Below are 57178 nucleotides of genomic sequence, written 5' to 3'. Positions count from 1 at the left end.
TTAGGATATCAGTTTGATTGAATTGACCGTTAAGTAACATTAAAACTATATAAAATGTGTCGAAATTTTGTTGGCTATCTGTCATGGTAGATGAGAATAGATATCTTAACCCTACACTATCAAGCATTCAACTCGTTTTTTGTGCGTTTTATAACTATATGCTTTTAATGAGGTAAACGCTTGCAAATCATTAGATTACATGGTAATATAATGAAGTAGGTGATTTGTATGCGATTTCAAGTATCATGACAAGTTATCCGCGGATTTATTTATTGAGGAAGTCAAACAACAGAAAGGAGAAACATGGACGACGCACAAATGGCGGTTATTATGCCCTTGATTATGTATGGAGGCGAAGCGAAATCTTCAGCTGTCGAAGCAATTCGTGCAGCTAAAGAAGGCGACTTTGAAAAAGCTGACGAACGTATCGAAGCAGCAAGCAAAGCAATCGTAGAAGCACACCATGGCCAAACGGAATTATTGACTAAGGCTGCAAATGGTGAAGATGTACCGGTATCTATCTACATGGTACACGCTCAAGACCATTTGATGACAGGTATCGCATTCGTTGACCTTGCAAAAGAAATCATCGAATTGTACAAAGTTGTTAAAGGTTAATTAAACATCTGCTTTGAATTTTTAAAAGATTTTTTAGGAATAAGACCTCTTTTTAGGTTCAAGGTGAACTCAGTTATTAAAAAAGGAGACTTTTTATGAATGCAATTACTGCTTGGATGGAAAAATATTTCGTCCCATTTGCAGCAAAAATTGGTGGACAAAAACACCTCGTTGCTTTGCGTGATGCCTTTATTGGTACTTTGCCAGCAACAATGGCCGGTGCGATTGCGGTCATGCTTAATGCGATTGTCCGTGATATGCCTGCTAAATTTATTTCAGGTTATGATGGTAGCACAATCCCAGTTGTGAAACAAATTATTGCCGTTAATGGTTTTATGTGGAATGGTACGCTTGCAGTTGTTGGTATTATTTTCGCCTTTTCATGGGGGTACAATCTCGCTAAAGCCTACAATGTTAATGAATTAGCCGGTGGGATTGTCTCACTAGCAGCCCTTCTTCAAGGTGTTGGCTTCTCATTCTCAACTTCAGCGACTATGAAATTACCAGCAGCAGCAGCTAAAATTATCAATGAAGGTTCCGCTGATACAGGGATTTCATACGCTGGTGGCGCCCTAAACGTTGGTGGCTGGGGTTGGTTAAAACTCGGTCAATTAGATGGTAATGCTTACTTTGTTATCATGGTAGTGGGCGCTTTGGCGACAATCATCTACGCTAAGTTGATGATTAAAGATGTGACAATCAAAATGCCTGATAGTGTGCCACCAGCAGTTGCGAAAGCTTTTACAGCGATTATCCCTGCTGCCGTTGCCCTTTATGTGACAGCAATTCTTTACTATGTCTTTAGCTTAACGCTTGGTAAAAATGGCGAAGTTTTGATTACTTGGGTACAAAAAACAATTGCTGATCCGTTCTTGCACATTGGTCAAAGTTTAGGTGCAATCCTCCTAGTTACTTTCCTAGTTTCATTGATGTGGCTCTTTGGTCTTCATGGTACAAACGTTATGGCACCAGCTCTCGAAGGGATTTGGGGTGTTGGTCTACTTAAAAATACAAACGTTTATGACAAATTAGGTATGCAAGGCGTTAAAGATGCCATTAAAGCAGATAACGGCGACGCTTACATGTGGGTACGTGGTTCATTTGATTCCTACGCATGGTTTGGTGGTGTCGGTGGGACGATTACACTCTTGATTGTTATCTTTGCCTTCTCGAAACGTGCTGATTACCGTATGGTTGCCAAACTTGGTATTGCACCGGCTATCTTTAACATTAATGAACCAGTTATGTTTGGTTTACCAATTGTGTTAAATCCAATCTTCTTTATCCCATTCCTTTTGTCACCACTTGCTGGTGTTACGATTGGTTGGTTGGCGACAGACCTACACTTGGTTGACCCAGTTGTTGTGGCAACGCCGTGGGTTATTCCGCCGTTCTTGTACAGCTTGATGTCAACTGCTTATGACTGGCGTGCGCCGATTGTCACTCTGGTATGTTTCTTAGCAGCCGTTGCGATTTGGACACCATTCGTAATTGCAGCAAATGCGATGGAAGAAAAATAATTTTTCTTGAGCTGATGCTCAAAAAAGACGGCGAAAGTCGTCTTTTTCCGTTAAAAATGATAAAATAGTAATAGATTGACAAAAAAGAAAGAGGTATCACATGATCGTCGTAAATATGGCAATGAAACAAGATGATGTTATCGCAATTTTAGAGGAAAATGGCTATAAGTTTGTGGAGAAAAAAGGCATTCGTCTCTTTTTTGAAACAGATGGTAACTTAGATGAAAATGTAAGAGAAATCAAAACACTTATCAAGGCACAACCGTGGGGCACAGCCTTGTATTTCAACGTAGAGGTAGCGAAATAATGTTGCAAAAATGGGGCTGGGGTTTTATTAGCTTAGCATTATTAATTTTTATCACAACGCTTCAAGGTCAAGGTAAATTTTTAATTGTTAGTATTCTTTTATTTGTTCTGGGTATTGGCATGATAGTTGTAGGTGCTAAGCATGATAAAGTAGATGAAAATGGAGAATCTAAATAATGGAGATTATCAGAACCTTAAAGGTACCGCGCCAATTCATTTTTGAAAAAGTGATTGAATCTGGTCTATATGATATCGAAAAAAATACTGGAAAGCATCCTAAAGTTTCTAGTTTGACTGGCTTTGAATATAAGAAAAAATTCGGAGCTAAGCAAAATCAAGCAGGAAAAATTAAGATTGACGAAGTGACAGAGCCCTCAGTCTATGCGTTCACAACGAAAACGATTAGAAATACGTTTACGACACGTTGGGAATTGCATAAGATTGATGATACGACGACGGAAGTTGTCATTTCAGAAACTCTGGCATCACACGGTTTCTTCCAAAATCTGAATGATATGATGATGCAAATCGGTCTGGGCTGGCTTAAAAAACGCCAGATGAAAGCCATCCTAGACAATATTTCTGCAGCCTATAACGGAAAATAATCTATATAGTTTATTTGAGAATGTATTGATCGTAAACAGGTGGAAAAGTCGACTACTAGTTGACTTTTTCTGTAAATAACTATATACTTTATATATAAAGTATAAAGAGGTTGAACAACATGGAACATCAAAAATTAGCAGCTTTTCCAAGTGATTTTCTTTGGGGGAGCGCATCAGCTGCCTACCAAATTGAAGGCGCTTATGACGAAGATGGCAAAGGCTTGTCAGTCTGGGATAACTTTGTCCGAATTCCCGGCAAAACATTTAAGGGCACCAATGGTGATGTCGCAGTTGATCATTACCATCGTTACCAAGAAGATGTAAAACTCATGGCTGAGATGGGCATGAAAGCCTACCGCTTCTCAATCGCATGGACACGTATTTTCCCAAACGGCACAAGTGAAGTGAATGCAGCTGGTTTAAAATTCTACAGCGATTTAATTGATGATTTGCTGGCAAATGGGATTGAACCCTTGGTAACAATTTATCATTGGGATTTACCACAAGCCCTTCAAGACGCCTATGGTGGCTGGGAATCACGTCAAATCATTCCAGATTTCGTGAACTATGCAGAGACTTTGTTCAAAGCCTATGGTGATCGTGTCAAATATTGGGTGTCTCTCAATGAACAAAATATCTTCACGCACATGGGGTGGCAAATTGCCACGCACCCACCGGGTAAAAAAGATCCGAAACTCTTTTATCAAGTCAATCACCATGCCAACCTTGTCAATGCTGCAGTTATTAACAAATTCCATGAAATGGGGATTGATGGCAAAATCGGCCCTTCATTTGCCTACACACCACAGTATGCGATTGACTCTAATCCACTGAACATCTTGGCAGCTGAAAATGCTGAAGAGTTAGGGGCACACTTTTGGATGGATGTCTATGTTTATGGCGAATATCCAATCGTTGCCTTGAACTACTTGAAAGAAAGAGGTCTCGCCCCAACTTTTGAACCTGGTGATGCTGAGTTGCTTAAATCTGCCAAACCAGATTTCATGGGTCTCAACTTCTATCAAACAGCGACCAATGCTTGGAATCCAATCGAGGGTGGTGTTGAAAACAAAGACAGCTATCAAATGAACACGACAGGTAAAAAAGGTACTTCTCAAGATTCAGGTATCCCCGGCTTACAAAAAACAGTCAAAAATCCATTCGTTGAAACAACAAATTGGGATTGGACGATTGACCCAGTTGGCTTGCGCATCGCCTTGCGTCGCATTGCCTCACGTTACCGCTTGCCAGTCCTCATCACGGAAAACGGCTTGGGCGAATACGACAAACTTGAAGACGGTCAAATTCACGATGATTATCGCATCGATTTTTTGAAAAAACACGTTCTAGCCATCAAAGAAGCGATTTCTGATGGTGTTGATGTCATCGGCTACACAACTTGGAGCTACACAGACTTGCTCAGCTGGCTCAATGGCTATCAAAAACGCTATGGTTTCGTCTATGTTGACCAAGACGAAACGATGGCAGGAACACTCAAACGCATTCCGAAAGATTCTTACTACTGGTATAAAGACGTTATCGCGAGCAATGGCGATGATGAAACTTTGTTGACATAAAACTTGAGAGAGTTCTGGTGATCAGAGCTCTTTTCTTGTATCACCTTATTTAGAGTATCTAAATTCAGAAGCACAATAATTTGCCTCATTTTTAAGGGATGATAATGTGGTTTATAGCGTTAAAAAATGAAATCAAAACGCTTTCTTTTTAGCATATAATATGTTATAAATAAAGTGGGACAGTTAAAAAGGAGGGGGATGCCGAAGGGGATTGATAGTCGTTGCAAGCGATGCGTTATAGCTAAAGTATAGGCTATGTAAATGTTTGCAACGGAAATAACTTGGGGAAGTTATAGGGTCAGAGAAAGAATTGAGCGATCGTTTTTAGGAATCGTCTACTTTTAACAAAATAAAGGGGGAAAGATGATGGTTAAACAACTAAAAAAATCAATCGGAAAATTAAAACAACTGTGGCGTCACTATTTTCAGGTGAACTATTGGCAATGTGTTCAGTTGTTTGAAGATATATTTAGATACCTTCGCCGCTTGCTACAAAATTTTCTCTACAGCATGCTAAGGTTGGAACTTATTAGAAGGGGGGAGTTTTTTATGGTGGAAAAAAGCGCACAACAAAAATCAAAAACATCGCATTTCAAAGTTTGGAAATTTGGCAAACGCTGGTTTTACAGTGCTATAATCTTAACTAGCTTGTTTGCAGTTGGCATTGGGCCAAGTTTTATATCAACGACTAGTTTTGGACAGGCTGTTGCAAGTGCGGCAACGGTTAAAACAGGTACAACGATTTTGGTTAACTCCTACTATATGGGTGGGTCTCAATATCTTTATATTTGGGATCAGGATGCAAGTTCGATTGTAGGTCAGATGACCTATGCGGGGAATGGATATTATGCTTATACCTTCTCAGGAACTGTTCCCAATAACATCACACTAGCTTTGAGTGATACTGATGGTCAAACAGGTTCAACTTGGCCTAGTAATTGGGTTAATATGCCAGTCGCAGATGGGGCTGGGAATATTACAGGACTTTCTTCAGCTTATCATTTTGTAACGGTCAATGGTTTAAGCGTTCAAAAAGAGGCTGCGCCAACGCTTGCTGCAGTATCAGGAATGATAGATGGTGTGTCAGGGACGAGCTATGATTTATCAGCTCAGTCTCAGCCTGCTTATGCAACAAATTATGAGACAACAGCGTTGAAAAAAGAAGGGAATTTGACTTACAGTGTGACAGATCCTAATGGTGTCGCTGTCACGATGGCAGGTGCAATATTTGTGCCGAAGTCTGCAGGTGTGTATATCGTGACCTATACTCAAAGTTATAGGGATATAGCCGAGCGTATTTATGAGGTGCAAACAACGCAAACGTTGACCGTCAATAATCGAATTGTGAGGCCTGTTAATAGCCCAAATATGACTTTGGGTATCTCGACTGATTTGTCAGCGACTGCAATGGGGGTCACTGACTCAGATAGTAGCTTGATACCGATGATTACTTCGGTCACACTCAATGGTCAACCTATTAGTCCTGATAACAATAGTTTGACTCATTACACATTCAACACATCTGGTACTTACAGCATCACTTATTCTGATATAACAGGCGCATTTGGAACAATCACAGGTAATGTGATAGCGCCGATAGCAAGGACAACTGTTGCGCATCAAGCAAACAACTGCGACACTTTGGCACATGATGGTGCGATTTCGCTTGACGGTAATGTTGGCGACAGCGTCGAAATTCCAGCAATTAAGCAAGTGACAGGGAATAATAAAACAGGCTATACACTAGATAAAATCACGTTCAATGGTGGCATTGTTCAAGCTGGTGATAAGGTCACCTTGAAGGAAAACAATGCTCTGATTTATCACTACACTAAAAATCCAGTCAATACGGAAATTAGTGAGACAAAAAATGTGGATGTCCACGGTAAGCCATTGACCGATACGATTGGCTACGAACAAGTTTCGAGCAGTGTTGCACCAGCAGTCGTTAAAATCACTAATCAATATGGCGATACAACAACGACAATTACGACGACCAATGTTTGGCGTCTTAAAGACAGTCTTGCTGTCCCAGTAAAAGAGTTGACAAATCCTAATACGCAGCAAGCCAAAGCTGGAATAGAGGCATCAAAAAAATTTCCTAATGCGGGGGAAGATTCGGATGTAAAATTATTAGGTTCAGGATTGACGCTCGTCGCTCTGTTGATAGGTGTTCTGGGAGGAAAAATGCTTAAAGAACGTAAGAAAGACCTTTAATTTGTTGTCATTCTAGTTCAATAGATTTTGCTGTCCCCTAGTATATAGACCTTCCAAGATTAGGAGGGTCTTTTTTGACGGCAACTTATTCTAGCTAGAAGTCTCTGATAAGTTGCTATAAAGCATTATCATCTAGTTCAGATAGTTAAAAAAAACGGTAAGTATTTCTTGTCCGAAGGAGATGTGCGACAATAAAAGTGTAGAAAAGGTATCGTAGCGTTACTAAAGTCAGAGAGCTGTCCGTGGTAAAAACAAGAGGGACAAGATGTTCTTCTGATTTGAGCAATGCGTTGGTGTTGATAGGCTGACGAACTACTATAGCCACACCATTAAACAGTTTTGAAAGAGGTGATGCCAATGACAGATGAGGATTGTTGCGCGAAGACCAAGTTGATGACTCAAAAATGATGCCCAATAACAAGCAATAAAATCAAACCTAACGATTAAGAAGCCCAAAGTTGCTTATACCGTGCAAACTAGCGCATCACAGCAGAAATAAGAAACGCTCTCAAGCCTAGTCGTTAAAGAAAGGATGTTGCTAACATAAATTTGCTACATCTGAAGCAGTAACATCATTGATGAGTAAATTTGGTTTTAAACTCTAAACACCGGAAAAAGCGATTTTGAACGCTTTTTTTTGGAGGGTTAACTGTCTGAGTTAAAACTAGTTTTGTAATCCGTAATTTTAGCAGAATCTATAAGTTTCTAGAATAGAAATCGGTCACAGGTCTATTTTTTTGATATAATAAAAATATGACCATTCCAGAAAATGTGCTAAAAATCTTACATTTGAATGATTTGCATTCTCATTTTGAAAATTATCCGAAAATCAAACGTTTTTTTGCGGAAAAATCGGAAGGGTATTCAGATGTTTTGCGGTTTGACATCGGGGATAATGTTGACCGCTCGCACGCCCTCAGTGAGGCAACCTTAGGTCAGGTTAATGTTGAGCTGATGAATGCGCTAGACTTAACTGCAGCAACGATTGGTAACAACGAGGGCTTAGGTCTGCCCAAAGAAAAGTTAGACACGCTGTATAACAAGGCAAATTTTGACATTATCTTGTCTAATCTGAAAGATCAAGGTAAACAGCCGACTTGGGCAGTCGAGAAAAAACGTGTCACGACCTCATTTGGTATGGCGATTGATATTTTCGGGCTGACGGCGCCCTATCTCCTAGCCTATCCTTCGATGGGGTGGGAGATCTTAGCGCCAGAGTCTGTCTTAGCTCAGCAGTTGACGGAATCCGATGCTGACTTTACGATTCTACTGAGCCATTTAGGCTGGCGTTTTGACGAGAAAGCCGCCGAGACTTTTGATAATCTTAATCTCATCTTAGGTGCGCACACCCATCATTTATATGAATATGGTAAATATCTGAATGATACAATGCTTGCGGCCGCTGGCCGCTATGGCGAATATGTCGGTGAGGTGACGCTGAGATTCGATGACGACTTTCAATGTATCCAGTCTGAGATGATGGCTGAGGATGTGCGTCATTTGGTAGCATTGTCGGGAGATAAAGAGTGGATTCAGCACCAAGCCAACCAAGGGCATGAGATGCTCCGAGCTTGTCAAGTTGCACAGTTATCTCAACCCTTGACAAATCATTTGCCAGAATATGCCGCAACGCGGTTTGTTGGAGAACTTATAGGCGAGTATTATCAAGTGCCAGCGGTTATTCTCAATAGTGGCATGATTGTCAAAGAGATTCCAAAAAAATTAACTTTAGATGACTTGCATGACATTTTACCTCACAGTATCCGCATGGTCAAATTTACTTTGACGGGTACTGAGCTTAAAACTGTTCTGCGAGAATTATACGATGTTGGGAGTTATTTGAAAACGCAGCGCATCGTTGGTATGGGCTTTCGTGGCAAGCAGTTTGGCGATATCGTCACAGTCGGCTTAACTGGTGAACAGCAGCAACTCCTCTATCAAGGTAGCACAGTTGTTGCAGACCAGAGCTATGTCGTCTTAATGCCCGACCAGTATTTATTTGCTTCGTATTTTCCGATTTTAAAAAGTTCAGGTAGCGCAGAGATTCAATTTCCAAGATTTATGCGAGAAATAGTAGCAGATGATTTAGCGCATCATGGTAACTGATGCACCGAAAGAAATAGAAACCTAAAAGAAAGAACTAGTATGGCAAAAGTAATTCCAGAAGAAGAAAAAAATTATAATAAATTTCCGGGGGAGCATGTTGTTGTCCTTGATGATGTGGTCACGATTGGTGACAAGGTCTTTCACCTGATTCACAACCATCGTGATGGCTTTAATCAAGAGAAATTAGAGCAACGCTATTCCGATATTTTCGCGAAATATGATTACCTCGTCGGAGATTGGGGACATGAGCAGTTACGTTTGAAAGGCTTTTTTTCAAGCTCTCGCAAGAAAATGCCAGATGAGTTGAAAATTTCGCATCTGGCAGATTATATCAAGGAATATATGAATTTTGGGGCTGCTTTTTTCGTGTTGAAACGGATGCGAAGCAAGGACATCAGGCGTGAAGAGGCTTTTATCAATGAAAAAGTCTATGAAGTGAAGACATCAGTTGCGACATCTTATAGAGCGAAAAAAGAAGTTAGAAGAGACACCCAAAAAGACTTCAATAAAGTCGCTAAACCATCGAATAAAAAAGCGGAGAGTGGCGAGTCATCTAAAGTTTCTGGAAAACGCCAATCAAGCAAGACAGCCTTTGTCAAAAAAGAAAAATCGGTCAAACAGCAAGTGCCGATTGTTAAAACTGAAAAAATGCAAACACCACATCAATCAGAAGGTAGTAAACGACCTGCTTTTGTTGTGAGAACTCGGAAAAAATAAGGATAAACCTACGTTATCAATGAAACCATCAGCGTGTCACTTGGGTCTTTATTTCCCAATCTGACATGCTTTTTATGTCGACTTGCCAGTTCCTCAAGCCGTTGTGACCATTTGAATTGTTGCCATAAAGTTTTCAAAACATGATATACTAGTAGCATGACTAAAACTATCCAAAATGACATAACAAAACCATCTATCTACAATTTAACGCGTGACCAGCTAATCAGTTGGGCGGTAGAGAATGGTGCTAAAAAATTTCGCGCGACACAAATTTGGGACTGGCTTTATAAGAAAAGAGTCCAATCTTTTGATGAGATGACTAATATTGCCAAGGATTTTATCGAAATTCTTAAAGACAATTTTGTCCTCAATCCTTTGAAACAACGCTTGGTTCAAGAGGCTAAAGACGGTACAGTTAAATATTTGTTTGAACTACCTGATGGTATGCTAGTTGAAACGGTGCTCATGCGTCAGCGCTATGGCTTATCTGTCTGCGTGACGACTCAGGTTGGTTGTAATATCGGCTGTACGTTTTGTGCATCAGGTATAATTAAGAAACAACGCGACTTAACCGCAGGCGAAATCACAGCGCAAATCATGCTCGTTCAAAAATACTTTGATGAACGTGGCTTAGAAGAACGTATCAGTCACGTGGTGGTCATGGGAATTGGCGAGCCTTTTGATAACTATGACAATGTTATCAACTTTATTAAAACGATTAACGATGATAATGGTCTAGCTATTGGCGCCCGTCATATCACGGTTTCAACTTCTGGATTGGCGCCTAAAATCCGTGAATTTGCTGAGACAGGTCTCCAAATTAACTTGGCAATTTCACTTCATGCGCCAAACAATGATGTCAGAACTAGCATCATGCGGATTAACCGTCAATTTCCAATTGAAAAATTATTTGAAGCCATTGACTACTACATTGAAGTTACCAATCGTCGTGTGACTTTTGAGTATATCATGCTCAGTGGGGTCAATGACCGTCCTGAACACGCGCGTGAATTGGTCGCACTCCTAAAAGCTAAGAAAAAATTAGTCTATGTTAATCTGATTCCTTATAATCCAGTCAGCGAACATGACCAATACAGTCGCTCTTCAAAAGATGATGTCCTTAAATTCTATGATATTCTAAAAAAAGGTGGCATTAACTGTGTCATCCGTCAAGAACACGGCACGGATATTGATGCAGCCTGTGGTCAGCTTCGCAGTAAGACGATGAAAGCAGATAAAAAAGCCCATCCCGACACCAAAGCATTTGACACTGTAACGGTTGGTTTCGAGACAAAGATTAAGTAAAAGAAAATGGAGGTAGAAAATTGAAAAGCTACTTGAGAAAATGGTATCGGAGCTTTTCGATGCTAGCGATGATTTGGGTGATTGTGACAGCTATTACAGGCAGGAACATCTCACGATTGTCAGCGCTCGGTGTCATTATTGCAGCGGTTATTATTGCTGCAATACCAGAAGAATGGTTTGAAAAAATCGTTAATGCAATCCATAAATAACAAAGAAATGTCAGAGAGGTTGAATTCTGGCGTTTTATGTTACAATAAATTTATGAAATTCTTTGATGCACAAGCCAATCTGCGAGCACCGTTTCAAAAAAATGTAAAAGTGCTTGCGGTGTGCTACACTATTGCTATCTGTCTGATGTGTTTTCTACCTCAGAGCGTCTATCCGACCTTAAAAAGTGTGGAAACACCGGGTGTTCAACACTTCGGTCGCATCACAGCGATTTTGACGCCTTTTAACACCTTGGTACATTTCGGAAAAATCCCGAATCTGGTTGATCTGATTTTTATCATCCTCCAAAATGTCGCCAATATCTTCCTGATATTTCCGCTGGTTTTTGCGCTCTGTTTACTGAAACCAAGTATCAGATACTTTAAAAAAGTGCTGCTTATTAGTTTTTTGATGAGCTTGTCCATTGAGACAACACAAGTCATCTTGGATTTATTGTTCAATTTTAATCGCGTATTTGAAGTAGATGACTTAATCACTAACACCTTGGGTGGCATGCTTGCTTATCTACTCTATCAACTTGTAAGGAGAGTTACAACCTAATGGAATTTTCAAAATTAAATCAAAGTCGCCATAAAGTCACACAGTTTGACGGTCGTCAAGTCACGGTTGATGAGGTCAAAGCGATTTTGGCTGAGGCTATTCTTGCGCCCTCAGCACATAACATTCAGCCTTGGCATTTTGTGATTGTCGATTCGAAAGAGATGCGCTTGGCATTGTCCACAGCCATGCACGGCAAAAATGCCGTCCAAAACGAGGCAGCAGGGGCAACACTCGTCGTCTTTTCAGATACAGATTTGCCAGAGCGTGTCCGAGATATGGTCGAAATCGGTGCCGATTTCTTGCCGGTCGATCATCAAGCAGATCTGCTGATGAAATTGCCCGGTATGTTCGAGAAATTTACGACAGAACAGCTGGCAGAATATCTCGCTCTCAACATCGGCTTAGTCTCTCAAAACATCGTCCTTGCGGCGAACGATAAAGGCTTGAAAACCAATATCATCCTTGGCTTTGACAAGGTTAAAGCCAAAGCAGTTTTGGCGATTGAAGACCGCTTCCAACCAGAGCTTATCATCACCATGGGCTATTCCGACGATGCAGGCACAGCATCTTACCGCCTACCCGTTGATGACATCACGGATATTTTGTAAAATAACACGTGCCAATGGCGGTAACATCAAGTAACGGTTAAAGTTTGAAGGGAGTTAAGATGACCTATACATTTCAAAACAGTTCACCGGAAGTCATTTTTGAGTATTTGCGCAAGGCGAAGACGGTAGCCGTCGTTGGCCTGTCAAATCGAGAAGAGACCTCAAGTTTCATGGTAACGCAAGCCCTACAAGCTGACGGTTATCGCATTTTTCCAGTCAATCCACGACTTGCCGGTCAGGATATTCTAGGCGAAAAAGTTTATGGTAGTTTAAAAGATATTCCTGAACACATTGACATCGTAGATGTCTTCCGCCGGTCAGAATTTTTGCCTGACGTGGCGCGTGACTTTATCGAAACAGATGCCGATGTTTTCTGGGCGCAACAAGGTTTGCAAAGTGAGGAAGCCGAGCAGATATTGCGCGACAATGGTCGCCATCAAATCGTCATGGATCGCTGTATCAAGGTTGAGTATGCTTATAGTGGTTTGCGACAAGAAAAATAGTCAGAAAAAAAGCCTGCGGGCTTTTTTCTTTGGCTTAAAAACTGCCCAGATAAAAGGCAACTGTATCTCCTTTTTTCAGCTGGATATCCGCCACGCCCTTTTCTGCCATTTTGCCGTTAATATCGAAGAGCCAGTATTGATTGGCAGCCTGATTCTGAGCCTTACCTTCAATCGACGTGATAAAGCCATCTTTTTCCTCAATCTTAAAATTGGCTTTAAGCGCCTCAAGCAAGCTTTGGCTTTTGCTAATCGTGATTGTTTTCGTCGCATCGATTTTTTTATCATTTTCAAAATCCAGTGTAATGGTTGCTGTATCTTGAGAAACGGTGCTTTTCTTGGGTGTTTCGGTTTTGTTGCCACAGGCTGCAAGAGCAACAGTAATTCCAGTTGCCACTAAAATCGTGACAGTTTTCTTAAACATTAAAGTTGTCATAATCGTCAATCTCCTTGTTTAATAGTGTACTATGTTTGATGTGAATAGTAAAATAACGATTTTTATGGTATTGGTATAGGGAGAGGTTATATCTAAATCAGCTAGCTATGTGATTAGTTCAACGACCTCTAATATTTCAAGTTAGTGCTAATGATTACGTTTGGATAAGCATAGTTATTTTGGTGGGAATCAAATTAATTTGAAACAAGTTCGCAAATGAATTCTCTTTCGAATTAATTCGATTTTTGAAAAATAGTGGGAGTGTATTTTTGATGGTCTGTTTTTGTCGTATCAGATTTGCGATAATGAGTATGTCAAAAGAAAAGAGCTTAAAGATTAGCTTTTATTAGACAAATTTCGTTTTTTTTGTATAATATTTTTAGAAAAGAAAAACTTATATTTTAAAATTTAGAAAGGAGAAACCATGGGTAACTGGTATGTTGTAGATGATTTTGGCAATCAAATCGCTGGACCGTTTTTTGATAAACAGTCAGCAGAATTTTATGCTAATGGCTTTCCAAACTATTCTGTTGTTTATAAAGGGTAAAGTTAGGATAACCGCACTCTTTAGGAGTGTGTTTTTTTTAAAGGAGCGCAAATTGTGATTTCAAGTGATTGCTCGCCTGAGGAATTAATTGGTTTTAATGCTCGGCTGTCATGGGGAAAAACTATTCATATCACAGCTTGATAGCTTTGGTATTGATGGGGTTAAAGATGGAATTCAAAGATTACGAGGTGAAAAATGGAATCAAAAACAACAATTTTAAAGATGATAGAGGGTAATGAGATTATTGTTCCAGACTATCAACGTGCTTATGCTTGGGAAGTGGGGGAAACATCAAAACCGAAACAAGTTGACCAATTTATTACTGACATTGAAGAATATATTTCTAGTCATGCTACGACACCTTACTATTTTGGACATTTTCTTTTTGAGGATAAAGGTGGCAATAGTTTTGCGGTGATTGATGGACAACAAAGGTTGACCACTATCATGATTTGTCTGGCTGCGATGTTCAAGCAAGATGAGGAAAAGTTTAGTGACATTAGGAAAAAGATAATTGGCGAAAAATTTGACTATCATTTTGAAACTGTAAAGTATGATAATAATATTTTTGAGTCATATGTTTTTGAAGATGTTTTAGACTTTGCACCAGAGACTATTTCTCAAAAGCGTATTAAAGAAAGCTATGACAGATTTAAGACGTATTTCAATAGCAAATCGCTAGAAGAGTTAGACAAAATTTTAGATGCTATCAAAAATGCTCGCTGTTCAACTTACATTGTAGACTCTGAAACAGAAGCAGTTCAAATGTTTATTTTTGAAAATAATCGTGGTAAAAGTCCTAGCGATTTAGAAATCCTTAAGGCGAATATGATGTTTGGTGTTCACTTGCAGGATATTCCTGAAAATAGGAAATCCGGAATTAATCAACGTATCAGTGAAAGATTTGAGTCTATTTATTATTCAATTTCTCAAATTGAATCAAACATAGACGAAGATAGCGTTTTAACAGCTACTTTACGAGTTTATAAAAATAATTTAAGAATTGATAGGAAAGCAGTACTTAATCAGGTAGATAATCTTATTAAAGATGATGCCGAAAAATTTGCCATAGAGTTCATAGAAAATCTAGAACAATCATTTAAAAATTTGGTTCGTTTCTTTGTTAAAGATAAAAAAGATATTTGGGAATTTGAAGAACTTATTTCTTTAAAAGACATTGGTTTAGCGCTACCTTTTATTATCAAAGCCTATCAATATGATACTTCTAAAAATGATAAGACTAAGTTGGTAAAATCTCTTAGGGATATATTATTACGAGGACGGTTGACTAAAAGGAGAAATGATTTATCGTCTCGGTTAAACGAACTTTTTAGAAAGTTCATAAAAGATTCTCCAGAATCAGTCATGGAGATAGTCAATGGTATTGAGGGGATGAAACGGGTAAGAGATGAAGAGTGGTGGTGGAATGCATGGAATGATGATAATATCAAAGTTGCTCTTAAGATGCTGAATAATAGACCAATAAGCAAGTATATTTTGTGGCTATATGAAAATCATCTTATTAGTGAAAAGACTAAAGGATATAGAAAACAACGTTATGAAGCTATCATTTCTCCTGATTTAGAGCATATAGCACCTCAAAATCCTAAAGGAGAAGGTGTTGCAAATGGTTATCCCGAATATGATGATGTGTTCAGAAATCAGTATCTAGATTCACTTGGTAACTATCTTTTGCTTTCAGCGAGTGAAAATAGAGCAATCGGAAATATTTCTTTTGAGCAAAAACGAGAAACTTATAAGAACAGTCCACTTAAACATCAACAAGAAGTTTATGAAATGACTGTCTCAACAAATCAATGGACAAAAGAATTGATTGACCAAAGAAACCAAAAAATCATTGATTTTATTATGGAAGAAATCTAAATAACATTTGAAATCAAGCAAGAGGTCGTTATGGTAGCCAAAAAACAAGCTTTACTCAACATCCTAACTCTCCTAAAACGAGAAACCAACTTCAACCATACCCTAACAGTCAAGCAAATCGGCGAAATGTTAGAAAGAACTTACGACCAAAAACTTGACCGCAAGGCGATCAAACGGAATTTGAATGAGCTTGTGGAGATGGGATATGACGTCAACTACACAGAAACGCCGAGGAAAAATGCTGAGCCGATTCAAACCGACTGGTACATCAATCCTGAGTTTGATGATTCGGAACTACGTTTTCTTATCGACAGCGCGACATTTGCTAAAAATATCCCGTCACAGCAAAAAACAGAGATGACGGAAAAGTTGGAGAATTTAACCAGTCGATATTTTAAAAGTAGTCGGAGTAAAATTCTTCAGCTTGATAACTCAAGGCCTAAAACACCTGAATTTTTGCTCAATATTGATTTACTAAATGAAGCGATTGAGCAAAAAAGGATGGTCAGTTTTCATTATCAGGACATTGGACTGGATAAAAAATCACATCCTAGGTTGCGTGATGATGGTGTGACGGTGCGCAACTACGTCTTGTCGCCTTATTTGCTAACCATGGTTAATACCCAGACGTATTTGGTAGGGAAACACGATAGATATGACAATCTGACGACTTACCGAGTTGACCGTATGACCACTGTTAAGATTTTGGAGAACGAGTCAGCAAAATTAGCAGATTTTGACTATAATCTGCCCAAACATTATGCGGAGCATATTTATATGAACTCCGGCGAGAGTATCCATGCGACATTTTTAGTGGACGAATGGATGCTGGCAACGGTAATGGACTGGTTCGGCGGTGGCGTTTCGCTCAATAGAGCTGAGGACGGTAAGGTAGAAGTCAAGGTGCGTGTCAATCGGCAAGCCATGTTCTACTGGGCGATGCAGTTTAGTAAGTTTTGTGAAGTCACCGCCCCTCTGGACTTGCGTGAAGAACTGCGCCAAGCTTTTCGTGATAATTTAGAGAAATATGCTAAGTGATTGTTGGTAACATACTTATAAATTAAAGAATGAGTCTGGGACAAAAGTCTACAGTCATTGAAATAAAAAGCAAGCTAATCCAATCCCCTTTTTTGAGTTGAATATCCGCAGCGCCTTTGTCGGCTACCTTACCATCAATTGATGTAATGAACCCACCTTTTTCTTCAATCTTAAAATTATTTTTGAGAGCATCAGGCAAACTTTGACTGTTGTTGATTGTGATTGTTTTGTCTCATCAATTTTCTTATCATTTTCAAAATCTAGCGTAATGGTTGCTGTCTCTTGAGAAGCGTTGCGCTTTTTTTTTTTTTGTGTTTCGGCGTTATTGTCAGTGCGACAGGCTGCTAAAGCAACAGCAAAGCCAGTTGCGACGAAAATCGTTAGAGTTTTCTTGAAAGTTAAAGTTGTCATTGTTATCAAATCTTCTTATAAGTATGATTGTACTATACTTGATGTGGTTAGCAAAATACAAATTTTTGTAGGTATGTTAGAGGTTACGCCTATACTTGAATTTGGATAACATTAACGCCACAATTTTCGATATTTTTTAAACTATCTTGATTGGCAAAAGTGTCTGTAATCAGGTAGTCAATCTGAGACAAGTCACAGCTTTTAAAATTGGCAATTTCACCTATTTTTCGATAGTCTGCGATGCAAACGACACTGCCTTTTGTTTGCTTGACAATCACTTCATTGATTTTGGCTTCGTGGATGACGGGTGTCGTCAAACCACGGTCAGCAGAAATCCCGTAGCAACCAATGATGGCGATATCGGCTTGGATATTTTCAAAAAAAGCTTGAGTAGCTTGTCCAATCAAGGCTTCTTTAGGGAAACGAACCTCGCCACCTGATAAGAAGACAGAGGATTCGGAGTTGTGATCGAGCGCTGCGACTTTGACATTGTTTGTAATGATGGTAACTTGCTTATTAATCAGATATTTGACGGCATCAAGCGCAGCAGAAGAGGAGTTGATAAAGACGGTATTGCCATTTTTGACAAAAGAGGCGGCTGTTTTAGCCAAAGCTTCCTTAATTTGTTCAATTTCTGGGTTATCGCATTTATCGATTTCGAGGCCAGTTGTCGAGATTTTTGCCTTGCCGTGACTGCGAATGACTTTGCCCATTTGTGCTAGGCTTGATAGGTCTCGTCTAATGGTTGTTTCTGATGTTTTCAAAAGTAAACTTAGTTCTTTAACGGTATGCTCCTTGCCGTTTTTCATTAGTTCAACCAATGATTGTTGTCTGCTTTGGATGTTGATAATAGAATTTTTCAAGGGAAATCTCCTTTTCAATGTGTCTTCGGGAGGACGTTTATGCTCATATGCGCTTTTAAGTACAGTATACTCTTTTTGAAAGCGCTTTAAAAGCTAAAAAACGCAAAAATGTATCTATTTGAGCGTAAAATAAGTAAATGAGCATAAAAAACTGTTTGAAAGCGTTTCCTTATCTGTTATGATAGTCTTGTAAAGGAAATATAGCTTAACTTACTATCAAAAATGAAGGAGTCATGACAAATGGCAAATAAAATTACAGACATCACAAAAGAATCTTGGGTATTGTCAACATTCCCTGAGTGGGGGACTTATCTCAATGAAGAAATCGAAGCAACAGTTGTCAAACCTAACACGGTGTCCATCTGGTGGCTGGGCTGCACGGGTATTTGGCTAAAATCAGAAGGTGGCACGAATATCCTTTGTGATCTCTGGTGTGGGACAGGCAAACGCACACATGGTACAGGCAAAATGGTCAAAGGTCATCAAATGATGCGGATGAGTGGTGCGCTGAAGCAGCAGCCTAACTTGCGGACACAGCCCTTTGTGATTGATCCCTTTGAAGTAAAAAATGTGGACGCTTTAGTCGTGACACATATCCATTCTGACCATTTAGATATTAATACAGCAGCAGCGGTCAATCAAAATTGTCCCAACGCCAAATTTATCGGGCCACAAGAAGTGGTCAATGTCTGGCTAAAATGGGGTGTCCCTGCTGATAAAATAGTGGTTGTTCATCCCGGAGATGAAGTGGCAATTGGCGATGTTAAACTTTTGGCGCTAGAAGCATTTGACAGAACAGTCTTGGTAACAGAACCTGATCCGGAAGTGATTCTAAAAGATAAAATGCCACAGGATATGAACGAGTTGGCAGTAAATTATCTTTTCCAAACAAGTGGTGGTAATGTCTATCATGCAGGTGATTCACATTATTCAAATATGTTTGCTAAACATGGCAATGAGCATAGAATAGATGTTTGTTTAGGCGCATATGGTGAGAATCCTCGTGGCATTACAGATAAAGTGACATCAGTTGACATGTTGCGGATGGCAGAAGCCTTGAATGCGAAAGTCGTCATTCCTGTTCATTACGATATCTGGGCTAACTTCATGGCAGATCCAAAAGAAATCACTGAGATTTGGAAATTTAAAAAAGATCGCCTCAACTATCAATTTAAACCTTTCATCTGGCAAGTTGGTGGTAAATTCACCTTCCCGGATGATAAAGACCGCTTGGAATTTAACTTCGACCGTGGCTTTGATGATGTCTTTGCAGTTGACAACGATACGCCATTCCCATCATTCTTGTAAGAAAGAGCAGGTGATATTATGGAAGGAACAGAGATGCTTGCTTATTTTCACGAGAAGGATTTAGTCAGAATTTCTGATCAACAACCTGCTAATTGGGAGGAAGCGATTCGAATTTCCTGTGACAATCTGATTGAAAAAGAAATCATCAATCAAATGTATGTGGATGAGGTTGTGACAGCCGTTCACAAGTATGGTCCTTATATTGTCATTGTACCAGGCGTTGCAATGCCGCATTCAACAGATAAGAGCGAAGGTGTCTTCGGGACGGCCATTGCTTTTACAAAATTCAAGGAAAAGGTTTATTTTGAAGCAGGTAACGAAGAAAAACAAGCCAAGCTATTCTTCACCTTAGCGGCCAAAAATCCTGATGAACACATGACAAACATTGCGGCTTTATCAGATTTATTGATGACAGACGGTGTGATTGAAGCACTAGAAAATATTGAATCAATAACTGATTTTGAAGCCTTGCTCCAAGCTAATTGGACGTAGGAAAGTCCTAGAGGAGAAAGATCGATATGGAAAATGTATTCAATGCTATTTTGGTCGTGTGGGATTTCTTTGCCAAGAATATTCTGACACAGCCTGCCTATTTCATAGGTGTTATCGTTTTAGTTGGTTACTTACTTTTGAAAAAGCCGTGGTATGAGTGTCTGGCTGGATTTCTTAAGGCAACGGTGGGTTACTTTATCTTATCAGTCGGTTCAGGCGGTTTGGTTAATAACTTTAGGCCAATTCTTGCTGGTTTAAAAGATCGCTTTGATTTGGACGCGACGGTTATTGATCCTTACTTTGGTCAAAATGCAATAGATACAGGAATTATGGCAACATTTGGCCGGACCTTTGGTGATGTCATGGTGTTGCTCCTCATTGCTTTCATCGCTAATATCGCCTTGGTTCGCTTTCAAAAATATACAAAAATGCGGGCAGTTTTCACAACAGGGAATGTTCAGGTCCAACAAGCCGCGACAGCTTTCTGGCTCATCTTGTTTTGTTTTCCGAGTTTGGGACGGATTCAAATTCTTGCCGTCATGGGCTTAATTCTAGGTCTTTATTGGGCGGTTAGCACCAACTTGACGGTTGGCTACACCCAAGAATTGACAGAAGGTGCAGGATTCGCGGTGGCTCACCAACAAGGATTTGGGAACGCTATCGTCTCTGCAATTGCTGAGAAGTTCAAATCTAAGAAATCGAAGAAAATTGAGGATATCGAGTTACCTGGTTTCTTATCTATCTTCAATGAAAATATGGTGGCAACAGCGATTCTGATGCTCTTCTTCTTTGGGATCATCATGACTGTTTTAGGGAAAGGTTACTTCGTTACAAATGGATTCATCCCATCGACACAAAACTTCTTCTTCTATATCATGACAACATCACTACAATTTGCGGTTAATCTGGCAATTTTACAACTTGGTGTTCGGACCTTCGTTTCAGAATTGACAGAAAGTTTTACTGGGATTTCAAATACTTTACTTCCTGGAGCTGTACCGGGTATCGACGTTGCGGCAACATTTGCCTTTGGTTCACCAAATGCTGTCACACTTGGTTTCCTTTTCGGAGCTTTGGGACAATTTTTGATGATTGGTCTTTTGATTTTAGTCAAATCACCAGTTGTCATCATTGCAGGCTTCATCCCGCTTTTCTTCGACAATGCAGCCTTTGCTGTTTATGCTAATAATCGAGGTGGGATTAAGGCAGCTTGTATCCTACCGTTCCTTTCAGGAATTATTCAGGTTGGCGGTTCGGCCTTAATCGCGTCATGGGTTGGTTTGTCTAAATTTGGCGGTTACATTGGGATGTTTGACTGGGCGACGATTTGGCCAGGTTTCACCATCGTGATGAAATTACTAGGTTATGTTGGCATTGCCGTCGTTGTCCTTATCTTAGTCGTGATTCCGCAACTACAATATCGCAGAGATCCAGAAGGTTACTTCTTGGTCGTTGAAGATTATGATGCTTATGCTGAACGCAAAGCATAAAATGGAGGTATCAAAATGAGAGTACTCGTATCATGTGCCAATGGTTCAGGCACCAGTTTAATGATGAAACGCAGCGTTGAAAAAGCTATGAAAACACTAGGGATTAAAATTACCAATATTCATCACTGCTCAATTTCGGAAGGAAAAGGGCAAGCAGGGAATTATGATGTTGTCTTTACCCCCCTGAATTTTGTTGAGATGTTTGACGGCGCTAAAGCAAAAGGCGTAACCGTTGTTGGGGTGAAAAACGTCATGAGCGCCAAGGAAATTCAAGAACGGATTGAAACGGAAACTGATTTAATCAGTCTTAGCTAGGAGAGTAGGATGACAAGACCAAATTTACAGGTCGCCTTGGATCATTCTGATTTACCAAGTGCGATTAAAGATGTTAAAAATGTTGGTGACATCGTAGATATCATCGAAGTCGGTACGATTTTATTACTCCAAGCAGGAGATCAGGCAGTCAAATGTATTCGTGCCATGTATCCAGATAAAAAAATAGTTGCAGATACAAAATGTGCAGATGCTGGTGGGACTGTGGCTGAAAATGTTCAAAAAGCTGGTGCTGATTGGACAACAGTGATTTGTTGTGCGACCATTCCTACCATGAAAGCGGCCGCAGAAAAAATAGAAGAAGTTCAAGTTGAGCTCTATGGCGATTGGACTTATGAACAGGCTCAACTATGGTTAGATGCGGGGATTTCTCAAGCTATCTATCATCAGAGTCGTGATGCACTTTTTGCAGGTGAAACTTGGGGAGAGAAGGATTTGACTAAGGTACAAAAGCTCGTTGACATGGGTTTTCGGGTATCTGTTACGGGGGGCTTAGATGTCGAAACCTTGAAACTATTTAAAGGGATGTCGATTTACACCTTTATCACTGGTCGCGGTATTACGTCGGCTAAAAATCCAGCGCAAGCTGCAACGGACTTCCTAGATGAAATAAAACGTATTTGGGGGAATTAAGATGCTAGGAATTTATGAAAAAGCACTCCCCAAGGCTATCTCTTGGTTTGAGCGATTGACTCTGGCAAAAGAACTGGGTTTTGACTTTGTTGAGATGTCGGTAGATGAGACAGACGAGCGAATTGCACGACTGGATTGGACAAAAGCTGAACGCAAGAGGGTACGTGATGCGATTTTTGAGTTGGATATGCCGATTCTATCCATGTGTCTATCAGCGCATCGCCGTTATCCATTAGGCTCAGCCGATTTGGAAAAACAGGCAATCGCACTTGAAATCATGACAAAAGCAGTTGATTTAGCAAGTGATTTGGGGATTCGCTCAATTCAACTGGCAGGCTATGACGTTTATTATGAGCCTAAAACAACGATGAGTCGCAATGCTTTCATCGAAAATCTTCAGAAATGTGTGACCATTGCTGCCAATAAATCAGTAGTCTTAGCCATTGAAATTATGGACGATCCTTTCATCAATTCCATTTCTAAGTTTTTGGAGATTAAGGCACAAATTCCGTCACCTTACCTACAAGTTTATCCAGACTTGGGCAACTTGTCCGCTTGGCCTGAAAATCTAGTGGGTTATGAATTAGAAAAAGGCATTGATGCGATTAGTCAAGTCCATTTAAAAGATACGCTTGCCGTGACTTCTGATTTTGGCGGAAAATTTAAAAATATTGAGTTTGGTGCAGGCTGCGTTGACTTTGTGGGCTGCTTGAAAACATTGAAACGCTTAAATTATTCAGGCTCTTTTGTCATGGAAATGTGGAGTGAAACGAGCGAGACGCCAGTTGTTGAAATCGAAAAGGCAAAGGCGATTGTGTTACCTTTCTTGAAGGAGGCGGGCTATGCTTAAAAATGTGAAGGCGATTGATCCACAAGTCTTAAGCGACATGAAATATCGCGTTTGGGAAGCTAATCTAACGCTAGAAAAGGCGAAATTAGTCGTTCTGACTTGGGGAAACGCAAGTGAGATTAATCGTGACTTAGGGATTATCGTTATCAAACCTAGCGGCGTTCCCTATGCGACGATGACGGCTGAACAAATGGTTGCGACCGACCTAGAGGGCAGTCTTTTAGAAGAAAATTCACTGAAGCCATCCTCAGATTTGCCGACTCATGTGTATCTTTACAAGCATTTTGCTGATGTTTGTGCCGTCGTCCATACCCATTCTAAATATGCGGTAATGTGGGCACAGTCAGGGCGTGATATTCCACCCTATGGCACAACACACGCTGATACTTTTTATGGGCCAATTCCGTGTACACGTCAATTGACGCAGGAAGAAGTTGAAACGGCTTATGAGCGAGACACTGGCAAGGTGATTGTTGAGCGCTTTGAAAAAGGTCAGATTAATCCGCTTGCCGTACCAGGTGTTTTGACCATTGGTCATGGGCCATTCACTTGGGGCGCAACAGTTGGAAAAGCAGTCGAAAATGCGATTGTCTTAGATGAAGTGGCACATATGGCAATGTTTACAGAGGTACTCAATCCCCAACATGATGAACTGCCAAGTTACATGTTGGACAAGCATTACTTTAGGAAACATGGGGTTAATGCTTATTATGGGCAAGGTTAAGCTGTGTTGTGCAATAGTATCAAAACGAGTGAGAAATTACTCGTTTTTTTTGTGAGTTTCGAATTAATCTGAAAGAGGTTGCCATGACATGATAAGAAGAGAGACATATCTATCTGATTTAGAACGTTTAAAAGACAAACGATTTATCAAAATTTTGACAGGTGTGCGACGGAGCGGAAAAACAACGCTTTTAGCCTTATTTCAAGAACGGCTAATCACCGATCAGGTTAGTCAAACTCAAATTCAATCCTATAATTTTGAAGATTTGGCACTGGCTGATTATCTGGACTATCGAAAGCTCTATGAAAAAATTACGGATAACTTGCAAGCAAATCAGATGAACTATATTTTTTTGGATGAGATCCAGATGGTACCTGAGTTTGAGCGCGTGTTAGATAGCTTATTTATCAAAGAAAATGTTGATTTATACGTGACAGGTTCTAACGCTTACATGCTATCAGGTGAACTTGCAACCCTGCTTTCTGGACGTTATGTCGAGTTGAAAGTTTATCCCTTATCTTTTGTAGAATTTTTCAGCGCTCTGGGCGGCGATAAAGCGACCATGTTTCAGCGCTATCTCGAATTTGGTGGCTTTCCTTATGCAACAGAAATTCCAGATGAGTTGACCTATCGAGATTACATTTCAGGTATCGTCAATACTGTCTTGAACAAGGATGTTTTGCAGAGAAAACAGCGCAGTGATGCAACATTGGTTGAACAATTAGCCAAATATTTGACGGATAGTTCAGGTAATCTAGTGACGATAAAGAAAATAGCAGATACCCTGACATCAATGGGACAAAAGACGACAAGTGATACCGTTTCAACATATTTATCTGGCTTTCAAGAAGCCTATCTCTTTTTTAGAGCAGACCGCTATGATATCGCGGGTAAAAAATATCTGTCGATCAACTCAAAATATTATCCTGTCGATCAGTCTCTGAGAAAAGTTCTTTTGGGCAATAAACGGCCAAACTTTGGTCATCGTTTGGAAGGTGTTGTTTATCTGGAATTATTACGCAGAGGCTATCACGTCTTTATTGGCAATATAGGAGAATTTGAGATTGATTTCGTGGCACAAAAAAATGGTGTCACCGAATATTATCAAGTATCACTTACTGTCGAAGATGATAGGACTTATCAGAGAGAAGTTCGCCCATTTCAAGGCATTCAAGATAATTACCGAAAGATTTTATTAACCATGGACAATGGTTCTTATAATCAGGAAGGGATTGAACAGTTTAACGTGATAGATTGGCTGCTAGAGTTATAGGGATAAAATAATGACAATCAGAAGACGAGCAGTGACGCTCTTTTTTTGATGGTCTATTTTATTGCATAATGTTCGTAGTAATTTACGATGTATCATAAAACATTCATTCATCACCTTCTGGATTATGATGCATCACAATCTATTGACAAAAATGTATGATTTTGTTATTCTACCATAAAGGAGTTGTGAGATGGCATATCTAAAACGTGAATCATATTTACAATTTTTAAGAGACTCAAAAGACAAACCTATTATAAAGGTTATTTCAGGGGTCAGACGTTCAGGTAAGTCAACCTTATTTGAGTTGTTCATAGCTGAACTACGTGAAAATGGTGTAAAAGACGAAAATATCATCCAGATTAATTTTGAGTACTTAGAAAACTATGATTTGCGAGAATTCCAAAAATTACATGACACTATTTTAGAACAGATGAGTCCAACGGGAAAAAATTACATTTTTTTGGATGAAATACAGCATGTTGTGCAGTTTGAATTGGTTGTTGATAGTTTATTTGTTAGAAAAAATGTCGATTTGTATATCACAGGGTCAAATGCTTATTTTTTGAGTGGTGAACTAGCGACAAATTTATCAGGCCGCTATATTGAATTAAAAATGCTACCCTTGTCACTAAAAGAATTCAAAAATTGGCATGATGAGAATCAGATTGACATAACCAAAGAAGCGCTTTATACGAAGTATTTAAAGAGTTCTTTTCCCTATGTTTTATTTACAGATTCGGATGCTGAAAGGCTGAATTATCTACAGGGGGTGTTCAATACCGTTGTTCTGAAAGACATTGTTGAGCGCTTAAAAGTTTCTGATGTGACAACGTTGGAAAGATTGATTCAGAGCATCTTTTCTTCGATTGGTTCAGAAATTTCAGTCAATAAAATAGTCAATACATTGGTCAGCAGTGGTACCAAATTAACAAATCAAACCGCAGCACGTTGGCTAAAAGGTATTTTAGATAGTCTGATTATCTACCAAGCTCGGAACTATGATGTGCATGGTCGTTCATTATTGACAACGGGGCAGAAATTTTATGTGGTAGATATAGGTTTGCGGCAGCTATTGTTACCTGACCATGTTGAAGATCGTGGTCATATCTTAGAAAATGTGGTCTATTTGGAGTTGCTACGGCGTGGGAATACAGTTTTTGTTGGCAAGACGAAAAAATACGAAGTTGATTTTGTTGCCATTCAGCCTAATGGAGATATTTCCTATTATCAAGTCAGCGAGACAACTTTGGATCCGAATACTTTGAACAGAGAACTGCGTTCGCTAGAAGATATTGATGACAATTATCCCAAGTATTTATTAACTCTGGATACAATCCAACCTCAGGCGAATTTTAATGGCATCATTCGAGAGAATGCAATTGATTGGCTATTGGGGATAGAAGGATAAATGAGTGACTATCAGAAAATGAGCAGTGATGCTCTTTTTTGATAAACTATTTTGTTAACATAAGATTTAGGATAATGGAGCTATCAAATAGAAATGTAGAAAATATTTGATATTTTTGTAGAATTGATAACTCCCCCAGAATTTGAAATCTTCAATTTTATATTTTGGATGGCTTTATAGCAACGTTTCTGAATTAAAAAATGTAGAAAAGCATTTTTACAAGCATTTTATGCTGCCCCATCAATTGTATTTGTATTTTATTGAATTCTATGATACATCATAAACTTCGAGAACTTGAGTAAATCATCTGAAACGTTATCGAATAATTTGTGTTATAATGAAATCACTTCAAATATAAGTAAACTACTTTTTGAAGTGATTTGAGTATAAACGTCTTTTGGAAGTTCATCAACTAAAAGATTTTTTGGATGTATTTTGTTCTAATTCGATTTTTAAAGGAGACAATATGACAACATTTGCTGAGCGTTTAAAAGAATTGAGAAAAGAAAAAGGGCTAACTCAAAAAAATTAGCCGAAAGGTTGGGAAGTCAACAAGGCGTTTATATCAATTGGGAGAACGCGAAAAGAGAACCTAAATATGATAAAGTAGTGAAAATTGCAAAAGAGTTGCAGACTACCACAGATTATTTATTAGGTTTAACGGATGAGCAAGAATTACCATGGAAAAAGTCGACATCAGAAGTCTATTATCAAGGGAATAGTTATCCAGTCACGGTACTACTTGAAAACATTGAACAGGAAAATATGATTCTTTTTCTTTCGATGTTGAATGAAGTGAATCAAGAAAAAGTCAAAAATTATATTTATGATTTAACAAACGAAGAAGATGAAAATAGAATAATAAGTTGTATCCATGGCGAAGATGAAACATTGTATGGTGCTGTAATTGATTTTGGAGAAGCATAAGCAAAATTGCTGATTGAGACAAAAAAGATTTAGCGAGTGAGGAGGAGACATAATGGATAATAAAAAGTTAGCTCAGCTAATTTATAGTGTAGCGCAATATGAAGGCTACAAGACATCTGTTTTACAAACGCAAAAGAATTTATCAACTCATAAAGCGGAATGGTTATTTTCAACTGAAAGCGACCGTTACATTTTTGAAGATTTGCTTAAAGCGATTCAATATGCATCAGGTCAAGAAAAAGTGACAGTTGAAGTTGTCAAAGGCATTAACGCTCAAATGAATTCTAAAATGAGCGGTCAACCTGAATCTCCTGGAGAACTTAGGAAAAATGTGCCAATTCATGTTGGCGACACACTTATAAATTAAAGAATAGCTCATTTGATAAGATGGGCTATTTTTGTCGCATAGTATTTCATATAATGAGTTTAATCAAGGAAGTAAATAGTAATTGAAAACCTTATTAGGCAATTATTTTTGTATCGTATGTTTAAAAATACGACAATAGAATTGGGAGAAAGAAGATGTTAGTTGAAGATGATTTGAAATTTTGGGCATGTGTTAAGGCAATCGCCCAAAATAAGTTTCCTCAAGCAATTTGTGATTATTTCATTGCACCTACCAGATTGCTTGGCATTACAGATGATCATGCTAAAATCTATCTTGCAAGTGATTGGCACAGAGAGTTTTGGGAAAAGCAGGCAGAACTCATAAAAACTGCTGGTTTTGAACTATTTGGCGCTGACATGACTTTCTCATTTTATTCCGCAGATACTCTCGAGCCTGAGGTGGAGACTGCAACCCAAATGCCTAATATTTTAGAATCAATAGAAATAACAAATAATCAGTCAAGTTCAGGTTTTTGTAAACTTTCTGAGCTTATCGAACAGAGTTATGACGAGATTGAACGCTTATCTAAGCTGAAAACATCAGTAACGAGAATTTCGACAGGTTATCCATCACTTGATAGTATGACATCAGGACTCCAAAAAGGAGAGTTAATCATTCTCGCCTCTTGTCCAGCTATGGGAAAAACATCTTTAGCCTTAAATATCGCATCAAATGTTGGTAAATTGGGTCACACAGTTGCTATCTTTTCACCAGAAATGGCGAGTAGAAATTTTTGTAATCGAATGATTTCATCAGAGGGATTAATTGAGACTGATGCTTTGGTAACAGGTAAACTAAGTGATGATGATTGGGGGAATTTGCTTATCACACAAGGTGAATTGGCTGATACAAATATCTATATTGTTAATACACCGATGATAACAATTACCGAAATTCAAGAACGCTCACGAAAATTGGCTCAGGAGCAAGGAAGTTTAGGGTTAATTGTGATAGATTCTTTACAGTCAATCTCAGGAACTGGTAAGAAAAGTCGCCAACAAGAGCTATCAGAAGTTTGTCAACAGCTGAAAAATATAGCACAAGAATTGGAAGTGCCGATTCTTGTGCTTAGTCAGGTCAGTAGAGATGTTGAGTATCGTGACGATAAACGTCCCAGAATATCAGATTTATGTGATTCAACCTCTATCGAACCATATGCTGACATGATTATTTTTATCCATCGGGATGCTTATTATCAAATGCCTGTTGTTCCTGATGTTGAAGTAGATAATAAAGCTGAGATTATTTTTGCTAAAAATTGGTCAGGAGAGATAGGAACAGTAGAGTTAATGTGGATCGGTAAATTTGCTAAGTTTATGGGTTTTGATTATGGAACCAAGCCATCTCCCTCTTTTCGGGTTGGAAAGAGAAAGGGTCATAGACGATGACATGCAAATGGACTGAGGAAAAAAGAGATAGAAACGACCACAGCACAATCAACTATAAAATGGCGATTGACCAGTCGACATTTTTAAATTTGCGTGTCATCCAAAATTGGTGTGAACTTGACGATTATCACATCACTATTTTTGATGAACTTCCTTTTAGGAAGAAAATACAAGCATCTGAATATAAAATATCGCTTGATAATTTGATTTACGATTACAACACCCAGCATAATTATGATTACTATGATTATTTTGATTGTGGTGCTGATTTTGAAGCAGAAAAACTACAAACGATTGCGGGGCAATTCATCGGTTATAGCCAAGAAACATCGTATTTGGGCTTGCGGGAAATCGTTTATTATTTTCAAGTCGATGAGCGTACTGTGTATTATGTAACCATTTCAAGTGGAAAGTCTTCTACTTTCTGGAACGAGCTGGTGCAACGATTATCGGAGTTTACATCGGATATTTTACGTTTAGATTTTCAGGCTATCTATTCATTAGTAGTCGGTCAGGGTGGTTTACATTATGTTGTGAGTGATAAAAAATATATCCCTTCACGCTATGCAGAGGACGGTGTAAAATTTGAAGATTTATGGGAATAAAGATGCCAACGGTAAGCTAGTCATCGTGGCGGAGTTATGGCCGAAAGAACGCATTGAGCGAGAGTTATTTGACAAATATAACCCTAAACGAAAAGAACGGCTTGCAAAAGCGCCAACCAAGAAAAATTAAAGTAACAACACATTTTCTGTTATAATAGAAATATCAAGAAATCAAGAAAGAAGCGCAATGAACGATTTATTTGAAAGACTCATGGATCAGCTTGAGATGCCTGCGGAAATTCGTCAGAATCCGGCATTTCGGGGCAATATTGACAAGGTTGAAGTTCATGCCATTAGTAAAGTCTGGCATTTTTATTTGAGGTTTCCAGCGATTTTGCCGATTGACCTCTATCGAGAATTAGCCTATCGCCTAGAGCGGGCTTTTTCAAATATCGCTAAAACGCAAGTGACGATTCTAACAGAGAATGGTCGTTTTGACGAGGGCTTGCTCAATGCCTATCTGCCTCTAGTTTTCGATTTACCCGGCTGTGACACGCCCAGTTTTACAGCGATTTTCAAGAAATATAAATTCATAGCGGCTGATGAATCTGCGATAGCTAAACTTTTAGTGGGCGATTTGTCAAATCTGGAATATGTTGTCAAACATTATTTTCCAGTTATGGCGAAACATTTTCAAGATTTCGGCTTCACGGACTTGCAGATTTTACCAGAGATTGACCATCAGCTGACGGATAAATTAGTCGCTGAGTATGAAAAAAAATCTGAGGAGGCGTTAGCGGATATTCTGGCTAACCAACCAGAAGCACCGTTCCAACCTGATGTGCCAACGCCCGCCTCAAAAGAAGCGGTCGCATCCCCTAATCACCTTGCGCTGGGCAGGGAAATTAAGGCGTCTGATACCGTGTTCCAAATGAAGGATGTCGTGACTGAGGAGGCAAATGTCGTCTTTGAAGGCTACGTTTTTGCGGCGGAGCATAAGGTCTTTAAGAACCGCACGACCGGTAAGGAAAGCCATATGTTGGAAGTCAAGATGACAGACTACAGTAGCTCTTTTATCGTCCAAAAATGGGGACGTAAGCCTGAGGAGCAGGCCATGTTTGATATGGTCAAAAAAGGCATGTGGATCAAGGTCAAGGGCAGTGTTCAAATGGACCAGTACAAGCATGAGCTGGTCATGAGTGCGCATGATATGATCGAAATCAAGGCGAAAAACATTCGTAAGGACCTCATGCCCGAAGGGCAAAAGCGAGTCGAATTCCATGCGCACACTAATATGTCGACCATGGATGCCATTCCAGATGTGTCTGATTTGGTCGCCCAAGCTGCGCGTTGGGGACACAAAGCCATCGCTATCACCGACCATGCAGGCGCGCAAAGTTTCCCACATGCCCACTCTGCCGGTAAGAAAAATGGTATCAAAATTATTTATGGGATTGAAGCTAACCTAGTCGAGGACAGGGTGCCAATCACTTATAATGAAGATGACAGTAACCTTTCAGATTCGACCTACGTCGTTTTTGACGTGGAAACGACCGGACTTTCTGCCGTTTATAACAAACTGATTCAAGTTGCGGCATCTAAAATGCACAAGGGAAATGTCATCGAACAATTCGACGAATTTATTGATCCGGGGCATCCCTTGAGTGAATTTACGACCCAGCTAACAGGGATTACCGATGACATGGTCAGAGGTTCTAAACCGCTAGAGCAAGTCTTAAAAGAATTCCAAGCCTTTTGTCAGGGCAGCATTCTCGTTGCGCATAATGCGACCTTTGACGTTGGCTTCATGAATATGAACTATCAGCGCCATGATTTGCCTGAGATTACACAGCCGGTTATTGATACTTTAGAGTTTGCGCGTAATCTCTATCCTGAAATCAAGCGTCATGGCTTGGGGCCTTTGACGAAACGTTTCCAAGTATCTCTCGAAAGTCATCACTTGGCCAATTTCGATGCGGAAGCAACGGGTCGTTTGCTCTTTATTTTCTTAAATGATGCCAAGGAGAGATTTGGCATTGAGCTGTTGAGCGATTTGAATACAAAAGTTGTAGATGCAGATTCTTATAAGCGGGCGCGAGTGAAACATGCTACGATTTATGCCAAAACTCAAGACGGTTTGAAGAATCTCTTTAAGCTCATCTCTTATTCAAATGTCAACTATTTTGCAGGTGTGCCTAGAATTCCCAAATCAGTCCTTGAAGCCCATCGCGAGGGATTGATCGTTGGGTCAGCTTGTTCAGAAGGCGAAGTTTTTGAGGCGGTTACCAATAAATCCTTTGATGATGCTTTAAAAGTCGCTGACTACTATGATTTCATCGAAATCATGCCACCGGCTATTTATCGTCCTTTGATTGCCAAAGAAACCATCAAAGACGAAGTGGAACTCCAACGGATTTTGCAAGATTTGATGCGGATTGCGGATAAACTGGGCAAGCCAGTCCTAGCAACAGGAAATGTCCACTATCTCGATCCAGAAGATGCCATCTACCGTGAAATCATCGTCCGTTCCCTAGGTGCCGGTGCTATCATCAACCGACCTGTTGGTCGCGGTGAACACGCCATGCCTGCACCATTACCAGAAGTCCATTTCCGAACGACCAATGAAATGCTGGACGATTTTGCCTTCCTCGGAGAAGAAACGGCGCGTCAGATTGTCATTGAAAACACGCAGAAACTGGCGGCGTCCTTTGACGTCTTGACACCGGTCCGTGACGACCTCTATACACCTTACATTCCGGAGTCTGAGGAAAAAATGGCTAAGTTGACCTACGAAAAAGCGCACGCCATTTACGGTAATCCTTTACCCGATATCGTCGATTTGCGGATTGAAAAAGAGCTGAACTCAATTATCGGTAACGGTTTCTCTGTTATCTACCTCATTTCTCAGATTCTCGTTGAGCGCTCTAACAAACGGGGCTACCTCGTTGGCTCACGTGGGTCTGTTGGCTCCTCATTTGTTGCGACCATGACTGGTATTACCGAGGTTAATCCACTGCCACCCCATTATGTCTGCCCAGAGTGCCAGTACTCGGAGTTCTTTACCGAGGGGCAATACGGCTCAGGCTTTGATATGTCGGAGAAAAGCTGTCCAGAATGTGGCCATAGGCTCACAAAAGACGGTCATGATATTCCATTTGAAACTTTCCTAGGTTTCAAGGGGGATAAAGTGCCCGATATCGATTTGAACTTCTCTGGTGCTGACCAACCGAGCGCCCATTTGGACGTCCGAGACATATTCGGTGAAGACTATGCCTTTCGTGCCGGAACCATTGGTACGGTTGCTGAGAAAACGGCCTTTGGTTTTGTCAAAGGTTATGAGCGTGACTACGAAAAATTCTACCGTGGCGCTGAAATTGAACGCCTTGCGGCAGGCAGTACAGGTGTTAAACGGACGACGGGTCAGCATCCGGGCGGGATTATCGTTATTCCGGGGTATATGGATGTTTATGATTTCAGTCCCGTGGCCTATCCAGCTGAGGACATCAATGCCGAGTGGAAAACGACCCACTTTGATTTCCATGCTATCCATGACAATATCCTCAAACTCGATATTCTGGGGCATGATGACCCGACCATGATTCGTAAGTTACAGGATTTATCCGGTATGGATGCCTCCACCATTCCCATGGATGATCCAGATGTCATGAAAATATTTGCCGGCACAGAAGTTCTGGGTGTCACGCCTGAGCAGATTTTTTCTAAGACGGGTACTTTGGGTGTGCCTGAAATGGGGACTAACTTCGTTCGTGGCATGTTGGAAGAAACAAAGCCTAGTACTTTCGCAGAATTACTCCAAATTTCCGGTCTCTCCCATGGGACGGACGTTTGGTTGGGCAATGCGCAAGAGTTAATTAAGCAAAAAATCGCCAATCTGGCAAACGTTATTGGCTGTCGGGATGATATCATGGTTTATCTGATTCATGCCGGGCTCAACGAGTCCATGGCCTTTACGATTATGGAGCGTGTGCGTAAGGGACTGTGGAATAAAATTGACGACGAGGAGCGTGAGACTTATATCGCTGCCATGCGTGACAATAATGTGCCTGAGTGGTACATTGATTCATGTAGTAAAATCAAGTATATGTTCCCCAAAGCCCATGCGGCTGCCTATATCATGATGGCCTTGCGTGTCGCCTATTTCAAGGTCCATATGCCGCTTTACTATTATTGTGCTTGGTTTTCGATTCGTGCCAATGCCTTTGAACTCAAGGTCATGGGCGATGGTTTAGATGCCGTCAAGGCTAAAATGCAAGAAATAAAGGCTAAGGGATTTGAGGCGAGCAATGTCGAAAATGCCTTATTTGGGACACTAGAACTCTGTAATGAAATGTTAGAGCGTGGCTTTAAATTTGGCAAACTAGACCTTTATCGTAGTGAGGCCAATGATTTTATTATCGAAGATGACACTTTGATTCCCCCGTTTTCTGCTATGGATGGCCTTGGTGGTAATGTCGCTAAGCAAATCGTAGAGGCGAGAAAAGAAGGAGAATTCCTCAGCAAAACGGAACTCAGAAAACGTGCGGGTGTTTCTCAAACATTAGTCGAAAAGATGGATGAAATGGATATTCTCGGCAATATGCCGGAGGATAATCAGTTGAGTTTGTTTGAGGATTTGTTTTAGAAAGACACTAGAACAAAAGTCTCAAAATAGAAGAATTGTATGAAATACGTTTTAACAAATGTTGATTTTATATGGTTTTTCTATTTTATAATTAACCAAAATATACTAGTTTTATAGTTGTTTCAGTCTCATTAAAGTAATATTTTTAATATTGGCATGAGTGTTATTTTAGTTTATTATAAAACAGTAGAGGTGTTCTTTATTATTAAAAAAATTAAGGGGAAGACTTATGAAAAAAATCTTGTCGTTTTTCTGTTTTTTGTAGGGACACTATTTCTGTTTGTGTCACCAACAGAAGCAGCAATGACACCATCTGTTTTTTATAGAACGCATACTCAAACTGTTGGTTGGCAAGGCTTGTTTCAAACGATGCTCAATCAGGTACGACTGGTCAAGCACGACGATTAGAAGCGATTCAGATAAAATTAACTGGAGAGCTCGCAAATCAGTATGGTGTTCAATATCGGCGCATGTTCAAAGTATTGGTTGGCAAGCTTGGGTTAAAAATGGCGCTACCTCTGGTACAGAAGGATAATCTAAGAGATTTGAGGCACTTGAGATTAAATTAGTTAAAAAAGTTGCTATAACAGTTACTTCAACCACTTATGCTAATAAATTTATGCGATTGACCAAGATAGCAGAACTGATATCTTGGTAGATGATGTTATAGCGAGAACTTCTCCTGTATCAGCAAAAACTTTCCATGGTGTTATTGTTGAGTCTGACAAAGAAGTTATCACTTCAGATGGTAATATTTATGTGCAGATTGTATATAAAGTGCAAAATACAAAGTTTGCCCCCAATATTCGTGCTGCTGCTAATCATTGGAATCAACTTTTTGGAAGAACAATATTTATTGAAGCAAGTACTTCTACTAAAGTGGAAGATATTAATTTGATATTTAATAATGTTTCAAGTGGTAGTTTCTTGGCACGAGTATTCTCTATGGGTAGAATAGAACTGAATACTTATTATTTGGGCAAGCATACACTGGAATAAAAGTTACTAATGTTGTTGAGCATGAATTAGGTCATATTATGGGGTTGAGTCATACTGGAGAATTTTCTACATCTCCCATATCAGATCCTGTTACTCAAGTAAACTCGTGGACGTGGTCTAATTATAGAGATACGATGTGGTCGTCTAATGTTCAAGGGGATATGATATCGCAGAGTGAGGATACTTCTAGCGATGTTAATGCAGTAAAATTAGTTATAGCATCTAAAAAGTATGGTTTAACATCACCATTGATACAGAATAATATGCCGTATCCTGAAGTTTGGATAGAGGATAATGCTCAATTAGAAATAGATTCAGAAGGTAAAGATGGTATGTGTCCAGTAGAGATGACAGCGGCTCCGAATGGTGCCGTTGCGAAAACTTCTTATAGTAAGGTATCCAAAATGCCATTTATAGCACTCGTAGTTATTTTTATAACTAGCGTAGTGATGGGAGTTACGCTCATTGTTAACAGAAAGAGTCAAAATTAATTTTGAGATTTCATAAAAAATCAAAAAATTCGTGAGCAATCATGGATTTTTTTCGTATATAAAAGTAGGAGGTTGATGAGATGATACAGGAAATAGCGCAGACGATGCTTTCAAAGGCGGTTGATTTTGGGGCAAGTGATGTTTACATATTGCCAGTTAAAAAAGGTTTTTCAGTTGTTTTTCGGAAGTCAACGCAACGTGACAATTATCAGTTACTCTCAGATACTGAGGGTCAAAGTCTCATCTCCCATTTCAAGTTTACAGCTGGGATGAATGTTGGTGAGAAACGTCGCCCACAACTGGGGTCTTGCCTGTATCCGTTTTCGGGTAGAAAGTTTCGGTTACGACTATCTTCAGCAGGAGATTTTGAGAGTCGCGAAAGTCTGGTGATTCGATTGTTACATGATAGGGAGAGACCGCTCGCCTTTTGGTTTGAGACTGACTTACCACAAGTTGAAAATTTAGTGGCAAGGCGTGGTCTTTATCTATTTGCAGGACCAGTTGGCTCAGGCAAAACGACACTGATGCATCATATTGCCAAACAGAAATTTTCAGGTCAACAGGTCATTACGATAGAAGATCCAGTTGAGATTGTCTCGCCGGACTTGCTCCAATTCCAACTAAATGAAGCGATTGGCAATACCTATGATAGTTTGATTAAACTGTCCTTGCGTCATATGCCCGATCTTGTGATTGTCGGTGAAATTCGAGATCAAGAAACTGCGCGAGCTGTTATGAGAGCGAGTTTGACGGGCTATACCGTCTTTTCAACGATTCATGCTAAGTCAATCGCAGGAGTATATGCGCGGCTATTAGAGCTCGGGGTAACAAAAGAAGAAATCAAAAATTCGCTGTCAGGCGTTATCTATCAACGGTTGATTGCAGGAAAGGGGGTATTGGACAGTGCCGATAAAGCATTTGAAATCCACGCCAACGACAAGTGGCATGACAAGATTAAAAAAATGGTTACAGCTGGACATCTCACGCCTGATCAGGCGGCAACCGAAGAGATTAACGATTAAACAACAAGTCAAGCTGATGCAACTCATGAATAATCTCTTTTCGAGTGGCTTTCATTTAGCAGAAATTGTTAATTTTTTAAGTCGGTCGAAATTGGTCGAGGCAAAATTTGTGACGACTATGCGAGAAGGCTTAGCAAATGGTCAAACTCTCTCGCAAATCCTAAATGAGCTACGCTTTTCAAACTCGGTCGTCACGCAAGTCGCCTTGGCAGATTATCACGGCAATACACAGCAAACGCTACACTTGATAACAGAAAATCTAACGAAGGTGCAAAAAGTCAGGCAAAAATTGGTGACTGTAGCAACTTATCCTGTTATTTTACTCGTCTTTCTGATAGGCATCGTGCTAGGCTTAAAAACTTATCTGCTACCGCAGGTTGAAACCAATAACTTTGCGGGGATAGTGATTACGATACTTCCTTGGCTTTTCCTCGGACTGGGCCTCCTGTTATCAGTTCTTGTATTAGGGGTGATTCGGTATTTTAAAATAACTTCACCATTAACCAATGTGCAAAGATTGGGGCATTTCCCTTTGATTCAAACTTATTTGAAACTTTATCTGACGGCTTTTTATGCCCGAGAATGGGGGAATCTGATTAAGCAAGGGTTGGAAATGCGGCAGATATTAGAGATGATGACCACGCAAAAGAATCAACTTTTTCGAGAAATCGGGCAAGACTTGTTAGATGCCATGCAGCTTGGACAAGAATTTCATGGCAAAATTCATCACTACAGTTTTTTCACACCAGAATTAGCTTTGATTATTGAGTACGGCGAAATGAAAGCCAAACTAGGCGATGAACTGCTCGTCTATGCAGATGAATCGTGGACCAAATTTTTTGAAAAGATTGAAAAAGGTATGACTATTATCCAACCACTAGTTTTTTTATTTGTAGCTCTGATGATTGTCTTGATTTACGCCGCCATGTTGTTACCGATTTATGCTCAGATGGATCTGGGGATGTAGACTGTATAGGAATGCCCCGCTTGGACGAAGCGCAAGGGTAGATCAAGTTTTAAGAAGTCATGAAATGGCATCGCAGAAAGGAAAAAATATGAAAAATAGCGCAACCCTCAGAAAAATTAAGAAGAAACAGGTCGCTGGTTTCACTTTGATTGAAATGTTAGTCGTTTTATTAATCATTAGTGTTCTGATTTTACTCTTTGTTCCCAATCTTTCCAAGCAAAAAGAAACGGTCAAGAATACCGGTAATGGCGCAGTTGTGAAGGTGGTCAATTCGCAAGCCGAGCTTTATAAATTGGAACATACAGATGAGGTCACATTAAGCAAGTTAGTCAGCAATGGCAACATTACGCAAAAGCAGGCGGATACTTACAATGAGTACTATACGAAAAATACGACTGAAACACGTGAACTTTCCAATTAGAGCTTTCACTTTATTGGAAAGTTTGCTCACTTTATCGCTCACTTGTTTTCTGATTTTGATGTTTTCGGCAACTTTTCAGAAAACTGTCCATATTATTCGGGGGGAGTTGTTTGTTTTGCAATTTGAGATGATTTTGAAAAATCAACAAGCACAGGCTGTCACAAATGCAGCGCCTAGAAATCTGTCGGCGTTCAATGGTACAGTCAAAGTTAACGGTGCCAATCAACCTGTTCCGAAAGAAACGCAATTCTCAGATTTTGACATCACCTTTAAGGAGAACGGTAATCTTCAATCAATCAAGGAGGCGAAAATCGTGATTTCACTGCCCTATGAAGGAGACAGAGAAATCACCTATCAGCTCCAGCTAGGAAGTGGTCAATATAAAAAAACAACAAGTTAAGGCTTATATTTTACTGGAAAGCATCATGGCGATGGCTTTGTTGGTGGTCTTGTCAAGCCTTGTATTAGCAGAAGTTTCGGCAAGTCGTGCGCAGGTAGCGAGACAAAATCAAGATATTGAAGTCTTAAATGTGGGGTTAATGGCATTTGATAGCAAACAAAGTCATCTGCGAGAAAATGGTGTTAGCGTGACTGTGATAAAAACAGATAAACAAGTGGTGTTAGAAAGTTCAGGACAGGAGGTATTGCGCCTTGAAATTTTACAAGAAACCCCTTAGAGCCTTTACTTTATTGGAGTGTTTGGTGGCACTTTTGTCGATGAGTTTGTCAATGCTTGTGATTCAAGGCATGACAGAGTTAATTGCGCAGGAATTTAAGGCCATCCGTCAATCAGATGATAAAAATTGGCAAAATTTTTCAAATCTGCTGAGGCGTGAACTAGAGCGCGCAGAATTCTATAAAGTATCCGATAATTTTCTCTATGTCAACACACCCAAGGGTGAATTAAGGTTTGGTGTAAGGGGAGGAGCGGATGATTTTCGTAAAACCAATGCGCAAGGACAAGGGTATCAACCAATGATTTATGAGGTATCTTCTGCCGATATTTCAAATGTTGGTAATCTTGTAACTATTCATATGAAGTTTAGCAAAGGAGGTGAGCGAACATTTATCTATGCATTTTCAAACGTCAAGTAAAAGGTGGCATCATGCTCTATGCGTTGGTCATGGCAGTCATTTTCGGGATGATTTTAAGTTTTTATCTGAGTGCTGTTGTTGATAATCAGAAGAATCTGATGAGCCAGAAAGCTTTTTTGAGCGCACAGCTCATGGCGAAGATGACACAGGAGCGGGTTAGCAACCAAAAATCAGGTCAGATTCGATTTAATACTGGGCTTTCTGAGTATCAACAAATGGGCGGTGTACTTAAAGTAACTGTTCGCTTAGAAAATACAAGAATTTATCATTTTGAATTACCGCATGTGGTAAAATAGAAACATGAAAAGCAATAGAACACCTTCTAAAACGGCACAAAACGACACTTTTCAAAGTGGCAATAAATTGAAAGAAATATGTCAAGAATGCTATAGCGATCATAAACGGATAACGCCGTTATTAAATCCGTTAGATTGTTTACACAACCATGTCCAATATATTTGTGGCACTTGTGGCCGCTGTATTTGTATCAATCCTGACGAAAAGCGAGGAAGTCAAAGGTGGTATTTTCCTTTTAAGTCTTTGGATATTGCCAAACTTTATTTGAGAACTGCAGATTATACTGTTAAAAAAAGCTGTGGCATCTATGAGCTTCAAAGTGCGACAGGTAGGATATCCTATAAAATTTTCGTAGATATTGAGGCGTTGTTACTTTATTTGAAGCGAAATACAAATAAACGATGCCCAACGCAGACTCCTTTATTTGTAAAGGAAGATTATCGAGAATATTCAGATACAGAAGTTAAAAAATTGACATCTAAAGAAATTGAAGTCTATCTATCCGAACGATGATACGAAAGACTGCTTCTGAGATACGCTATTGCTTACTGTGAGGAATAACTCTTTTATTTGGTATAATGGGTGGTTCAAAATAATAAAGTTTGTTTTCAGTGAATTTGTGAAGCAATTTTGGATGCTGAACATGGCATGGTATAATAGATATATGGAAATTACAGAAAAAGCACCGGCTAAAATTAACCTAGGCTTGGATGTCATCGGCAAGCGCAATGATGGCTATCATGAGCTGGATATGATTATGACAAGTGTTGATTTGGCGGATCGTATTACTGTACGAGAACTTGAGAATGAACAGGTGATTCGCTTACGGTCTAACTCTAGCTTTGTTCCGCTTAACAAAAAAAATCACGCCTATAAAGCGGCCATGGTGCTGAAAAAGACATTTGACATCAAAAAAGGTGTCGAAATTTATATTGACAAAAAAACGCCAGTTGCAGCTGGTCTAGCAGGTGGTTCATCAGATGCTGCAGCGACTTTACGCGCACTCAATCAACTTTGGCAGCTTAATCTAACAACGTCAGAATTGGCGAAATTAGGAGAACAAATCGGCTCAGATGTTCCTTATTGTGTTTACGGTAAGACGGCGCGTGTGACTGGTCGGGGGGAGCACATCCGACCGATTGAAAATCCGAAAAAATTTTGGGTGATTCTTGTGAAACCGTCATTTGGCGTTTCAACACCTGAAATTTTTCGTCGTGTCAAGGTGGATAAAATTCAGCATCCAGATATTGATGCTTTAGAAAAGGCAGTCGTTAATTCTGATTTTGATGGTCTACTTCAAAATATTGGCAATGCATTAGAAGCTGTCACATTAGCCAAACATCCCTTGATTTCAAAGATTAAGGAGCGGTTATTGGCGAGCGGTGCGGATGGTGTGCTAATGAGTGGGAGTGGGCCAACTGTTTTTGCACTGTGTCAACAAGAGAAAAAAGCCCAACGTATTTGTAACAGTATCAAGGGGTTTTGTGATGAAGTCTACCTAGTGAGAATGCTTTAGAAGAGGATGTCCTCGTTGGTAAAGCTGCCGAGAAGTTGCAGCAACTGCACGCTAAAATTTATCAAGATTTTTTAAGGAAACAGATATCGACTGAGTCTGTTTTTTTGATTGACATTTTTATCTGGGATGATATACTTAACTGGTAAAGGAAATCACAAGATATGAAAAAGAAAACACAACAGGTCGGCCAACAAATCGATAGGTTATTGACCAAGATCATGCAACTGGCTGAAAATAAACAAGAAGTTTTGCTAGGAAAGTGTGAGTCCGATGCGGGCTTGACCAACACACAAGAGCATATTTTGATGTTGCTTCTGCATGAAAAATTGACGAACGCTAAACTCGCTGAGAAACTCAATATTTCACCAGCTGCCGTGACTAAGGCGCTGAAAAAATTGCAGCAACTGAATCTGACGCATTCGGAAAAATCAGCTTCTGATGATCGGATTGTGCTTTGGCGTCTGTCCAAAACAGGTCAGCCGATTGCAGAAGAACATGTCCATCATCATCAAGCCACGCTTGCAACCTACGACCATATTGCTGACGCATTTTCTGAAAATGAACAGCAAACTATCGCAAGATTTCTGGAAAAATTGGAAAAGGAGTTTTAATGAACTACATCACAGTGAAAAAATTGAGCTTCGTCTACGATGCTGAACCAGTTCTGGAAAATGTTGCCTTTCGAATTAATGCCGGCGAGTTTGTTACTTTGACAGGTGAAAACGGAGCAGCCAAGTCCACGCTCGTCAAAGCCACCCTAGGCATCATCAAACCTAAGACGGGTGCGGTTACCATAGCCAAGCAAAATATTAAGGGCAAAAAATTGAGAATTTCTTATCTTCCGCAACAGATTGCCAGTTTTAATGCCGACTTTCCAAGCACGGTCAAGGAATTTGTGACCAGTGGTCGTTTTCCGCGAAATGGTTGGTTTAAGCGCATTACCCAGCATGATTTGGAGCATGTTGAGAAATCATTACGCTCGGTTGGTATGTGGGAACAGCGTGATCAGCGGATGGGTGCCTTGTCAGGGGGACAAAAGCAACGGGTGGCCATTGCCAGAATGTTTGCCAGTGACCCTGATTTATTCATTTTGGATGAACCAACGACAGGAATGGATGATGTCAGTCGTTCAGAATTTTATCGTTTGATGAGCCATGCTGCCCACAAACACGGTAAAGCAGTTTTGATGATTACACACGATGCCGAAGATGTCAAAGCTTTTTCTGATCGCAATATTCATCTGGCGCGTAAGCAAAATACGCATTGGCGCTGTTTTAGTGTTCATGACAATACTGCTGAACAAGGCAACGAAGCCTTGAAAAATCAGGAGGTAAGTGGTGTTTAGTCTCTTCCAATATGAATTTATGCAACGTGCCTTCTTTGCCATTGTTGCCATGTCCTTATTTGCCCCCCTTTTAGGTGTTTTTCTCGTCCTGCGCCGCCAAAGTTTGATGAGTGATACGCTCAGCCATGTATCGTTAGCAGGTGTTGCTTTTGGTTTATTTATCGGGATATCGCCTAATCTCTCAACCATTGTTGTTGTGATTTTAGCAGCCATCCTTCTCGAATATTTGCGAACACTCTATCGCAATTTTCTGGAAGTTGCCACAGCTATTCTGATGAGCCTTGGTTTATCACTCGCTTTGATTTTTGCTAATACCGGTCATGGGAAAGGCATCAACCTTGATCAATATCTTTTTGGCTCGATTGTGACCGTTTCCCAAACTCAAGTTATCCTGCTTGCGATTTTGGCGGTTGTTGTCCTCGTCGTTTTTGCGCTCTTCATGCGCCCCATGTACGTGATGACTTTTGATGAGGATACAGCTTTTGTTGATGGCCTACCTGTTCGGCTCATGTCAACTATGTTTAATGTCGTCACAGGGATTGCCATTGCCCTGATGATTCCAGTTGCAGGTGCCCTCCTAGTTTCAGCCATTATGGTTATGCCAGCATCTATCGCTATGCGAATCGGCTTGACCTTTAAGCGTGTCCTAGCACTTGCTGTCATCATCGGCTTTATCGGTATGTTAGCAGGCTTAGTCATTTCCTATGAAAGTGGTGCACCAGCCAGTGCGACCATCACCCTTGTTTTTGTTGGCGTCTTTGTCCTGACCCTCATCATGGGTCAGGTCAAGAAACTCAGGACTTAAATTAAAGTTGTGACAGTTGGCAATTGAAAATGAAGTCTGCATTTCGGGGGAGGAGTAATTCTCCGGTGCGAATTTTTCAAGGAAGAGGCTCCTTTTAATGTTGAAATTCCAGATTTTTTAAATATTTTTGGAGAGTTTTAGAAAATGACTTATTTGAAACCGTTAAACAACATGGTAAGCCTATTATTGGTGAATCTGAAAACAGAGGTCATGAGTTGTCAAACATGATTGCTAATATTGGCTCTTAGCTAAGAAATTTTTATAATACATTTTTTTGATAAAGCGCTTGCATTATTTTTTGAACTGTGTTATACTTAGTTTAAAGTAAATAATAAATAAAATTGTGTAACTATTAGATTAGGCATAACCAGTTCATTCTTATATGATGGTTATGTCTATTTTTGTTTATATTTGTATACAGATGGGAGGTTTGTGTAAATTGAAAGTTGTTCAATCATTGAATCAGAATGCCTTGTTGATCAAAGACGATAAGAATAATGAATTGATTGCTCTGGGAAAAGGAATCGGATTTGGAAAAAAGAAAGGAGATACTATAGATAAATCGAATATTTCTTCATTCTATAGATTTCAGTCAACTGCTCAGGAACAAAAAATAATAGATGAGCTGAAAGAAATTGACGAAAATGTCTTGACAATGGCAGAAGATGTTGCGGTGAAATTTAACAAGGAGCTGAATGGAGCTCTAGCGGAATCTTTTGTTTTTACTTTGGCAAGCCACATACAATTTTCAATAGAAAGAAATGAGAAGTTCCAGATAAGTGACGAAGCTTTCCTTTATGAGTTCAAGTATCTCTATCCCAAAGAGTATGCTTTGGGAAAAGCTGCCGTGCAGTATCTTAATGAGAGGTACAAGTTGAATTTTCCGGAAAGTGAGGTTACATTCTTTACGCTTCACTTTGTCAATGCGCTAACTGATACAGGTGATTTGACAGAGATTATCAGACTGAATAAACTTATGGAGGAGATTTTAGATCTTGTCAGTGAAGAAAGTCAGTTTGAAATTGACAAGGATTCTGTGAATTATTCTCGTTTCATCTTGCATTTAAGGTATTTTCTAATGCGCCAATTATCAAGCAATGAGCAAAGAGTAGATAGTAATTTAAAAATTTTATCTCTTTATCAGGATACAGCAAAATCTTGTCCAAGAGAAATGAAGGCAGTTGAAAAGATAAAAAGATTTTTAAAAGAATACTATGGCATCACATTTAATAGCTCAGAAGAACTTTATCTTCTGTTACATGTCGTCAGGTTACTTGGGGAGGAAAACTAGTGAGTATGATTAAAGAGATGCTACATGATGATTTAATTAATGATGTAGAAAAGTCGGTTTCCAATGAAGCGTTCTTCAAAAATGCTTCTCAGCGGCTTTTGGAGCTAAACTATGTTTACGATACCTTTGAAGCAGCAATTATTGAACGAGAAGCGGCTTATCCGACAGGTTTGGAACTTGAAAAAATTTCAATAGCTATTCCGCATACAGATTCTATTCATATTAAGTCACCGTTTATTTTCATCAACAAAATTGCGCATGAAGGAATAGAATTTATCCAAATGGGAACAGATGATGTACCTGTAAAACCGGAGTACATCATGGTTTTAGGCATTACAGAACCCAAAAAGCAAGTGGGGTTACTCGCAGAATTGATAGAGTTATTTAGTGATGATGCTTTCTTACAAACACTTAGAGATGCTAAAAGTGTGATGGCAATCAAAAATGCTTTTTTAAGCGGAAAGGAGTAAAAGGTCGAATAAATTCAATTAGTTCATTTTAATTGAAGAAAGTCATTAGCAATAGAAAGAAGGACAAAATGAAAAATATCTTATTAGCATGCGGTTCAGGAATCGCAACATCCACTGCCGTACATCAAAAAGTTAATCAAGCTTTAGATGAAAATGGTTTTGCAGGCAAGTACAAAATTAACCAGATAAAGGTAATGGAAGCAGTCAGTATGCAGGATAGTTACGATTTTCTTATCGCTACGACTCAGCCACCTCAAGGGTTAAAGATTCCTTTCGTTTCAGGCGTAAGTTTCTTGACAGGGGTTGGAAAAGAGAAAGCCATTCAACAAATTTTGGATTTAATGAATCAATAATTGAAAAGGAGTAAGTTAAGATGGATACAGTGATTAGTTTCTTCCAGTTTATTCAAGGATTAGGCGTTTCTGTGGTAATGCCGATTGTGATTACGATCCTTGGACTTTGTTTTCGCACAGGAGTCGGAAAATCAATCCGTGCCGGTTTAATGGTAGGTGTTGGTTTCATCGGACTTAACCTAGTAATTAACTCCCTCTTGGGAACAAGTTTAGCTCCGGCAGTTCAATCTATGGTAGCCCGATTCGGCTTGCATTTGTCAGTTATTGATGTCGGATGGCCAGCAGCAGCGGCTATTGCAATGGGGTCAACGGTTGGCTTGATTATTATCCCTCTAGGTTTAGTTGTTAATATTGTCATGATTTTGACAAACACAACACAGACGGTTGATGTTGATATCTGGGATTACTGGCATTTTGCCTTCACAGGGGCTCTCAGTGCCATTCTGACAAATTCAATGGCAATTGGTATTATTGTTGCAGTCATCAACATGGTGATTGTTATGGTACTTGGCGATGTGACAGCACCAATGGTTGAAGAGTCACTTGATTTACCGGGTGTTTCTTTACCTCACGGCTTTACAACGGCTTACGTACCAATTGCTTTAGTCGTCAATAAAATGATTGATGTGATTCCTGGTATCAATAAAATTAACATCAACATGGAGACTGCTCAGAGACGTTTCGGAGTCTTCGGAGAGCCTATTTTACTCGGTACATTTATGGGGTTAATCATTGGTATTTTGGCAGGTTATGATGTGACAAAGGTATTGACACTGGCTGTTTCTCTTGGTGCAGTTCTGGTGTTAATTCCTAAAATGGCTGCTCTGTTGATGGAAGGTTTGATTCCTATCTCTGATGCTGCTTCTGATTTTATTCAAATGCACTTCAAGAGTCGTGGGAAAATCTATATTGGCCTTGATTCAGCCGTTGGTGTCGGACATCCAGTGACACTGTCTATTGCCTTTATCCTTGTTCCAATTGCAATTTTCTTAGCTGTCATTCTGCCCGGTAATCATGTACTGCCATTTGCAGATTTAGCGGTTATTCCGTGGATGTTTGTCTTGATTACACCAGTCGTAAAACAAAACGGTTTCAGAGGCATCATCGTAGGGATTATTGTTTTAACAATTGGTCTTTATATCGCAACAGACTTAGCACCCTATATCACACAAGCCGCTAAAGATGTGAACTTCAAGATGCCAGAAGGTGCAAGTCAAATTTCTTCTATTTGTGATGGTGCAAATCCCTTGACTTGGGTTCTTTTCTCACTAAATAAATTAGGTTGGATTGGAACAGGTATTGGTGGTGTGATTGCGTTCGCAATGGCAATTTGGAATCGTATGCGTATTAAAAAAGAAGCACAACTGATGCATGAAGCCGAGTTAGATGCTTAAAGTATTTTTAGGTTAAAAATGGGAAGAGGTCGGATATGAAAAGTTTTGAATATGATAAGAAACTCTATCTATTTGATGTTTTAATAACGGGAGTTGTTTCCTTTTTGGCAATGCTTGTGTTGCTTATTCTAGCATTGTTGAATATCCTACCTATTATTACGGGTCTTTTTGCGATAGTTGCTGCGTATAGTTTTTGGAACACCTTCATTGCAAAAGTTCATCCTAAAATCGTGACAATTGAAGGGAAAAATTTTAGCTTTACATCCGTTAACAGAACAGATCATTATAACATGGATGAGCTAACCTTATTTAAGATAAGAGAATTTCCTTCAGCGGCAAAAATCTATTTGCGTATTAATGGTGGTGGGCTTGTAAAGGGACGTTATTGGATTAATGCTGGGAAATACGAAGATGGCAAAGAACTCTTTATGTCTTTACTGAATTTAGAATATGAGAAGCATCCGGATAGTCTAAAGGCTATTGCAAGAAGAAAGAATACTTTTTATAACGAAAAGGTTAAGGGGAAAAAAGCAATAGAAATGGAGAATTTGTAAATGTATCAAAAAGAAAAGCAGGAAGTACTTGATACGGCTTTAAAATTAGATAAATATCAGCTGATTGCACTTTCTGGTGGAAATGTCAGTATGAGACTGCCAGACGGTAATATTTTGGTTACACCGTCTGGGATGATTTATGATGAAATGGTTGCAGATGATATTCTCTTGGTAGATCCAAAAGGAAATGTTCTCGAAGGGACACGAAGGAAGAGTGTCGACACAGAAGCGATTTGTTATGTTTTTGAAAAAATGCCGAAAGTCAATGCAGTCATTCATACACATCAACCATATGCTACAGGATTGGGGTTGGTTTATGATCAAATTGATTGTGACTTGTCAACGATTGCAAATGCCAATAAAGGTCATATCACGGTAGCCCCTTATTCTACCGCAGCAAATATAGATATGGGAATTAAAGTAGTTGATTATATCGGTGAGTCAACAGCGGTAGTGTTGAAAAATCACGGCGTAGTTGGCATCGGCGCAAATTTGCACGATGCCCTTTATTCAGTGGTTTATCTGGAAGAAGGAGCAAAAACATTATTTGTAGCTCGTGCCGTTGGAGGAGAAATTGCAAAAATGACGCCAGAACAGGTGCAAGAAGCAGTCGGCGTTTTCGAACATTATGGACAGGATAAAGTTTAATGAATAAAATGAAAAAAGTAGTTAAAGCACCATTTTTCATGTTCAACCCGAAATCCTATCTTTACGGGGAAGAATTATTAAAAATGGCTGTAAAAGCAGATGAGTTGGCTGAAAAATATCCAGAAATAACAGTCTTTGTGACCTGTCCATTTGCAGATATATCGACAGTTGCAGCTACAACCCAAAATATCATCGTGACAGCTCAGCATATGGACGGGATTCAACCTGGACGAGGGATGGGGCATGTGCTTCCAGAATCCATTTATGCAGCGGGTGCGCGTGCAGTTTTCCTAAATCATGCAGAACGTGCTTTGACATTGGCAGAATTGACAGCCTCTATGAAACGAGCAAGAGAGCTTGAGATTTTGACTATTGTATGTGCAGACTCTTTGGAAGAAGCGCTTGCGGTTGCTATGCTGAATCCCGATATCATTCTTTGCGAACCTACCGAACTTATCGGAACAGGGCAAACGAGTGATGACTCTTATATTAATGAGACTAACGAAGCCGTGAGAGCGATTAATAAAGATGTTCTAATTATGCAGGCTTCAGGCGTTTCAACTGCTGAAGATGTCTATCACATCTTATCCATCGGAGCACATGGCACAGGTTGCACAAGTGGCATTACGAATGCAGGCTCACCAATCAAAATGCTGGAAGATATGGTTGAAGCAGCCCATAAAGTTTATTTAAGAAATGAGGAAAGGAAATAAATCATGACAATAAAACATGGGCAAATAAAAGTGGCGTCGAATGGTCGACGAGTTACTTATACGAATATTACAGATGATGTAAAAAAATTTATTAAAGAATCAGGTATCAAAGACGGCATGCTTTTGATAAGCTCACAGCACACTACTTGCTCTGTCGTGTTTGAAGAGTTCGTCCATGATCTTGACTGGAATGGAGATGAACTCTTGCAGGTAGATTTGAATCGTATTTTAGATCAACTTATTCCGCCTCAGCTTACTGAAAGTGACTACCTTTATCCTGGACAGAAACATGTAGATTTTCTCTATGATCTTGCAAAGGTAGATCCGTCATTTCCAACAGATCCGGCCACAATTTTGAATGCAGATGCTCATTTAAGAGCTTCAATGTTTGGATCTAATGAAAGCGTTATTATAAAAGATGGTAAGGCGTTGATTGGCTCAGTCGGTTATCTATATTTTATTGATTGGGACAGAAATAGAGTGAGAACACGTACTTGTAATTTAATGATAATGGGTGAATAGGAGAACATCATGATAGTTTTTGGAAAAGAAATGCTGGAAAAAGCCAGAATTGGAAAATATGCCATACCAGCTGCCAACTTTTTCGACAGTAATTCGGCGAGAGTTTATGTGGAGACTGCTGAAAGATTGAAAAAACCTTTGATTTTAGCATTTGCAGAAAAGCATTTGGGCATGATGTCTCTGGAGGAAGCAGCGGAAATAGGGAAATATTATGCTGAAAAATCAAGTACACCGGTAGTGCTTCATTTAGATCATGGCGTTACGGAAAGTCGTATTCTTAAATCGATGGATCTTGGATTTTCATCTGTCATGATTGATGCCTCTGCGGATTCTTTTGAAGATAATTTAAGACGCTCGAAGTTTATTGCAGAGGAAGCGCATAAACGTGGCATCGTTGTTGAAGCTGAAATTGGACATGTAGGATCTAATGGAAACGGAGAATTCAAGGAAGAAGAAGAAAGTATTTATACTGATGTAGATGAAGCAGTAAATTTCGCAAAAGAATCAGGAGTGGATTCACTGGCTATCTCTATTGGCACTTCTCATGGCACCTACAAAGGCACACCGAAAATCAATTTTGACAGACTTCATGAAATTTATTGTGAAATAAAAGTTCCGCTGGTACTCCACGGTGGCTCATCATCAGGAGATGGGAATTTGGGTCGTTGTGCGACAGAAGGAATCGCTAAGATAAATATCTTCACAGATTTCATCGTTGCGGCAAGGGATGCGATGTATGCTCAAAAATATGATGACTTTTTTGACATGAAAAAAGCAGCAGATGTTGCAATGGCTCAAACACTTGAGCACTACTTTAAAGTATTTCATACCAAATAAAGAGAAGTTGTGACATTCAAAAATTTTCTAGACTGGAGTCTGGGATAAAAATCGAAAAATAGCTAAATTATACTATTTTTCGATTTTTATCCCAGACTCTTTTTGACTGTTATATCATTTTTAAACGAGATTTAGTTGGAGCACGCCAATGTTACCTCAAAACTTTTAGAGGGTGCAGTCACCTTGATTTTGGCATGGGAAAAAGGGTGTGTGAGGGTCAAGTGTTTCGCGTGTAACATCAGTCGATCGGCTTTGCGACCATTATACAGGGTGTCACCCATGATAGAATGTCCTAGACTGCTGAGATGTACGCGAATTTGGTGCGTCCGTCCGGTTTCAAGCTGACACTGAACCAAAGTATGAACTGCCAAACGTTTCAAAACATGAATATGCGTCACTGCACGCTGTCCACCTCGACCCACGATAAGTCGCCGTTTTTTGTCATGGCGATCAGTTCCGATAGCTTGATTAATCGTCAACTTATCTTGGGCGAATTGTCCAGCACACAAGGCTTGATAGGTGCGATGAATCTGTCTATCCTGCAACATTTGATCCAAAATAGGTAGAACAAACGGATTTTTAGCAAGTAAAACAGCGCCAGAAGTTTCAAAGTCTAAACGGTGAACGACATAAACTGGCGTACCGCAAGCCGCTGCAATATGATTTTGCAAAGCGATTTCAGCCTTGTCATTGCCGTGTGTTTTCATGTTTTCGGGCTTATTAACAATGACGAGATGGTCATCCTCGTATAAAATCAAGGACTTGCCTAGTTGTTTGTCACCAAAAACCAACTGTTTAGCAGGGAAATCTTCAGTATCAAATAGGACAGTGATTTGGTCGCCGCCGCTAATTGGATCAGAAAACCGAGCTACGGCACCATTGACTAGTAGATGTCGCTTGATTCTCAAAAAATGTCGTTGTTTTTTTGGCACAAGCCACTCGGTCGTTAAAAGATTTTCCACCGACATCTTCTTTAGGTCAGCGGGGAGTTTTATCGTGAATTTCATGTAGCTATTATATCAAAAATATGCTATTCTATTTTGAAATAACTCATCAAATTTGATGTCTTGTTGAAATTGATTGGCTTGATTGCATTGAAGGTGTTGATATTTGGCGGTATCACTTTATTATTAGTCAGTATGCATTACCCGAAGTAAGCTATGATTTTTGCAGTACTCGTTGTGATAAATCTATTAGTCAGTTTCTATTTTAAAACAGCATAATCAAATAGATATTAGCACTAACGCCTAACGATACGGTGCATTGACTAAAATATGGTAGAATAGAGCTATGACAGAAAACGAAGTAAAGAAGTCGAGTTTAAGTCGAACGCGAAAAAATGCCGATCCAGAATTAGATCGAAAAGCCAAAATTAAAACCCAAAAGCGACAATTGATGCCTGCGCCGATTAAGCGTTTTTGGAAACGGTATAATTTGACCAAAATCACAATTGCCTTGGTCCTTTTTTTGGTGCTGTCTATTGCGAGCTACCTGCTTTTTCTAGCCAAAACAGCCAATGTCGAAACGCTTAAGCAATCGATGGAAGCGCGGACGGAAATTATTGATAAAGACGGGCAATCTGCAGGTGCCATGTATGGTCAAAAAGGGACGACGGTTAATTTTGACGAGATTTCAGATAATCTTAAAAATGCTGTAATTGCAACAGAAGACCGAACTTTTTATGATAATAATGGGATTAATTTTAAGCGGACACTTTTAGCTGTCGTAACGTTAGGGAAATTCGGCGGTGGGTCAACGATTACCCAGCAGTTAGCTAAAAATGCTTATCTAACCCAGAAGCAAACCGTCGATCGTAAGGCTAAGGAATTATTCCTAGCCCTTGAAATTAATAAAAAGTACGATAAAAAAGATATTTTAACCATGTACCTGAATAATTCTTATTTTGGCAATGGGATATGGGGAATTCAGGACGCGAGTCTTAAATACTATGGCAAGTCAGCTAAGGATTTATCAGTAGAAGAGGCGGCGACGCTTGCTGGGATTCTCAAGTGGCCGGAAGTCTATAATCCGCTGTATAAGGATGGTAAGTTCGCTAAAGATCGTAGGGATACGGTCTTGCAAAATATGGTTAATGCGGGATACATTAAGCAAGCAGACGCTGAAGCAAGTATGCAAATCGGGATTACGAGTAATCTAGCGGATGCTTATGTCGGTAAAGATGATGACTATAACTATCCGAGCTATTTCGATGCGGTGATTCAGGAAGCGATTAATGTTTATGGTTTAACTGAACATGATATTTTAAATAACGGTTACAAAATTTATACCGGTCTGGATCAGAATATGCAGACAGGGATGCAGACAACCTATGCCAATACCTACCAATTCCCAGTCGCTGCAGATGGTGTCAGTGCGCAGTCGGCATCCGTTGCGATTAATCCGAGTACAGGGGAAGTGGAAGCGCTGATTGGTCGGGTGCCAACAACGGATAATGATAGTTTCCGTGGCTTTAACTTTGCGACCCAATCTGGTCGAAGTCCTGGATCAACGATTAAACCTTTAGTTGTCTATACGCCAGCGATTGAGGCGGGCTGGTCGATTAACAAGACAGTTATTGATGAACCTACGAATTACGACGGTTGGCAGCCACTCAATGCCGATCGACAATGGCATGGCAGTATGCCCATGTATCAAGCGCTTGCCAATTCCTATAATATCCCAGCCATTAATACCTTTAAAGCTATTGGTATTAAAACTGGCGTTGCGAAAGGGAAAAAATTTGGGCTCAGTCTGACGGATAAAAATGATACTTTGGCGACGGCGCTTGGCGCTGGTGTTGAGACAAATCCATGGCAGATGGCACAAGCCTATGCCACGTTTGCAAATGATGGGATTATGAATGAAGCCCATCTCATCAAGAAAATCGTCAGTGCATCTGGGACAACCGTTGCGACTGCAAAAGGGAAAGCAACGCGCGTAATTGATAGCCAAACGGCACAAAAGATGACTTCGATGATGTTAGGTACCTATACAAATGGGACAGGGATTTATGCAGCACCGTACGGCTATACCTTGGCAGGAAAAACGGGAACTAATGAAGACATTGACCAATGGGTTATCGGTTATACACCTGATGTAGTGATGACGCTCTGGTTAGGCTATGAAAACCCTGAAAGTGAGTTACATCGACTGGATGGGACATCAACTGGAACAGCATCAGAAATCTTCAGAACGATGGCAAGTACGGTTCTGCCATATGCGAATAACACACAATTCAAGGAAGAAAATGCTTATAGCTTAGCAGGGGTAGAGCCCGTTACAACGGCATCAGAGGATCCAGCTACCAATGGTGTTGTTGAGGATGCTAAGAGCAAAGCCAAAGATATCAAGGACAAGGCTAAATCTTTCACAGACAAAGCTGGTGAAAAGGCTAAAGAAGTTGGCGGCAATATCTGGGATCGTGTGAGGTCTTGGTTTGACTAGTTAGTTGCCCAATAATCAAAATTTAGATAACACTACAAAAACATAGCTTTTTGTTTGGTGGAAAAGAGTTTTTACTTTTCGATATTTTGTAATTTGACTAATGGGCTATATTTTGGTAAAATAATAAGCTGGAGACAAATATATGATTAAAAAAGCGAGCTTAGCTTGTACGGTCTGCGGATCGCGCAACTATTCGATAGCTGTCAGTTCAAACGGGCGTGATAAACGTCTCGAAGTGAACAAATTCTGCAAAACATGTGGAAAATACACCTTGCATAAGGAGACTAGGTAATGTTTAAATTTATCAATTCAATTGTTGCTGAAATGCGCCTTGTTACATGGCCATCACGCTCAGAAGCGGTGAAAGATTTTGGCATGGTCATTCAATATTCAGTATTTTTCATGGTGTTTATCATGATTTTTGACTGGATTGTTAAAAGTGGTGTCACACAAGCTGTTAAATTATTGGTACCAATGATCAAATAATGTGGTATAATATGGGAAAGGGGCGAAAAGCCTTTTTCTTGTACCAAAAAGATACTCTAAATTGTTATAAAAGGTCGCCCCATTGATTGGGTTATGGGTGCCTCGGCACTTGTCTATTTAAGGAGAAATTATCATGTCAGACACATTTGAAGAAAACATTGAACAAGCAGCGGCTCAAGAACAAGTTGTAAACTTTGAACAAGGGTGGTTTGTCATTCAAACCTATTCTGGTTACGAAAATAAAGTGAAGGAAAACTTGCTTGAACGCGCGCAAACCTACAATATGACGGATAATATTTTGCGCATCGAGATTCCGACAGAGACCGTTGACAAAGAAGTCAATGGTAAACGTAAAGAAGTTGAAGAAAATCTCTTTCCGGGTTATGTTTTAGTTGAGATGAATATGACGGATGAGGCTTGGTTTGTCGTGCGGAATACGCCGAATGTGACAGGATTCGTTGGTTCTCACGGTAACCGTTCAAAACCGACACCGCTATTTGAAGAAGAAATCCAAGAGATTCTGCAAGGTATGGGCAAACTTGTCCGTGAAATTACCTTTGATGTCTATGTTGGTAAGCCAATTAAAATTATTGACGGTGCCTTCGCTGGATTTGAAGGACCGATTACAGAAGTCAATGGAGATAAGGTGAAAGTGACGGTTGACATGTTTGGACGTGAAACGCCAGTTGAGCTTGATCTACAACAAATTGATGAGCTTGATCACTGATTGTTAGAGTAGAAAAACTTCCGAAAAATAGTTGGAAGTTTTTTGAAATATTCTGACAATTATGCTACAATATGACTAACTGAAATGCCAATCATGAGGAGCCAAAAATGACTTTAATTTACCAATCAACGCACGATAAAACCAATCAAGTAACCGCTAGTCAAGCCATTCTTCAAGGTCTTGCGACAGATGGAGGTCTCTACGTACCGACTGAAACACCAAATGTTAAGTTGGATTTTGAGACGCTGAAAAATGCCAGTTATCAAGAAGTTGCGACGCTTGTTTTATCAGCTTTTTTAGACGATTTTACAGCGCAAGAGATTGCTTATTGTGTCGAAAATGCCTATGATAGTAAGTTTGATGATGCGGCTATTGCCCCGCTTGTTAAGTTGGATGGTCAGTATAACCTTGAGTTGTTCCACGGCAATACGATTGCTTTCAAGGATATGGCACTCTCTATCTTACCTTATCTCATGACGACAGCTGCCAAAAAACATGGTGTAGATCGTGAGATTGTCATCTTGACGGCGACGTCTGGGGACACTGGTAAAGCTGCAATGGCTGGCTTTGCAGATGTTTCGGGAACGAAAATCGTTGTTTTCTATCCAAAAGATGGGGTTTCAAAAATTCAAGAACGGCAAATGACGACTCAAGTTGGTGACAATGTCAAGGTCATCGCGATTGATGGTAACTTTGACAATGCCCAGACCAACGTCAAAGCCATGTTTAATAATCAAGCCTTGCGTGATAAAATGCTGGCTAATGGCAAACAATTTTCAAGTGCCAATTCGATGAATATTGGTCGTCTTGTCCCGCAGATTGCTTACTATGTTTACGCTTATGCGCAGCTTGTTAAATCGAATACGATTGAAAATGGAGCTGAAATCAACTTTACTGTACCGACAGGTAATTTTGGGAACATTTTAGCGGGTTACTATGCCAAACAAATCGGCTTGCCAGTAGGTAAGCTCATCTGTGCCTCGAATGAAAATAATGTCCTGACAGATTTCTTCCGCACTGGCACCTATGATAAAAACCGGGACTTTTTCGTGACGAGTTCGCCATCAATGGACATTTTGGTGTCATCTAATCTTGAACGTCTGATTTTCCATTTGACGGGAGACAGTGATGTCGCAACATCGGAGTTAATGGCAAGTCTGAACACAACAGGTACTTATAAAATCACTGACGACATGTTGTCAGAGCTTAGTGGTTTTTATGCAGACTATGCAGATGAGGCTGAAATTTCTGCTCAAATCGCAGTGACTTTCGAAGCTAATCACTATGTTGAAGATCCACACACTGCGGTCGCAAGTGCTGTTTATCAAAAATACCTTGCTGAAGTACAAGACCCAACACCAACTGTCATTGTCTCAACAGCTAGTCCTTATAAGTTTCCGAAAGTCGTTGTCGAAAGTTTGACGACATTGGCAGGGCAAGAAGATGACTTTGATTTGGTTAAAAAACTAGAAGAAATTTCAGGTACGCCACTGCCCAAAGCGGTTTCGGAGCTATTTGGAGCACCGATCTTACATCATACGGTCATTCCGGCAGATGAGATGCAAGCAGCGGTAGAAGAATATCTATCACTAAACTAATAAATAGAAGAAAGACCCCAGAACATAAATCTGAGGTCTTTCTTCTATCATAAATTAGTTTTATTTTTGTTTCAACAAATCACGGATTTCTTTCAATGTCTCAACTTCTTCATTGATAGCAGCAATTTCTTCGGCTTCTTCTGTTTGCTTGGCAGAGAAAAGTTTGTTAATCGCTTTAATCAGGATGAAAATGACAAAGGCTGTGATGATGAAATTTAAAACGTCATTCAAAAATTTGCCATAAGCAAAGGTGGCGTTGCCGAGCTTGAAACTGAGTTTAGCCAACGCGCCGTTATGAACGAAAATACCAATCAGTGGATTGATCAGATTGTCAACTAAAGATTTGACGATAGCGGTAAAGGCGCCACCAATAATGACACCAACTGCCAAATCAAGGACGTTACCTCTTAAAATAAATGCTTTAAATTCTTTTAACACTAAAAAACCTCCTCGTATAATATATTCTAGTAGTGATTAACCACTACGATTTTTACCTAATTGATATTAATTTTCACTTGACTACTGAGCCGTTTCTCAGAGATAATAGTTCTGGAATGGACTCACGGATTTTGCTTATCCTCCTTGTTGCTTAGTCTTCATTCTTTAGTCTGCAACCCAAGCGATTACTGCACGTCAAACCCACTAGCTGTTTCCACTTTGATAACTCTGACTCTAGTAGAAGTCAGGCGGTAAGTTAGATAAGTGACAAGTATTCTATTATGCGAGGATGATGGGTAATCATGTTTCTGGGGAGCG

At 39.7% G+C, this 57178-nt stretch carries 66 protein-coding genes and 1 pseudogene; 62 read left to right on the top strand and 5 right to left on the bottom strand.

Annotated elements, in window-relative coordinates; genetic code table 11:
• The first annotated feature begins 303 nt into the window (after nt 1-303).
• The 14 genes from ACYQ21_RS01350 to ACYQ21_RS01285 all read left to right on the top strand — a co-directional run bounded on the left by ACYQ21_RS01350 (nt 304) and on the right by ACYQ21_RS01285 (nt 12850).
• Nucleotides 304-618, top strand: a complete 315-nt coding sequence (locus ACYQ21_RS01350) for a PTS lactose/cellobiose transporter subunit IIA (RefSeq protein WP_460054348.1) — start codon at nt 304-306, stop codon at nt 616-618.
• 95 nt (nt 619-713) lie between these two features.
• On the top strand, nt 714-2138 hold the full coding sequence (locus ACYQ21_RS01345; RefSeq protein WP_460054346.1) for a PTS sugar transporter subunit IIC: 1425 nt from the start codon (nt 714-716) through the stop codon (nt 2136-2138).
• Nucleotides 2139-2238: 100 nt separating this feature from the next.
• Nucleotides 2239-2445, top strand: coding sequence for a hypothetical protein (locus ACYQ21_RS01340; protein ID WP_460054343.1), 207 nt, complete (start codon nt 2239-2241; stop codon nt 2443-2445).
• Entirely contained in the window at nt 2445-2621 is a 177-nt protein-coding gene (locus tag ACYQ21_RS01335; RefSeq protein WP_460054342.1) for a hypothetical protein, read from the top strand. Before ACYQ21_RS01340 ends, ACYQ21_RS01335 begins: the two co-directional genes overlap by 1 nt.
• Nucleotides 2621-3049, top strand: a complete 429-nt coding sequence (locus tag ACYQ21_RS01330) for a DUF3284 domain-containing protein (RefSeq protein ID WP_460054341.1) — start codon at nt 2621-2623, stop codon at nt 3047-3049. The genes ACYQ21_RS01335 and ACYQ21_RS01330 overlap by 1 nt, the downstream gene beginning before the upstream one ends.
• Before the next feature lie 119 nt (nt 3050-3168).
• Nucleotides 3169-4626, top strand: coding sequence for a glycoside hydrolase family 1 protein (locus ACYQ21_RS01325; protein ID WP_460054339.1), 1458 nt, complete (start codon nt 3169-3171; stop codon nt 4624-4626).
• A gap of 549 nt (nt 4627-5175) precedes the next feature.
• The gene (locus ACYQ21_RS01320) at nt 5176-6843 is read left to right on the top strand and encodes a hypothetical protein (RefSeq protein ID WP_460054338.1); all 1668 of its coding nucleotides are present in this window, start codon (nt 5176-5178) and stop codon (nt 6841-6843) included.
• Between the two features lie 753 nt (nt 6844-7596).
• Nucleotides 7597-8949 carry a bifunctional metallophosphatase/5'-nucleotidase gene (locus ACYQ21_RS01315; protein WP_460054335.1) on the top strand — a complete coding sequence of 451 codons (1353 nt, stop codon included), beginning with the start codon at nt 7597-7599 and terminating at the stop codon, nt 8947-8949.
• Nucleotides 8950-8988: 39 nt separating this feature from the next.
• A complete protein-coding gene (locus ACYQ21_RS01310; RefSeq protein ID WP_460054333.1) occupies nt 8989-9666 on the top strand; it encodes a YutD family protein in 678 nt (225 codons plus the stop codon).
• A gap of 156 nt (nt 9667-9822) precedes the next feature.
• Nucleotides 9823-10971 carry a dual-specificity RNA methyltransferase RlmN gene (gene rlmN, locus ACYQ21_RS01305; RefSeq protein WP_460054331.1) on the top strand — a complete coding sequence of 383 codons (1149 nt, stop codon included), beginning with the start codon at nt 9823-9825 and terminating at the stop codon, nt 10969-10971.
• 20 nt (nt 10972-10991) lie between these two features.
• Nucleotides 10992-11180: a hypothetical protein gene (locus tag ACYQ21_RS01300; RefSeq protein ID WP_460054329.1), complete on the top strand. Its 189-nt coding sequence runs from the start codon at nt 10992-10994 to the stop codon at nt 11178-11180.
• Between the two features lie 52 nt (nt 11181-11232).
• Nucleotides 11233-11739 carry a VanZ family protein gene (locus ACYQ21_RS01295; RefSeq protein ID WP_460054327.1) on the top strand — a complete coding sequence of 169 codons (507 nt, stop codon included), beginning with the start codon at nt 11233-11235 and terminating at the stop codon, nt 11737-11739.
• Nucleotides 11739-12347: a nitroreductase family protein gene (locus tag ACYQ21_RS01290; RefSeq protein WP_460054325.1), complete on the top strand. Its 609-nt coding sequence runs from the start codon at nt 11739-11741 to the stop codon at nt 12345-12347. The genes ACYQ21_RS01295 and ACYQ21_RS01290 overlap by 1 nt, the downstream gene beginning before the upstream one ends.
• A 59-nt stretch (nt 12348-12406) precedes the next feature.
• Nucleotides 12407-12850 carry a CoA-binding protein gene (locus tag ACYQ21_RS01285; RefSeq protein WP_460054323.1) on the top strand — a complete coding sequence of 148 codons (444 nt, stop codon included), beginning with the start codon at nt 12407-12409 and terminating at the stop codon, nt 12848-12850.
• A 34-nt stretch (nt 12851-12884) separates the two neighbouring features.
• On the opposite strand, the gene ACYQ21_RS01280 is transcribed toward ACYQ21_RS01285, so the two are convergent.
• Nucleotides 12885-13283 carry a DUF4430 domain-containing protein gene (locus ACYQ21_RS01280; protein ID WP_460054321.1) on the bottom strand — a complete coding sequence of 133 codons (399 nt, stop codon included), beginning with the start codon at nt 13281-13283 and terminating at the stop codon, nt 12885-12887.
• Between the two features lie 424 nt (nt 13284-13707).
• Here ACYQ21_RS01280 and ACYQ21_RS01275 point away from each other — a divergent pair, with 424 nt between their 5' ends.
• The 3 genes from ACYQ21_RS01275 to ACYQ21_RS01265 all read left to right on the top strand — a co-directional run bounded on the left by ACYQ21_RS01275 (nt 13708) and on the right by ACYQ21_RS01265 (nt 16752).
• The gene (locus ACYQ21_RS01275; protein ID WP_460054319.1) at nt 13708-13830 is read left to right on the top strand and encodes a hypothetical protein; all 123 of its coding nucleotides are present in this window, start codon (nt 13708-13710) and stop codon (nt 13828-13830) included.
• Between the two features lie 195 nt (nt 13831-14025).
• Nucleotides 14026-15714, top strand: a complete 1689-nt coding sequence (locus tag ACYQ21_RS01270; RefSeq protein ID WP_460054317.1) for a DUF262 domain-containing protein — start codon at nt 14026-14028, stop codon at nt 15712-15714.
• A gap of 30 nt (nt 15715-15744) precedes the next feature.
• Nucleotides 15745-16752, top strand: a complete 1008-nt coding sequence (locus ACYQ21_RS01265; protein ID WP_460054314.1) for a helix-turn-helix transcriptional regulator — start codon at nt 15745-15747, stop codon at nt 16750-16752.
• Between the two features lie 123 nt (nt 16753-16875).
• On the opposite strand, the gene ACYQ21_RS01260 is transcribed toward ACYQ21_RS01265, so the two are convergent.
• Together ACYQ21_RS01260 and ACYQ21_RS01255 are read right to left on the bottom strand one after the other, a co-directional pair.
• Complete coding sequence (locus tag ACYQ21_RS01260; protein ID WP_460054313.1) at nt 16876-17163, bottom strand: hypothetical protein; 288 nt, start codon at nt 17161-17163, stop codon at nt 16876-16878.
• An 89-nt stretch (nt 17164-17252) separates the two neighbouring features.
• On the bottom strand, nt 17253-18026 hold the full coding sequence (locus tag ACYQ21_RS01255) for a DeoR/GlpR family DNA-binding transcription regulator (protein WP_460054310.1): 774 nt from the start codon (nt 18024-18026) through the stop codon (nt 17253-17255).
• A 240-nt stretch (nt 18027-18266) separates the two neighbouring features.
• Between ACYQ21_RS01255 and ulaG the strand changes: the two genes are divergently transcribed.
• From ulaG to ACYQ21_RS01055, 40 genes and pseudogenes are all read left to right on the top strand, one after another.
• A complete protein-coding gene (gene ulaG, locus ACYQ21_RS01250) occupies nt 18267-19334 on the top strand; it encodes an L-ascorbate 6-phosphate lactonase (protein ID WP_460054308.1) in 1068 nt (355 codons plus the stop codon).
• 33 nt (nt 19335-19367) lie between these two features.
• Nucleotides 19368-19826 carry a PTS sugar transporter subunit IIA gene (locus ACYQ21_RS01245; protein WP_460054406.1) on the top strand — a complete coding sequence of 153 codons (459 nt, stop codon included), beginning with the start codon at nt 19368-19370 and terminating at the stop codon, nt 19824-19826.
• A gap of 26 nt (nt 19827-19852) precedes the next feature.
• On the top strand, nt 19853-21316 hold the full coding sequence (locus ACYQ21_RS01240; RefSeq protein ID WP_460054306.1) for a PTS ascorbate transporter subunit IIC: 1464 nt from the start codon (nt 19853-19855) through the stop codon (nt 21314-21316).
• Between the two features lie 15 nt (nt 21317-21331).
• Entirely contained in the window at nt 21332-21631 is a 300-nt protein-coding gene (locus ACYQ21_RS01235) for a PTS sugar transporter subunit IIB (RefSeq protein WP_460054304.1), read from the top strand.
• A gap of 9 nt (nt 21632-21640) precedes the next feature.
• A complete protein-coding gene (locus tag ACYQ21_RS01230) occupies nt 21641-22282 on the top strand; it encodes a 3-keto-L-gulonate-6-phosphate decarboxylase UlaD (protein WP_460054302.1) in 642 nt (213 codons plus the stop codon).
• Nucleotides 22278-23132 carry an L-ribulose-5-phosphate 3-epimerase gene (locus ACYQ21_RS01225; protein ID WP_460054404.1) on the top strand — a complete coding sequence of 285 codons (855 nt, stop codon included), beginning with the start codon at nt 22278-22280 and terminating at the stop codon, nt 23130-23132. The genes ACYQ21_RS01230 and ACYQ21_RS01225 overlap by 5 nt, the downstream gene beginning before the upstream one ends.
• Nucleotides 23125-23856: an L-ribulose-5-phosphate 4-epimerase AraD gene (gene araD / locus ACYQ21_RS01220; RefSeq protein WP_460054300.1), complete on the top strand. Its 732-nt coding sequence runs from the start codon at nt 23125-23127 to the stop codon at nt 23854-23856. The genes ACYQ21_RS01225 and araD overlap by 8 nt, the downstream gene beginning before the upstream one ends.
• A gap of 88 nt (nt 23857-23944) precedes the next feature.
• The gene (locus tag ACYQ21_RS01215; RefSeq protein ID WP_460054298.1) at nt 23945-25129 is read left to right on the top strand and encodes an ATP-binding protein; all 1185 of its coding nucleotides are present in this window, start codon (nt 23945-23947) and stop codon (nt 25127-25129) included.
• 190 nt (nt 25130-25319) lie between these two features.
• On the top strand, nt 25320-26537 hold the full coding sequence (locus ACYQ21_RS01210) for an ATP-binding protein (RefSeq protein ID WP_460054296.1): 1218 nt from the start codon (nt 25320-25322) through the stop codon (nt 26535-26537).
• Between the two features lie 540 nt (nt 26538-27077).
• Nucleotides 27078-27464: a helix-turn-helix domain-containing protein gene (locus tag ACYQ21_RS01205; RefSeq protein ID WP_460054295.1), complete on the top strand. Its 387-nt coding sequence runs from the start codon at nt 27078-27080 to the stop codon at nt 27462-27464.
• A gap of 52 nt (nt 27465-27516) precedes the next feature.
• Nucleotides 27517-27831 (top strand): hypothetical protein, encoded by a 315-nt coding sequence (locus ACYQ21_RS01200; RefSeq protein WP_460054293.1) that lies wholly within the window; start codon nt 27517-27519, stop codon nt 27829-27831.
• A gap of 155 nt (nt 27832-27986) precedes the next feature.
• A complete protein-coding gene (locus tag ACYQ21_RS01195) occupies nt 27987-29240 on the top strand; it encodes a replicative DNA helicase (protein ID WP_460054292.1) in 1254 nt (417 codons plus the stop codon).
• Nucleotides 29237-29845: a hypothetical protein gene (locus ACYQ21_RS01190; RefSeq protein ID WP_460054290.1), complete on the top strand. Its 609-nt coding sequence runs from the start codon at nt 29237-29239 to the stop codon at nt 29843-29845. The genes ACYQ21_RS01195 and ACYQ21_RS01190 overlap by 4 nt, the downstream gene beginning before the upstream one ends.
• Nucleotides 29826-29975: a hypothetical protein gene (locus tag ACYQ21_RS01185; protein WP_460054288.1), complete on the top strand. Its 150-nt coding sequence runs from the start codon at nt 29826-29828 to the stop codon at nt 29973-29975. The genes ACYQ21_RS01190 and ACYQ21_RS01185 overlap by 20 nt, the downstream gene beginning before the upstream one ends.
• 57 nt (nt 29976-30032) lie before the next feature.
• The gene (locus ACYQ21_RS01180) at nt 30033-34427 is read left to right on the top strand and encodes a PolC-type DNA polymerase III (protein ID WP_460054285.1); all 4395 of its coding nucleotides are present in this window, start codon (nt 30033-30035) and stop codon (nt 34425-34427) included.
• 347 nt (nt 34428-34774) lie between these two features.
• Nucleotides 34775-34822, top strand: a pseudogene (locus ACYQ21_RS01175) (hypothetical protein); the annotation flags it as partial.
• Nucleotides 34804-34962 carry a hypothetical protein gene (locus ACYQ21_RS01170; protein ID WP_460054402.1) on the top strand — a complete coding sequence of 53 codons (159 nt, stop codon included), beginning with the start codon at nt 34804-34806 and terminating at the stop codon, nt 34960-34962. The pseudogene ACYQ21_RS01175 and the gene ACYQ21_RS01170, both read left to right, overlap by 19 nt.
• A gap of 116 nt (nt 34963-35078) precedes the next feature.
• Nucleotides 35079-35426, top strand: a complete 348-nt coding sequence (locus tag ACYQ21_RS01165; RefSeq protein WP_460054283.1) for a hypothetical protein — start codon at nt 35079-35081, stop codon at nt 35424-35426.
• Nucleotides 35427-35470: 44 nt separating this feature from the next.
• Nucleotides 35471-35917: a hypothetical protein gene (locus tag ACYQ21_RS01160; RefSeq protein ID WP_460054281.1), complete on the top strand. Its 447-nt coding sequence runs from the start codon at nt 35471-35473 to the stop codon at nt 35915-35917.
• Between the two features lie 80 nt (nt 35918-35997).
• A complete protein-coding gene (gene comGA, locus ACYQ21_RS01155) occupies nt 35998-36939 on the top strand; it encodes a competence type IV pilus ATPase ComGA (RefSeq protein WP_460054279.1) in 942 nt (313 codons plus the stop codon).
• The gene (gene comGB, locus ACYQ21_RS01150; protein ID WP_460054276.1) at nt 36863-37906 is read left to right on the top strand and encodes a competence type IV pilus assembly protein ComGB; all 1044 of its coding nucleotides are present in this window, start codon (nt 36863-36865) and stop codon (nt 37904-37906) included. The genes comGA and comGB overlap by 77 nt, the downstream gene beginning before the upstream one ends.
• A gap of 88 nt (nt 37907-37994) precedes the next feature.
• Entirely contained in the window at nt 37995-38327 is a 333-nt protein-coding gene (gene comGC / locus ACYQ21_RS01145; RefSeq protein WP_460054399.1) for a competence type IV pilus major pilin ComGC, read from the top strand.
• A complete protein-coding gene (gene comGD / locus ACYQ21_RS01140; RefSeq protein ID WP_460054275.1) occupies nt 38242-38727 on the top strand; it encodes a competence type IV pilus minor pilin ComGD in 486 nt (161 codons plus the stop codon). The genes comGC and comGD overlap by 86 nt, the downstream gene beginning before the upstream one ends.
• Nucleotides 38699-39004, top strand: a complete 306-nt coding sequence (gene comGE, locus ACYQ21_RS01135; protein WP_460054272.1) for a competence type IV pilus minor pilin ComGE — start codon at nt 38699-38701, stop codon at nt 39002-39004. Before comGD ends, comGE begins: the two co-directional genes overlap by 29 nt.
• Complete coding sequence (comGF, locus tag ACYQ21_RS01130; protein ID WP_460054270.1) at nt 38979-39422, top strand: competence type IV pilus minor pilin ComGF; 444 nt, start codon at nt 38979-38981, stop codon at nt 39420-39422. Before comGE ends, comGF begins: the two co-directional genes overlap by 26 nt.
• Nucleotides 39423-39433: 11 nt before the next feature.
• Nucleotides 39434-39718: a competence type IV pilus minor pilin ComGG gene (gene comGG, locus ACYQ21_RS01125; protein WP_460054268.1), complete on the top strand. Its 285-nt coding sequence runs from the start codon at nt 39434-39436 to the stop codon at nt 39716-39718.
• A 4-nt stretch (nt 39719-39722) separates the two neighbouring features.
• Nucleotides 39723-40232, top strand: a complete 510-nt coding sequence (locus ACYQ21_RS01120; RefSeq protein ID WP_460054266.1) for a hypothetical protein — start codon at nt 39723-39725, stop codon at nt 40230-40232.
• A gap of 151 nt (nt 40233-40383) precedes the next feature.
• Nucleotides 40384-41235, top strand: coding sequence for a 4-(cytidine 5'-diphospho)-2-C-methyl-D-erythritol kinase (ispE, locus tag ACYQ21_RS01115; RefSeq protein WP_460054264.1), 852 nt, complete (start codon nt 40384-40386; stop codon nt 41233-41235).
• A 161-nt stretch (nt 41236-41396) separates the two neighbouring features.
• Nucleotides 41397-41846 carry a zinc-dependent MarR family transcriptional regulator gene (locus ACYQ21_RS01110; protein WP_460054262.1) on the top strand — a complete coding sequence of 150 codons (450 nt, stop codon included), beginning with the start codon at nt 41397-41399 and terminating at the stop codon, nt 41844-41846.
• Nucleotides 41846-42580 (top strand): metal ABC transporter ATP-binding protein, encoded by a 735-nt coding sequence (locus tag ACYQ21_RS01105; protein ID WP_460054260.1) that lies wholly within the window; start codon nt 41846-41848, stop codon nt 42578-42580. Before ACYQ21_RS01110 ends, ACYQ21_RS01105 begins: the two co-directional genes overlap by 1 nt.
• Nucleotides 42573-43385 (top strand): metal ABC transporter permease, encoded by an 813-nt coding sequence (locus ACYQ21_RS01100; RefSeq protein WP_460054396.1) that lies wholly within the window; start codon nt 42573-42575, stop codon nt 43383-43385. The genes ACYQ21_RS01105 and ACYQ21_RS01100 overlap by 8 nt, the downstream gene beginning before the upstream one ends.
• A 391-nt stretch (nt 43386-43776) precedes the next feature.
• A complete protein-coding gene (locus ACYQ21_RS01095; protein WP_460054257.1) occupies nt 43777-44676 on the top strand; it encodes a PRD domain-containing protein in 900 nt (299 codons plus the stop codon).
• A gap of 5 nt (nt 44677-44681) precedes the next feature.
• Nucleotides 44682-45146 (top strand): PTS sugar transporter subunit IIA, encoded by a 465-nt coding sequence (locus tag ACYQ21_RS01090; protein WP_460054255.1) that lies wholly within the window; start codon nt 44682-44684, stop codon nt 45144-45146.
• 68 nt (nt 45147-45214) lie between these two features.
• Nucleotides 45215-45499 carry a PTS sugar transporter subunit IIB gene (locus ACYQ21_RS01085; protein ID WP_460054254.1) on the top strand — a complete coding sequence of 95 codons (285 nt, stop codon included), beginning with the start codon at nt 45215-45217 and terminating at the stop codon, nt 45497-45499.
• 20 nt (nt 45500-45519) lie between these two features.
• A complete protein-coding gene (locus tag ACYQ21_RS01080) occupies nt 45520-46893 on the top strand; it encodes a PTS galactitol transporter subunit IIC (RefSeq protein WP_460054252.1) in 1374 nt (457 codons plus the stop codon).
• A 35-nt stretch (nt 46894-46928) separates the two neighbouring features.
• Complete coding sequence (locus ACYQ21_RS01075; RefSeq protein WP_460054250.1) at nt 46929-47447, top strand: hypothetical protein; 519 nt, start codon at nt 46929-46931, stop codon at nt 47445-47447.
• The gene (locus ACYQ21_RS01070) at nt 47448-48095 is read left to right on the top strand and encodes a class II aldolase/adducin family protein (protein ID WP_460054247.1); all 648 of its coding nucleotides are present in this window, start codon (nt 47448-47450) and stop codon (nt 48093-48095) included.
• A gap of 8 nt (nt 48096-48103) precedes the next feature.
• The gene (locus tag ACYQ21_RS01065) at nt 48104-48808 is read left to right on the top strand and encodes a triose-phosphate isomerase (RefSeq protein ID WP_460054395.1); all 705 of its coding nucleotides are present in this window, start codon (nt 48104-48106) and stop codon (nt 48806-48808) included.
• A 3-nt stretch (nt 48809-48811) separates the two neighbouring features.
• Entirely contained in the window at nt 48812-49330 is a 519-nt protein-coding gene (locus ACYQ21_RS01060; protein ID WP_460054245.1) for a YjbQ family protein, read from the top strand.
• 9 nt (nt 49331-49339) lie between these two features.
• The gene (locus ACYQ21_RS01055) at nt 49340-50167 is read left to right on the top strand and encodes a class II fructose-bisphosphate aldolase (RefSeq protein WP_460054243.1); all 828 of its coding nucleotides are present in this window, start codon (nt 49340-49342) and stop codon (nt 50165-50167) included.
• A gap of 131 nt (nt 50168-50298) precedes the next feature.
• Here the strand turns inward: ACYQ21_RS01055 and ACYQ21_RS01050 are convergent, their stop codons facing one another.
• A complete protein-coding gene (locus ACYQ21_RS01050) occupies nt 50299-51174 on the bottom strand; it encodes an RluA family pseudouridine synthase (protein WP_460054241.1) in 876 nt (291 codons plus the stop codon).
• Nucleotides 51175-51457: 283 nt separating this feature from the next.
• Here ACYQ21_RS01050 and ACYQ21_RS01045 point away from each other — a divergent pair, with 283 nt between their 5' ends.
• From ACYQ21_RS01045 to thrC, 5 genes are all read left to right on the top strand, one after another.
• On the top strand, nt 51458-53611 hold the full coding sequence (locus tag ACYQ21_RS01045) for a transglycosylase domain-containing protein (RefSeq protein WP_460054240.1): 2154 nt from the start codon (nt 51458-51460) through the stop codon (nt 53609-53611).
• 142 nt (nt 53612-53753) lie between these two features.
• Nucleotides 53754-53903 (top strand): 50S ribosomal protein L33, encoded by a 150-nt coding sequence (gene rpmG / locus ACYQ21_RS01040; protein ID WP_460054238.1) that lies wholly within the window; start codon nt 53754-53756, stop codon nt 53901-53903.
• A complete protein-coding gene (gene secE, locus ACYQ21_RS01035; protein ID WP_460054236.1) occupies nt 53903-54097 on the top strand; it encodes a preprotein translocase subunit SecE in 195 nt (64 codons plus the stop codon). Before rpmG ends, secE begins: the two co-directional genes overlap by 1 nt.
• Nucleotides 54098-54230: 133 nt before the next feature.
• Nucleotides 54231-54824: a transcription termination/antitermination protein NusG gene (gene nusG, locus ACYQ21_RS01030; protein ID WP_460054235.1), complete on the top strand. Its 594-nt coding sequence runs from the start codon at nt 54231-54233 to the stop codon at nt 54822-54824.
• A 107-nt stretch (nt 54825-54931) separates the two neighbouring features.
• Complete coding sequence (thrC, locus tag ACYQ21_RS01025) at nt 54932-56422, top strand: threonine synthase (protein ID WP_460054233.1); 1491 nt, start codon at nt 54932-54934, stop codon at nt 56420-56422.
• Between the two features lie 60 nt (nt 56423-56482).
• On the opposite strand, the gene mscL is transcribed toward thrC, so the two are convergent.
• Nucleotides 56483-56860, bottom strand: coding sequence for a large-conductance mechanosensitive channel protein MscL (gene mscL / locus ACYQ21_RS01020; RefSeq protein ID WP_460054232.1), 378 nt, complete (start codon nt 56858-56860; stop codon nt 56483-56485).
• Nucleotides 56861-57178: the final 318 nt, after the last annotated feature.

Source organism: Pseudolactococcus yaeyamensis (assembly GCF_054658615.1).
Note: the sequence above shows the minus strand (reverse complement) of the source record. Positions and strands in the feature narration are given on the sequence as shown.

Coding starts and splice junctions, on each gene's coding strand:
- ACYQ21_RS01350 (WP_460054348.1), top strand. CDS start 304: ATGGACGACGCACAAATGGCGGTTATTATGCCCTTGATTATGTATGGA.
- ACYQ21_RS01345 (WP_460054346.1), top strand. CDS start 714: ATGAATGCAATTACTGCTTGGATGGAAAAATATTTCGTCCCATTTGCA.
- ACYQ21_RS01340 (WP_460054343.1), top strand. CDS start 2,239: ATGATCGTCGTAAATATGGCAATGAAACAAGATGATGTTATCGCAATT.
- ACYQ21_RS01335 (WP_460054342.1), top strand. CDS start 2,445: ATGTTGCAAAAATGGGGCTGGGGTTTTATTAGCTTAGCATTATTAATT.
- ACYQ21_RS01330 (WP_460054341.1), top strand. CDS start 2,621: ATGGAGATTATCAGAACCTTAAAGGTACCGCGCCAATTCATTTTTGAA.
- ACYQ21_RS01325 (WP_460054339.1), top strand. CDS start 3,169: ATGGAACATCAAAAATTAGCAGCTTTTCCAAGTGATTTTCTTTGGGGG.
- ACYQ21_RS01320 (WP_460054338.1), top strand. CDS start 5,176: ATGGTGGAAAAAAGCGCACAACAAAAATCAAAAACATCGCATTTCAAA.
- ACYQ21_RS01315 (WP_460054335.1), top strand. CDS start 7,597: ATGACCATTCCAGAAAATGTGCTAAAAATCTTACATTTGAATGATTTG.
- ACYQ21_RS01310 (WP_460054333.1), top strand. CDS start 8,989: ATGGCAAAAGTAATTCCAGAAGAAGAAAAAAATTATAATAAATTTCCG.
- rlmN (WP_460054331.1), top strand. CDS start 9,823: ATGACTAAAACTATCCAAAATGACATAACAAAACCATCTATCTACAAT.
- ACYQ21_RS01295 (WP_460054327.1), top strand. CDS start 11,233: ATGAAATTCTTTGATGCACAAGCCAATCTGCGAGCACCGTTTCAAAAA.
- ACYQ21_RS01290 (WP_460054325.1), top strand. CDS start 11,739: ATGGAATTTTCAAAATTAAATCAAAGTCGCCATAAAGTCACACAGTTT.
- ACYQ21_RS01285 (WP_460054323.1), top strand. CDS start 12,407: ATGACCTATACATTTCAAAACAGTTCACCGGAAGTCATTTTTGAGTAT.
- ACYQ21_RS01280 (WP_460054321.1), bottom strand. CDS start 13,283: ATGACAACTTTAATGTTTAAGAAAACTGTCACGATTTTAGTGGCAACT.
- ACYQ21_RS01275 (WP_460054319.1), top strand. CDS start 13,708: ATGGGTAACTGGTATGTTGTAGATGATTTTGGCAATCAAATCGCTGGA.
- ACYQ21_RS01270 (WP_460054317.1), top strand. CDS start 14,026: ATGGAATCAAAAACAACAATTTTAAAGATGATAGAGGGTAATGAGATT.
- ACYQ21_RS01265 (WP_460054314.1), top strand. CDS start 15,745: ATGGTAGCCAAAAAACAAGCTTTACTCAACATCCTAACTCTCCTAAAA.
- ACYQ21_RS01260 (WP_460054313.1), bottom strand. CDS start 17,163: ATGACAACTTTAACTTTCAAGAAAACTCTAACGATTTTCGTCGCAACT.
- ulaG (WP_460054308.1), top strand. CDS start 18,267: ATGGCAAATAAAATTACAGACATCACAAAAGAATCTTGGGTATTGTCA.
- ACYQ21_RS01245 (WP_460054406.1), top strand. CDS start 19,368: ATGCTTGCTTATTTTCACGAGAAGGATTTAGTCAGAATTTCTGATCAA.
- ACYQ21_RS01240 (WP_460054306.1), top strand. CDS start 19,853: ATGGAAAATGTATTCAATGCTATTTTGGTCGTGTGGGATTTCTTTGCC.
- ACYQ21_RS01235 (WP_460054304.1), top strand. CDS start 21,332: ATGAGAGTACTCGTATCATGTGCCAATGGTTCAGGCACCAGTTTAATG.
- ACYQ21_RS01230 (WP_460054302.1), top strand. CDS start 21,641: ATGACAAGACCAAATTTACAGGTCGCCTTGGATCATTCTGATTTACCA.
- araD (WP_460054300.1), top strand. CDS start 23,125: ATGCTTAAAAATGTGAAGGCGATTGATCCACAAGTCTTAAGCGACATG.
- ACYQ21_RS01215 (WP_460054298.1), top strand. CDS start 23,945: ATGATAAGAAGAGAGACATATCTATCTGATTTAGAACGTTTAAAAGAC.
- ACYQ21_RS01210 (WP_460054296.1), top strand. CDS start 25,320: ATGGCATATCTAAAACGTGAATCATATTTACAATTTTTAAGAGACTCA.
- ACYQ21_RS01200 (WP_460054293.1), top strand. CDS start 27,517: ATGGATAATAAAAAGTTAGCTCAGCTAATTTATAGTGTAGCGCAATAT.
- ACYQ21_RS01195 (WP_460054292.1), top strand. CDS start 27,987: ATGTTAGTTGAAGATGATTTGAAATTTTGGGCATGTGTTAAGGCAATC.
- ACYQ21_RS01190 (WP_460054290.1), top strand. CDS start 29,237: ATGACATGCAAATGGACTGAGGAAAAAAGAGATAGAAACGACCACAGC.
- ACYQ21_RS01180 (WP_460054285.1), top strand. CDS start 30,033: ATGAACGATTTATTTGAAAGACTCATGGATCAGCTTGAGATGCCTGCG.
- comGA (WP_460054279.1), top strand. CDS start 35,998: ATGATACAGGAAATAGCGCAGACGATGCTTTCAAAGGCGGTTGATTTT.
- comGB (WP_460054276.1), top strand. CDS start 36,863: ATGACAAGATTAAAAAAATGGTTACAGCTGGACATCTCACGCCTGATC.
- comGC (WP_460054399.1), top strand. CDS start 37,995: ATGAAAAATAGCGCAACCCTCAGAAAAATTAAGAAGAAACAGGTCGCT.
- comGD (WP_460054275.1), top strand. CDS start 38,242: ATGGCAACATTACGCAAAAGCAGGCGGATACTTACAATGAGTACTATA.
- comGG (WP_460054268.1), top strand. CDS start 39,434: ATGCTCTATGCGTTGGTCATGGCAGTCATTTTCGGGATGATTTTAAGT.
- ACYQ21_RS01120 (WP_460054266.1), top strand. CDS start 39,723: ATGAAAAGCAATAGAACACCTTCTAAAACGGCACAAAACGACACTTTT.
- ispE (WP_460054264.1), top strand. CDS start 40,384: ATGGAAATTACAGAAAAAGCACCGGCTAAAATTAACCTAGGCTTGGAT.
- ACYQ21_RS01110 (WP_460054262.1), top strand. CDS start 41,397: ATGAAAAAGAAAACACAACAGGTCGGCCAACAAATCGATAGGTTATTG.
- ACYQ21_RS01105 (WP_460054260.1), top strand. CDS start 41,846: ATGAACTACATCACAGTGAAAAAATTGAGCTTCGTCTACGATGCTGAA.
- ACYQ21_RS01095 (WP_460054257.1), top strand. CDS start 43,777: ATGTCTATTTTTGTTTATATTTGTATACAGATGGGAGGTTTGTGTAAA.
- ACYQ21_RS01090 (WP_460054255.1), top strand. CDS start 44,682: ATGATTAAAGAGATGCTACATGATGATTTAATTAATGATGTAGAAAAG.
- ACYQ21_RS01085 (WP_460054254.1), top strand. CDS start 45,215: ATGAAAAATATCTTATTAGCATGCGGTTCAGGAATCGCAACATCCACT.
- ACYQ21_RS01080 (WP_460054252.1), top strand. CDS start 45,520: ATGGATACAGTGATTAGTTTCTTCCAGTTTATTCAAGGATTAGGCGTT.
- ACYQ21_RS01075 (WP_460054250.1), top strand. CDS start 46,929: ATGAAAAGTTTTGAATATGATAAGAAACTCTATCTATTTGATGTTTTA.
- ACYQ21_RS01070 (WP_460054247.1), top strand. CDS start 47,448: ATGTATCAAAAAGAAAAGCAGGAAGTACTTGATACGGCTTTAAAATTA.
- ACYQ21_RS01065 (WP_460054395.1), top strand. CDS start 48,104: ATGAAAAAAGTAGTTAAAGCACCATTTTTCATGTTCAACCCGAAATCC.
- ACYQ21_RS01060 (WP_460054245.1), top strand. CDS start 48,812: ATGACAATAAAACATGGGCAAATAAAAGTGGCGTCGAATGGTCGACGA.
- ACYQ21_RS01055 (WP_460054243.1), top strand. CDS start 49,340: ATGATAGTTTTTGGAAAAGAAATGCTGGAAAAAGCCAGAATTGGAAAA.
- ACYQ21_RS01050 (WP_460054241.1), bottom strand. CDS start 51,174: ATGAAATTCACGATAAAACTCCCCGCTGACCTAAAGAAGATGTCGGTG.
- ACYQ21_RS01045 (WP_460054240.1), top strand. CDS start 51,458: ATGACAGAAAACGAAGTAAAGAAGTCGAGTTTAAGTCGAACGCGAAAA.
- rpmG (WP_460054238.1), top strand. CDS start 53,754: ATGATTAAAAAAGCGAGCTTAGCTTGTACGGTCTGCGGATCGCGCAAC.
- secE (WP_460054236.1), top strand. CDS start 53,903: ATGTTTAAATTTATCAATTCAATTGTTGCTGAAATGCGCCTTGTTACA.
- nusG (WP_460054235.1), top strand. CDS start 54,231: ATGTCAGACACATTTGAAGAAAACATTGAACAAGCAGCGGCTCAAGAA.
- thrC (WP_460054233.1), top strand. CDS start 54,932: ATGACTTTAATTTACCAATCAACGCACGATAAAACCAATCAAGTAACC.